Origin of the sequence: Flavobacterium psychrotrophum (assembly GCF_003403075.1) — a bacterium.
GTDB lineage: Bacteria > Bacteroidota > Bacteroidia > Flavobacteriales > Flavobacteriaceae > Flavobacterium > Flavobacterium psychrotrophum.
Genome location: NZ_CP031557.1, coordinates 576714 through 634384 on the forward strand (window position 1 = coordinate 576714; position 57671 = coordinate 634384).

General features: G+C 41.6%; 53 protein-coding genes and 1 other RNA gene (1 of these 54 only partly in view). 23 read left to right on the plus strand and 31 right to left on the minus strand.

Annotated elements, in window-relative coordinates; translation table 11 throughout:
• Positions 1 to 355 precede the first annotated feature (355 nt).
• From DYH63_RS21215 to DYH63_RS02440, 4 genes are all read right to left on the minus strand, one after another.
• Complete coding sequence (locus DYH63_RS21215; RefSeq protein WP_162926900.1) at positions 356 to 601, minus strand: hypothetical protein; 246 nt, start codon at positions 599 to 601, stop codon at positions 356 to 358.
• A gap of 228 nt (positions 602 to 829) precedes the next feature.
• Positions 830 to 1819, minus strand: coding sequence for a succinylglutamate desuccinylase/aspartoacylase family protein (locus DYH63_RS02430; protein WP_162926901.1), 990 nt, complete (start codon positions 1817 to 1819; stop codon positions 830 to 832).
• A gap of 165 nt (positions 1820 to 1984) precedes the next feature.
• Positions 1985 to 3274, minus strand: a complete 1290-nt coding sequence (locus DYH63_RS02435; RefSeq protein ID WP_116787281.1) for a cation:proton antiporter — start codon at positions 3272 to 3274, stop codon at positions 1985 to 1987.
• Between the two features lie 135 nt (positions 3275 to 3409).
• Positions 3410 to 3979: a hypothetical protein gene (locus DYH63_RS02440; protein ID WP_116787282.1), complete on the minus strand. Its 570-nt coding sequence runs from the start codon at positions 3977 to 3979 to the stop codon at positions 3410 to 3412.
• 156 nt (positions 3980 to 4135) lie between these two features.
• Here DYH63_RS02440 and DYH63_RS02445 point away from each other — a divergent pair, with 156 nt between their 5' ends.
• On the plus strand, positions 4136 to 4648 hold the full coding sequence (locus DYH63_RS02445) for a DUF4833 domain-containing protein (protein WP_116787283.1): 513 nt from the start codon (positions 4136 to 4138) through the stop codon (positions 4646 to 4648).
• 109 nt (positions 4649 to 4757) lie between these two features.
• Here the strand turns inward: DYH63_RS02445 and rplT are convergent, their stop codons facing one another.
• The 5 genes from rplT to DYH63_RS02470 all read right to left on the minus strand — a co-directional run bounded on the left by rplT (position 4758) and on the right by DYH63_RS02470 (position 10119).
• Positions 4758 to 5105 carry a 50S ribosomal protein L20 gene (gene rplT, locus DYH63_RS02450; protein WP_116787284.1) on the minus strand — a complete coding sequence of 116 codons (348 nt, stop codon included), beginning with the start codon at positions 5103 to 5105 and terminating at the stop codon, positions 4758 to 4760.
• A gap of 99 nt (positions 5106 to 5204) precedes the next feature.
• On the minus strand, positions 5205 to 5402 hold the full coding sequence (rpmI, locus tag DYH63_RS02455; RefSeq protein WP_116787285.1) for a 50S ribosomal protein L35: 198 nt from the start codon (positions 5400 to 5402) through the stop codon (positions 5205 to 5207).
• A 137-nt stretch (positions 5403 to 5539) separates the two neighbouring features.
• Complete coding sequence (infC, locus tag DYH63_RS02460) at positions 5540 to 6097, minus strand: translation initiation factor IF-3 (protein WP_439952037.1); 558 nt, start codon at positions 6095 to 6097, stop codon at positions 5540 to 5542.
• 24 nt (positions 6098 to 6121) lie between these two features.
• A complete protein-coding gene (thrS, locus tag DYH63_RS02465) occupies positions 6122 to 8068 on the minus strand; it encodes a threonine--tRNA ligase (RefSeq protein ID WP_116787287.1) in 1947 nt (648 codons plus the stop codon).
• Between the two features lie 176 nt (positions 8069 to 8244).
• Positions 8245 to 10119: an SIR2 family NAD-dependent protein deacylase gene (locus DYH63_RS02470; RefSeq protein WP_116787288.1), complete on the minus strand. Its 1875-nt coding sequence runs from the start codon at positions 10117 to 10119 to the stop codon at positions 8245 to 8247.
• Positions 10120 to 10559: 440 nt separating this feature from the next.
• Between DYH63_RS02470 and DYH63_RS02475 the strand changes: the two genes are divergently transcribed.
• From DYH63_RS02475 to DYH63_RS02495, 5 genes are all read left to right on the plus strand, one after another.
• Complete coding sequence (locus tag DYH63_RS02475) at positions 10560 to 11183, plus strand: hypothetical protein (RefSeq protein ID WP_116787289.1); 624 nt, start codon at positions 10560 to 10562, stop codon at positions 11181 to 11183.
• A 34-nt stretch (positions 11184 to 11217) separates the two neighbouring features.
• On the plus strand, positions 11218 to 12561 hold the full coding sequence (locus DYH63_RS02480; RefSeq protein ID WP_116787290.1) for a 2TM domain-containing protein: 1344 nt from the start codon (positions 11218 to 11220) through the stop codon (positions 12559 to 12561).
• Positions 12562 to 12685: 124 nt separating this feature from the next.
• Positions 12686 to 12982 carry a 2TM domain-containing protein gene (locus DYH63_RS02485; protein WP_116787291.1) on the plus strand — a complete coding sequence of 99 codons (297 nt, stop codon included), beginning with the start codon at positions 12686 to 12688 and terminating at the stop codon, positions 12980 to 12982.
• A gap of 4 nt (positions 12983 to 12986) precedes the next feature.
• The gene (locus DYH63_RS02490; protein ID WP_116787292.1) at positions 12987 to 13301 is read left to right on the plus strand and encodes a 2TM domain-containing protein; all 315 of its coding nucleotides are present in this window, start codon (positions 12987 to 12989) and stop codon (positions 13299 to 13301) included.
• Positions 13302 to 13338: 37 nt separating this feature from the next.
• Entirely contained in the window at positions 13339 to 13662 is a 324-nt protein-coding gene (locus tag DYH63_RS02495) for a 2TM domain-containing protein (RefSeq protein WP_116787293.1), read from the plus strand.
• A gap of 59 nt (positions 13663 to 13721) precedes the next feature.
• Here DYH63_RS02495 and DYH63_RS02500 read toward each other — a convergent pair whose 3' ends face one another.
• From DYH63_RS02500 to DYH63_RS02515, 4 genes are all read right to left on the minus strand, one after another.
• Positions 13722 to 14309, minus strand: a complete 588-nt coding sequence (locus DYH63_RS02500; RefSeq protein WP_116787294.1) for a Crp/Fnr family transcriptional regulator — start codon at positions 14307 to 14309, stop codon at positions 13722 to 13724.
• Between the two features lie 225 nt (positions 14310 to 14534).
• Positions 14535 to 14882, minus strand: coding sequence for a VOC family protein (locus DYH63_RS02505; RefSeq protein ID WP_116787295.1), 348 nt, complete (start codon positions 14880 to 14882; stop codon positions 14535 to 14537).
• Entirely contained in the window at positions 14870 to 15412 is a 543-nt protein-coding gene (locus DYH63_RS02510; protein WP_116787296.1) for a DUF4199 domain-containing protein, read from the minus strand. The genes DYH63_RS02505 and DYH63_RS02510 overlap by 13 nt, the downstream gene beginning before the upstream one ends.
• A 104-nt stretch (positions 15413 to 15516) precedes the next feature.
• Positions 15517 to 16002, minus strand: a complete 486-nt coding sequence (locus DYH63_RS02515; protein WP_240409054.1) for a helix-turn-helix transcriptional regulator — start codon at positions 16000 to 16002, stop codon at positions 15517 to 15519.
• 140 nt (positions 16003 to 16142) lie between these two features.
• Between DYH63_RS02515 and DYH63_RS02520 the strand changes: the two genes are divergently transcribed.
• A complete protein-coding gene (locus DYH63_RS02520; protein ID WP_116787298.1) occupies positions 16143 to 16679 on the plus strand; it encodes a hypothetical protein in 537 nt (178 codons plus the stop codon).
• Positions 16680 to 16731: 52 nt separating this feature from the next.
• On the opposite strand, the gene DYH63_RS02525 is transcribed toward DYH63_RS02520, so the two are convergent.
• On the minus strand, positions 16732 to 18957 hold the full coding sequence (locus DYH63_RS02525; protein WP_116787299.1) for a redoxin family protein: 2226 nt from the start codon (positions 18955 to 18957) through the stop codon (positions 16732 to 16734).
• A 9-nt stretch (positions 18958 to 18966) separates the two neighbouring features.
• Positions 18967 to 19878 carry an ABC transporter ATP-binding protein gene (locus DYH63_RS02530; RefSeq protein WP_116787300.1) on the minus strand — a complete coding sequence of 304 codons (912 nt, stop codon included), beginning with the start codon at positions 19876 to 19878 and terminating at the stop codon, positions 18967 to 18969.
• A 103-nt stretch (positions 19879 to 19981) separates the two neighbouring features.
• On the opposite strand from DYH63_RS02530, the gene yaaA reads away from it, so the two are divergent.
• Both yaaA and DYH63_RS02540 read left to right on the plus strand, forming a co-directional pair.
• Complete coding sequence (gene yaaA, locus DYH63_RS02535) at positions 19982 to 20740, plus strand: peroxide stress protein YaaA (RefSeq protein WP_116787301.1); 759 nt, start codon at positions 19982 to 19984, stop codon at positions 20738 to 20740.
• Between the two features lie 4 nt (positions 20741 to 20744).
• Positions 20745 to 21209 carry a hypothetical protein gene (locus tag DYH63_RS02540; protein ID WP_116787302.1) on the plus strand — a complete coding sequence of 155 codons (465 nt, stop codon included), beginning with the start codon at positions 20745 to 20747 and terminating at the stop codon, positions 21207 to 21209.
• Between the two features lie 57 nt (positions 21210 to 21266).
• On the opposite strand, the gene DYH63_RS02545 is transcribed toward DYH63_RS02540, so the two are convergent.
• From DYH63_RS02545 to DYH63_RS02565, 5 genes are all read right to left on the minus strand, one after another.
• A complete protein-coding gene (locus tag DYH63_RS02545; protein ID WP_116787303.1) occupies positions 21267 to 21560 on the minus strand; it encodes a DUF3861 domain-containing protein in 294 nt (97 codons plus the stop codon).
• Between the two features lie 153 nt (positions 21561 to 21713).
• The gene (locus DYH63_RS02550) at positions 21714 to 23303 is read right to left on the minus strand and encodes an MDR family MFS transporter (RefSeq protein ID WP_116787304.1); all 1590 of its coding nucleotides are present in this window, start codon (positions 23301 to 23303) and stop codon (positions 21714 to 21716) included.
• A gap of 4 nt (positions 23304 to 23307) precedes the next feature.
• A complete protein-coding gene (locus DYH63_RS02555; RefSeq protein WP_116787305.1) occupies positions 23308 to 24387 on the minus strand; it encodes an HlyD family secretion protein in 1080 nt (359 codons plus the stop codon).
• Positions 24388 to 24399: 12 nt separating this feature from the next.
• The gene (locus DYH63_RS02560; RefSeq protein WP_116787306.1) at positions 24400 to 25755 is read right to left on the minus strand and encodes a TolC family protein; all 1356 of its coding nucleotides are present in this window, start codon (positions 25753 to 25755) and stop codon (positions 24400 to 24402) included.
• Positions 25745 to 26368, minus strand: a complete 624-nt coding sequence (locus tag DYH63_RS02565) for a TetR family transcriptional regulator (protein WP_116787307.1) — start codon at positions 26366 to 26368, stop codon at positions 25745 to 25747. Before DYH63_RS02565 ends, DYH63_RS02560 begins: the two co-directional genes overlap by 11 nt.
• Before the next feature lie 386 nt (positions 26369 to 26754).
• On the opposite strand from DYH63_RS02565, the gene epsC reads away from it, so the two are divergent.
• Both epsC and cysK read left to right on the plus strand, forming a co-directional pair.
• Positions 26755 to 27570 (plus strand): serine O-acetyltransferase EpsC, encoded by an 816-nt coding sequence (epsC, locus tag DYH63_RS02570; protein ID WP_116787308.1) that lies wholly within the window; start codon positions 26755 to 26757, stop codon positions 27568 to 27570.
• Positions 27571 to 27591: 21 nt separating this feature from the next.
• Positions 27592 to 28500 carry a cysteine synthase A gene (gene cysK / locus DYH63_RS02575; protein ID WP_116787309.1) on the plus strand — a complete coding sequence of 303 codons (909 nt, stop codon included), beginning with the start codon at positions 27592 to 27594 and terminating at the stop codon, positions 28498 to 28500.
• A 102-nt stretch (positions 28501 to 28602) separates the two neighbouring features.
• On the opposite strand, the gene DYH63_RS02580 is transcribed toward cysK, so the two are convergent.
• Positions 28603 to 29028, minus strand: a complete 426-nt coding sequence (locus tag DYH63_RS02580; protein ID WP_162926902.1) for a hypothetical protein — start codon at positions 29026 to 29028, stop codon at positions 28603 to 28605.
• Between the two features lie 62 nt (positions 29029 to 29090).
• Positions 29091 to 30143 (minus strand): glutaminyl-peptide cyclotransferase, encoded by a 1053-nt coding sequence (locus DYH63_RS02585; RefSeq protein WP_116787311.1) that lies wholly within the window; start codon positions 30141 to 30143, stop codon positions 29091 to 29093.
• A gap of 88 nt (positions 30144 to 30231) precedes the next feature.
• On the opposite strand from DYH63_RS02585, the gene ffs reads away from it, so the two are divergent.
• From ffs to fsa, 3 genes are all read left to right on the plus strand, one after another.
• Positions 30232 to 30329, plus strand: an RNA gene (ffs, locus tag DYH63_RS02590) — signal recognition particle sRNA small type.
• Between the two features lie 129 nt (positions 30330 to 30458).
• Positions 30459 to 31262: an SDR family oxidoreductase gene (locus DYH63_RS02595; protein ID WP_116790724.1), complete on the plus strand. Its 804-nt coding sequence runs from the start codon at positions 30459 to 30461 to the stop codon at positions 31260 to 31262.
• Positions 31263 to 31297: 35 nt separating this feature from the next.
• Entirely contained in the window at positions 31298 to 31954 is a 657-nt protein-coding gene (gene fsa / locus DYH63_RS02600) for a fructose-6-phosphate aldolase (RefSeq protein WP_116787312.1), read from the plus strand.
• Between the two features lie 437 nt (positions 31955 to 32391).
• On the opposite strand, the gene DYH63_RS21720 is transcribed toward fsa, so the two are convergent.
• The 8 genes from DYH63_RS21720 to DYH63_RS02640 form a co-directional block, all read right to left on the minus strand.
• Entirely contained in the window at positions 32392 to 34953 is a 2562-nt protein-coding gene (locus DYH63_RS21720; RefSeq protein WP_116787313.1) for a discoidin domain-containing protein, read from the minus strand.
• Positions 34954 to 35059: 106 nt separating this feature from the next.
• Complete coding sequence (locus DYH63_RS02610; RefSeq protein ID WP_116787314.1) at positions 35060 to 37177, minus strand: glycoside hydrolase family 97 protein; 2118 nt, start codon at positions 37175 to 37177, stop codon at positions 35060 to 35062.
• Positions 37178 to 37198: 21 nt separating this feature from the next.
• Positions 37199 to 38575 (minus strand): alpha-amylase family glycosyl hydrolase, encoded by a 1377-nt coding sequence (locus DYH63_RS02615; protein ID WP_116787315.1) that lies wholly within the window; start codon positions 38573 to 38575, stop codon positions 37199 to 37201.
• 112 nt (positions 38576 to 38687) lie between these two features.
• Complete coding sequence (locus tag DYH63_RS02620) at positions 38688 to 39740, minus strand: SusE domain-containing protein (protein WP_116787316.1); 1053 nt, start codon at positions 39738 to 39740, stop codon at positions 38688 to 38690.
• A gap of 18 nt (positions 39741 to 39758) precedes the next feature.
• A complete protein-coding gene (locus DYH63_RS02625) occupies positions 39759 to 41252 on the minus strand; it encodes a RagB/SusD family nutrient uptake outer membrane protein (protein ID WP_116787317.1) in 1494 nt (497 codons plus the stop codon).
• Between the two features lie 9 nt (positions 41253 to 41261).
• Positions 41262 to 44516: a TonB-dependent receptor gene (locus DYH63_RS02630; RefSeq protein ID WP_116787318.1), complete on the minus strand. Its 3255-nt coding sequence runs from the start codon at positions 44514 to 44516 to the stop codon at positions 41262 to 41264.
• A gap of 124 nt (positions 44517 to 44640) precedes the next feature.
• Positions 44641 to 45780 carry a FecR domain-containing protein gene (locus DYH63_RS02635; protein ID WP_240409055.1) on the minus strand — a complete coding sequence of 380 codons (1140 nt, stop codon included), beginning with the start codon at positions 45778 to 45780 and terminating at the stop codon, positions 44641 to 44643.
• A 228-nt stretch (positions 45781 to 46008) separates the two neighbouring features.
• On the minus strand, positions 46009 to 46569 hold the full coding sequence (locus DYH63_RS02640) for an RNA polymerase sigma factor (RefSeq protein WP_116787320.1): 561 nt from the start codon (positions 46567 to 46569) through the stop codon (positions 46009 to 46011).
• 410 nt (positions 46570 to 46979) lie between these two features.
• On the opposite strand from DYH63_RS02640, the gene hisG reads away from it, so the two are divergent.
• From hisG to DYH63_RS02685, 9 genes are all read left to right on the plus strand, one after another.
• Positions 46980 to 47837, plus strand: coding sequence for an ATP phosphoribosyltransferase (gene hisG, locus DYH63_RS02645; RefSeq protein ID WP_116787321.1), 858 nt, complete (start codon positions 46980 to 46982; stop codon positions 47835 to 47837).
• A gap of 6 nt (positions 47838 to 47843) precedes the next feature.
• The gene (hisD, locus tag DYH63_RS02650) at positions 47844 to 49133 is read left to right on the plus strand and encodes a histidinol dehydrogenase (RefSeq protein ID WP_116790725.1); all 1290 of its coding nucleotides are present in this window, start codon (positions 47844 to 47846) and stop codon (positions 49131 to 49133) included.
• Positions 49126 to 50151 (plus strand): histidinol-phosphate transaminase, encoded by a 1026-nt coding sequence (hisC, locus tag DYH63_RS02655; RefSeq protein WP_116787322.1) that lies wholly within the window; start codon positions 49126 to 49128, stop codon positions 50149 to 50151. Before hisD ends, hisC begins: the two co-directional genes overlap by 8 nt.
• Positions 50148 to 51236, plus strand: a complete 1089-nt coding sequence (gene hisB, locus DYH63_RS02660) for a bifunctional histidinol-phosphatase/imidazoleglycerol-phosphate dehydratase HisB (RefSeq protein WP_116787323.1) — start codon at positions 50148 to 50150, stop codon at positions 51234 to 51236. Before hisC ends, hisB begins: the two co-directional genes overlap by 4 nt.
• Positions 51233 to 51811, plus strand: coding sequence for an imidazole glycerol phosphate synthase subunit HisH (hisH, locus tag DYH63_RS02665; RefSeq protein WP_116787324.1), 579 nt, complete (start codon positions 51233 to 51235; stop codon positions 51809 to 51811). The genes hisB and hisH overlap by 4 nt, the downstream gene beginning before the upstream one ends.
• On the plus strand, positions 51808 to 52521 hold the full coding sequence (gene hisA / locus DYH63_RS02670) for a 1-(5-phosphoribosyl)-5-[(5-phosphoribosylamino)methylideneamino]imidazole-4-carboxamide isomerase (protein WP_116787325.1): 714 nt from the start codon (positions 51808 to 51810) through the stop codon (positions 52519 to 52521). Before hisH ends, hisA begins: the two co-directional genes overlap by 4 nt.
• Positions 52515 to 53267, plus strand: coding sequence for an imidazole glycerol phosphate synthase subunit HisF (gene hisF, locus DYH63_RS02675; RefSeq protein ID WP_116787326.1), 753 nt, complete (start codon positions 52515 to 52517; stop codon positions 53265 to 53267). Before hisA ends, hisF begins: the two co-directional genes overlap by 7 nt.
• A complete protein-coding gene (hisIE, locus tag DYH63_RS02680; protein ID WP_116787327.1) occupies positions 53264 to 53851 on the plus strand; it encodes a bifunctional phosphoribosyl-AMP cyclohydrolase/phosphoribosyl-ATP diphosphatase HisIE in 588 nt (195 codons plus the stop codon). The genes hisF and hisIE overlap by 4 nt, the downstream gene beginning before the upstream one ends.
• Before the next feature lie 147 nt (positions 53852 to 53998).
• Complete coding sequence (locus DYH63_RS02685; protein WP_116787328.1) at positions 53999 to 56992, plus strand: AsmA family protein; 2994 nt, start codon at positions 53999 to 54001, stop codon at positions 56990 to 56992.
• Positions 56993 to 57069: 77 nt separating this feature from the next.
• On the opposite strand, the gene DYH63_RS02690 is transcribed toward DYH63_RS02685, so the two are convergent.
• Positions 57070 to 57671, minus strand: the end of a protein-coding gene (locus tag DYH63_RS02690) for an aminotransferase-like domain-containing protein (protein ID WP_116787329.1). 892 nt of this gene lie beyond the right edge of the window; 602 of the gene's 1494 nt are visible here — the last part of the coding sequence; the start codon falls outside the window, past its right edge; the stop codon is at positions 57070 to 57072.

Consider the following 57671-nt stretch of genomic DNA (forward strand, 5'->3'; position numbering starts at 1 on the left):
GATTTTAGGCTCTGTACCTCCCTGCCATCCTGCCGTGTTGCTGATCGGTTTCCGCACAAGGTGTACGCCGACGTTAGTTAAATGCCCTGCACGAACGGGTGGAAAGTGCAGCGCCCGTTACAGCCTCCCCGGCAGGCTGTCTACCCGTCGTCTTCGTTTTGGCAGGTAGTGCCTGTTAATCCTTTATGTTTAGTAAAATTACGCAACCAGATTTATATTGTTCTTAAAACCAATACAATGTATTGTTAATGGTTTGCCTTTAAAGGTGTATAAATACAAAAAGGCCGTCTCATCTATTTATGAAACGGCCTTTTGTATTACAACTAAATTTATTTTAGTATCCTTATCGTAATGCTTATGCCACTATCCTTGGATAGAAAACAGTACACATCATGCCTTCGCTTGCCTTGTTAGGATGTGCGCAGTGCTCTGTCTGGAATTTTGCACATTTTAAACAATCAGATTCTCTGCTTAGTACTGCACGAAATTCATAAGCCTGGCAGGCCTGTGTCTCTGCAGTAACTATTTCGTGTACATTACATAATTGTCCTTTTAGGTGGTGGTCGCAGTTACCACAGCAATTAGCTAACTTGATATCCATAACATTTATTTTTTGAGGTTAAACTTTCATGATTTAATTATACATACAAATTTAAGCAGAATAAATGTTAGAGAAATTCTAAATAACTGTATTTGAGCTATTTGTAAATGGATTGTTTATAAATAAGCTTGTAAGTAACTGATTGAGTGGTATTCTTGCCTTGTACCTTATGAAACCGTTAACAGGCTTTGATAAAGTTTCGTTTTTAATTGTGCGTAAGGGGAGATCTTATTTTGCTTCGCTATTAATTGCTATGCAAAAGAGGGTTTCGCCTACATTTACAGGTGGCGTACCTATTTTATACAAAACTACGCCAGACTCCGGTGCTATGATGGTTTTTATTCTGTTTCCAAAAATATCAGTAATAAAACCAATCTCAGTGTCTTTAATTACGGTATCGCCCGCTTTAAGGCTGCTGTAAAAAATACCCTGGTCAGGTACAGCTACATATACCTGTTTGTCATACATTATCCTGGGAGGAGTGGCAGGTTTTACATTTTTATTTTCATACATTTTCAGTTCTGCCATCATGCGGTATATCGCCTGTTTTGTGGCTACCACTTCTGCCTGTTTCCAGCTGCCTAGTTTTCCTATTTCTATGCTTAATGCGGTTATGCCTTGTCTTACTGCCTGTTTAAAGGCATATTGTGCAGGCTTATCAGCAGGTAGTATATATGAATAAGACACAATAGTGTCAAAGCCACTTATTTGACTAAGGCGGGCTGACAATTCAGTTTGTTTTTTTAACTCCTTGTTGTTGTAATAACATATAAAAGGTATAAGGTCTTCGCTTACATCGCCGCCGTGCATATCCAGCAACACATCTGTAACAGGAAAAACCTGCGTGGTAAAAAAGTCGGCCATTACTTCGGTAATACTACCCTTAGCATTACCGGGAAACACCCTGTTTAGGTTAAGCCCGTCTAATGGATTTATAAAAGGTGTTCTTTTGTAAAACGATTCAACATTTACAATGGGTATTATAACCAGGTTGCCACTTAGTTTTTTAGGGTCTATCTCTTTTTTAAATTCTATGAGCGACATTATGGTAGGATATTCCATGCCATGAATTCCTGCAATTATAGTAAACGTAGCTCCCGGTTTTAAACCGCTGATAAGTGTTACGGGTATATCAACCGATACATTGTTAGCTGTACTTAACTTAAAAATAGTGTCTTTTACTAATGCTTTTTCATGGCTTAAAATTTGCTTTATCATAGGGGTTTGACAAAAAGACCAATAGTTAACAAATATTATTAAAATAAATGAAAATGCGTATTTCATAAAACAATAAAATTGAGGCAGCTAAACTGCTAAAAGATAATATTTATACTTGGTTTATAGTTGCTATAAAGGAGGTATTGCCCCCAAATTTTTATCAGGCTATTCTTTAGCAGAATTTGTTACAGTGTTTTGTGGAAGCAAAGTCTTGCCAGCCTCTTTTGCCAGAACCTTTTGTGCAAATTTACCAATAGTAAGGCCCTGTACTATAATAGAGAATACAACTACAAAGTAGGTTATGGCTATTAGTGTGTTCTTGTAAGGGTTGTCATCCATAGAGAGTGCAAGTGCAATAGAAACACCGCCACGAAGCCCGCCCCACACCAGTATTTTGATGGTGCCTTTGCTGAATTTTTCTCTAAAAGGGATGATTTTTGTAGGCAGCCAAATAGAAAAGAAACGTGCAAATAAAACCAGTACCACCGCAGCAAGGCCAGGAACCCAGTAGTCATTAAGGTCTTTTATCATTAATAGGTTAAGCCCTATGAAAAGGAAAAGTATGGCGTTTAATATTTCATCATTAAGTTCCCAGAATTTATCAAGATAATCTTTAGTGGTTGTGCTCATGGCAAAACGTTTGCGCAGGTTACCTATCATGATACCTGCAAAAACCATGGTAAGCGGTCCTGAGATATGAAGCCCTCTTGCAATAAGGTAACCGCCCATTACTACAGAAAGCGTTATAAGTACAGATACTTTATAATCATCTACCTTGCGCATAGCACGCGATGCGGTAATACCCAGCGCCAGACCCAGTATAAATGCACCTCCGGCTTCTTTTATAAGTAACCATATAACATTAAGTGCAGTAAGGTCTTCTGTATTGCCTTGGGCGAGCTCCAATATTACAGCAAACACCACAACTGCTACACCATCGTTAAATAACGATTCTCCCGCAATTTTTGTTTCGAGCGATTTACGCACTTTAGCCTGTTTCAGGATACTGAGTACAGCAACGGGATCTGTAGGGGAGATGAGTGCCCCAAACAATAAACAGTAGATGTAAGGTATTTCGAGGTCTTTTATAGGGATAAAATAAATAAGTGTACCTACTACAAACGTTGATATTACTACACTTAGGGTAGAGAACACTACTATAGGGCCGCGCTGCTCGCGCAGGTCTTTTATATTAATATGGATGGCTCCCGCAAAGAGCAGAAAGTTTAGCATAGCACCCATAAGCAGTTCAGTAAAATCAAATTCTTTTATAAGACTGGTAAGCCTGTGTAGGGTAGTAGGGAAAATGTTACCAAATGCGACCAGCACTATAGATACGGCCATGGCAATAACCATAACGCCTATGGTAGATGGCAACTTTAAAAACCTCACATTTAGGTAGGCAAAAAAGCTGGCAAGTACAATGAGTATAGAAAGGGAGTAGTATAATTCCATGAATAAAGTGTTATTCTGATTTTTGAAAGTCGATTTTTACAAATATAACGTTTAAGACCGTTTGAAACTATTTTTTAACACCATACGGGTATAAAAAAATCCCCAACAGGGGATTTGTATTTGTATGAATATACTTTAAACTCCAAGCTGTTTTCGAACCGCTTCATCCAGTACCTTAGCCATCAGTTTCTCGCCGCTTCGGTTTAAAAATTTCCATTTTCCGGCGGTTTGTTCGTTAAGTATAGCTATAAAATCTGCGCGCTTCCGCATCGTAAAAGTATTGAACCTGGGGTTAAAGGTAACCTCTTCTGTTTTCATAGCTTTTTTAAAATTCTGTACCATGGCATTGGCTTCAGCTTCGCCAATGGGTTCGCTAAATGTCATTTTCATCAGCATGTCGTGTTTTACAATGCTGTAATAACCATTAGCAATATGTTTTATTTCGCCAAACTCAAAGTTAGCAGGGGCGTCTACAACATCCATTACATAACCATCGCCCTTAAGCATTGCCTTAAGGCTTTCAAGCATTTTGTCTTTTGGTATAAAATCAAACACCTTTGGGTAAGTATCGGCTATGAGCAGTTCATAGTTGCCATCTACCGTATTTTTATAAAAGCGGGCAGCATCGGTTTCTAATATTTTCTTATCCTGCGCAAGTGAAGAAAAAGCTATGAACAAAGTAAGGGCTAAAAATATTTTTTTCATAACCGTAAAGTTAGCAAATATTATGCCTGCTAGCAATCGCTGTTCAACAGATGTAAGGTTTTACAGCTAATGGAAAAGTTACCATAGTGTTAGTTAAAAGTTTCTTCATTTAAAAACAGTTGGTTATATTTGAGTAAAACCGCTACACCTCTATTTATGAAAAAGAGACTTACAGTATTGCTTATTTTGTTTACAGGCCTTTTGCTTGCACAGCATAATTACCCCACGCCACCCGATGCTAAAACACGTTTGTTTTACATACAGCATAGCAATAACCATAACACTTTTGTGTATGATGCTAACCTTACGGGCAAAAAACTCAATACGGCCGATCCTGTGGCAGTATATCGCTTAACTTATACAAAGGGAGGTATTAAAGAAGAATTAAGCAACGTGCAGCGAAAAATGGCTTATGGTGTAACTGTAGTGAGTACCGAGCCGGGGTCATGCTCTTTTACGCTGGCTGCTTATCCTGCAAAAAAAATTTATGTGCATCTTGAAAAAGATGGCAAACCGGAAGCTACTGTAACTGTAAATGGCAAAAATATACTGCTTAATAAAATGTTTTTACTGGCAAATAAGCTGGGTACTACTGTTGAGTATATTGACTTTTATGGCAAAGATACTGCAACCGGTAAAGAAGTTAAAGAGAGGATGTATATAAAGTAGTTATTGAGCTACTAAGAAGTTTAGCATCTAAACAGCTTAAACAAAAAAAACTCCCGCTAATGCAGGAGTTTTGAGTAAGTAAGATAAATATGTTGATTAGACGTATCGTTTATTTCTTAACCTGGTTTACTATTGCAGTAAACGCTTCAGGGTGGTTAGCAGCAAGGTCAGCAAGAACCTTACGGTTTAGCTCGATACCTGCAGCTTTAACATTACCCATGAATTGAGAGTAGCTCTGGCCATGTAGCCTTGCACCAGCGTTGATACGCATGATCCATAGGGCACGGAAGTTTCTCTTTTTTTGTTTACGGTCACGGTAAGCATAAACCATTGCTTTTTCTACCGCGTTTTTGGCTACTGTCCAAACGTTTTTACGTCTTCCAAAGAAACCTTTGGCTTGCTTAAGAACCCTTTTTCTACGGGCCCTAGATGCAACTGAATTTACTGATCTTGGCATAATCTTTAATTGTTTTTGTAGCAGGCGCCCCAAATTATTAACGGGAACTTAAAAGCCATACTCCAGGGTTATTTTAAATTGTTTTAACCGAACGGCAATTTAGCGTAGGCCTAATTGCTGTTGAACGCTTTTCTCATCTGTCTTGTGAACTAGAGTAGCGTGTGTAAGAGCTAACTTACGTTTTTTAGACTTTTTAGTCAGGATGTGACTTTTGAAAGCGTGCTTTCTTTTGATCTTTCCTGAACCAGTTACCTTGAATCTCTTCTTAGCGCTGGATTTAGTTTTCATTTTAGGCATTTTCTTCCTGTATTATAATTTATCTTACTTACTTTATTATAAAGTTATAATGTTTTAAAGTTGAAAGTTATAACGTTAACAGGCTACACATAAGTGCCAACATTTAAACTTTATGACTTTCAACTTTAAAACTAAACTTATACCTTTTTCTTTTTAGGTGCGATGAACATAATCATCCTTTTACCTTCAAGAACCGGCATTGCCTCAACTTTACCCCACTCTTCAAGATCGGTAGCAAGTTTAAGCAGCAATATCTGCCCTTGTTCTTTATAGATGATACTACGGCCTTTAAAGAAAACGAATGCCTTTAACTTAGAGCCTTCTTTAAGGAACTTTTCAGCGTTCTTGCGCTTAAAGTCATAATCGTGCTCATCGGTTTGCGGGCCGAAGCGTATTTCTTTAACGACTATTTGTGTAGCCTTGGCCTTAAGCATCTTGTCGCGCTTTTTTTGCTCGTACAAAAATTTCTTATAGTCCATGATCTTACACACAGGCGGCTCAGCATTTGGAGAGATCTCCACAAGATCAAGCTCCTGCTGTTCTGCCCACTGCATGGCCTGAGATGTTTTATAAACACCCGGCTCAATGTTCTCGCCCACAAGTCTTACCTCGGGTACGCGAATGTAGTTATTGATCCTGTGCGGATCTTTTTTTTCTACGCGGGGTTGTGGCCCCCTGTTGTTTCTTATAGCTATGGCTCTAAAATTTTAAGTTTATACTTAGAATGGTTTCAATGTTTTGTCTATCTCTTGTTGCACAAGTGCGGCAAAAGCCTCAACGGTCATAGTTTGGTTCGACTTGCCTGAGTCGCCGTGACGGCGTACAGATATCGTTCCGTTTTTCTCTTCTTCCTCACCTACGATAAGCATAAACGGAAGCTTTTGTACTTCTGCTTCGCGTATTTTCTTGCCAATCGTTTCGTTTCGGTTGTCGATTTGGGCGCGAATTTCGTGATTTTCCAGCAATTGCAAAACTTTTTTAGCATAATTTTCATATTTCTCGCTCAAAGACAATATGATAGCCTGCTCCGGCATTAGCCAAAGCGGGAAGTTTCCGGCTGTATTTTCAAGTAATATCGCTATAAAGCGCTCCATAGAGCCAAACGGCGCACGGTGAATCATTACCGGCCTGTGCAGCTCATTATCAGCACCTTTATATGTCAAATCAAAGCGCTCAGGCAGGTTGTAGTCTACCTGTATGGTTCCTAACTGCCACTGGCGACCCAGGGCATCCTTAACCATAAAGTCCAGCTTAGGGCCATAAAAGGCCGCCTCGCCATATTCTACTACAGTGTTAAGGTTCTTATCCCTTGCAGCGTTAATAATCGCATTCTCTGCTTTCTCCCAGTTTTCGTCAGAGCCAATGTACTTTTCACGGTTTTCCTGGTCGCGAAGCGATATCTGCGCGCTAAAGTTTTCAAAACCAAGCGAACCGAATACATATAGTACAAGGTCGATTACTTTTTTAAACTCTTCGTCAAGCTGATCTGGCGTACAGAAAATGTGCGCATCATCCTGGGTAAACCCACGAACGCGTGTTAACCCGTGTAGCTCGCCACTTTGCTCGTAACGGTATACAGTGCCAAATTCAGCATAACGCTTCGGCAGGTCTTTGTAAGACCATGGCCTGGTATTGTATATTTCGCAGTGGTGCGGGCAGTTCATTGGCTTCAGCAAAAATTCCTCACCCTCGTTAGGTGTGTGTATCGGCTGGAAGCTATCTGCGCCATACTTAGCGTAGTGACCCGATGTAACGTATAATTCTTTTTGCCCTATGTGTGGTGTAACCACCTGCTCATATCCGGCTTTCTTTTGTGCTTTTTTCAAAAACTGTTCCAAACGGTCGCGCAGGGCAGCACCTTTTGGTAACCATAGCGGTAATCCCTGACCCACTTTTTGTGAGAAGGCAAACAGTTCAAGCTCTTTACCCAGTTTACGGTGGTCGCGGCGCTTGGCCTCTTCCAGTAGCTCCAGGTACTCGGTAAGGTCTTTCTGTTTAGGGAAAGAAATACCGTATACGCGGGTAAGCTGCTTGTTCTTTTCGTCGCCGCGCCAGTAAGCACCGGCTACGCTCATAATTTTAAAGGCCTTTATAATGCCGGTGTTAGGTATGTGCCCACCGCGGCAAAGGTCAGTAAACGTTGCGTGGTCGCAAAAGGTAATGGTACCGTCTTCAAGATTTTCGATAAGCTCGGTCTTGTACGGGTTTTCTTCTGCTTTATAAAATTCAAGCGCCTCGGCTTTAGTAGCAGAACGCATGGTAAATTCAAATTTTCCACGGGCTATTTCAAGCACGCGGTCTTCTATAGCTTTAAAATCTTTATCGGTAATGCTCTGGCCATTAAAGTCTACATCGTAGTAAAAACCGTTATCAATGGCAGGGCCAATGGTAAGCTTAATGCCCGGGTACAGTTCCTGTAGAGCCTGTGCCATAACGTGTGAAGTAGAGTGCCAAAAGGCTTTTTTGCCGTCTTTATCGTTAAACGTATACAGTATAAGAGAACCGTCGGTGGTTAGTGGGGTTTTCGTTTCAACTGTGGTACCATTAAAAGATGCAGAAATCACGTTTCTTGCAAGTCCTTCACTAATGCTCATGGCAACATCCAGGGGAGTAACCCCGGCGTCGAAATTTTTTACCGAACCGTCCGGCAGTGTAATATGTATCATTAATTTAAAAATTTATAGTGTGCAAAGATAGCTTTTTTTAGGTTGGGTTGGTGCGTTAATTTGATGATTTGGTTATTTGTTTTTTCCTGCGAAAAAATGGTGTTTTCTTTGGGGAAAAGGGAACGCGGATTGTGGGTATGAGTGGGTCTGGTGGTGCAAATGTTTCACATATATTATTAGTTAGGTTCTTTTAGCCTTATTTTATATTTTTTGACTTTGCTCTTGATTATGACCAAGCTATTCCTGTTTTCTATAACTTCTGCTAAATTTGATATATAGGGTTCAAGTATTTCAATCTCATGTTTGCCAATTTCCACATCTATATTGCAGATATTTAATGTTTCTGAATTAATATAGTCTATTATTAATGGTGTAGCTTTATTGTCATCATTTATATTAATAAGTTCTTGAATTGCTTTTTCCGATTTAGTAATTCTACATTTTACTTCAATATCTTCCTCGTAGAGAAGCTCTCCATATTTAATCACTTCTCCTATGCAATTTATGTGATCAACAAATTCATCTGTAATATTGTCAATTGAAAACTCGGGGAAATTTAAATGATGGTGATGTTCAATTATCTTAAGATTTTCAAAATATCTTAATATTGAAGAAGAATGTAAATGAAAAGGTTCAAAAAAAGATAAACTTTTCGTAAAGGAATTTCCACCGTGAAAGCGAACTGTTACATCTTGACCTGAAGTGATTCCGCTTAAAGTTTTAAAGAATTGAATACCATCTCTTAGAGTATATTTCTCATTTAATCTATACGAAACTTTAATTTTCATTTCAGGCTCAGTACTATCGGGTTTTGGGTTAGCATCTAAGAGTAATAAACCTGCATTTAAGAGTAACCTCATTTCAATCTTGTGTTGTGAGCTATAGACTTCTACATCTTGACTAAATATTTCATATCCATTAGTAAAAGATAAATCAATTTTTAATATAGATGTAGGCTTACTTTTTAGTTTTAATCGTCCACTATCATTGTCAAGAATTTTAATTCCGGATTCACTAGTTACACGAAATTTTGATAGATTATCTTCATTAATTTCAACTGTGCCAAATTCCTTGCCTGAAAAAAAATTCTCTAAATTTTTGTTCTCATTTAAGGAAAAATCAATGTTATATTTTAAAGTACCATTCTTACCTGAAATTGATTTTAAAGCATAAGATGATTCACTACTCTCAATATTTACTTTTAGGTTGTTTGATGTGGTAAAACTTCTAAACGTGTCGGGTGTAACTATTTGATTTTTAAAATCTTGAAATATGTTTTCTTTGATGTTACTAATTAATTCAATAATGAATTCTTTTCCAGTCAAATTTATATAGTGAATTCCTTTTTGTATTAACCAATTTATCTTACTTTGTGGAAGGTTAGGGGCTATAAAAAAAGCCTCCTTACGATTTAATGATAATCCTTCTGCGATTTTATCAAACACGACCTGTATATTGCTATCCTCTAAATTATACCCTAGGAATAAAATATTTTTACTAGCGATGCATGCCTTAACTGATGTCCATAAAATATTATTTTCTAGATTACTTTTGAAAAACTTATTGTAATCATCTTTTGTTATTATAATACTATCGGGGTCTGATAGGTCACCATGAATTTTATAAATATGTACTTTATTTTTGTCTAAATAAGGTATGTGTTTAGAATGAAAAATTTTTTCAGATCTTCCATGATATGCATTTTCAAACAAAGAATCGTAGTTGGTTGTGACTATAGTTTTAAAATGAGGTATTGATGCAATTTGTTCATGTAAAAAAGTCGTGAGAGGAGTATAATCCTTGAAGGTTTTATTTAGAATATTTATTAAACTATTTCTGCTACTTAATTTTAATCTACAATATTCTTCAGTCAAATCAGTTAGTGGAAGATTTTCATTAATATCAGTTTTCTCAGATTGACTTAAATCGTTTAAAATAATATTCTTTAATTCTGTTCCGGATGGGTATCCCGCATACAATGAAAGACCTGCGCCAGCCCATAAAATTACATCTTCACTTCTAATATGTTTAAATAAATTTTCTTTAGGCATATCTTAATTTTTAACTAAGATATCATAACAATTGAATAGTTGAAAAAAGAGTTATTAACATTAATTGTCGAATAATCACTTTAATCGAAATATCCCATGATCCCGCCACCCACTTCATGCTCATACGCTACATCATATTTTACCACGAAAAAACTCCCGCTAAATGAAGAATAAAAACAACCCCTTCAATTACAAAATCAAAACTCCTCCAATACACTCTTAACCCTATTGACATACCCACCACCAAACGCCCACACATTAAACAGAAGCGGGTAGAGCTGGGCACACTTGTTGTGCCGTGCTCTACAGGGCCAGTTTCGCTCTCTGTACCACAACTCGTCCCCTTAATTCTACAGTTCGGTAATACTCTTTTTAAAAGGAGAAGTTTTGTGTGCACCTTTGCTTTATCAAAATACAACAACCTTTTAAAACCTGAAATTATGATACGCATTATTACCACCATCTTTCTATTTGTATGCAGCCTTGTAAGCGCACAGTCGCAGTACGAAACCGGCATGAAAAAAGCCTTTACACTTTGGGGTGAAGATAAGCCTGCAGAAGCATCGGCTATGTTTGAGCGTATTGCCGCTGTAGAAAAAGACAACTGGCTACCTCAATATTATGTAGCACTTGTAAATACTACCGAAGCCTTTAAAATAAAAGACCGCGAAAAAATAGCTGCATTGCTTACCAAAGCCCAAACGGCGCAGGATAACGCCGTTGCCATTGCCGCAGATAATGCCGAGCTACTGGTTATGCAGGCTACCATATACACCGCCTGGGTGGTTTTTGACCCGATGACCTATGGTATGAAATACAGCAAGAAGATTAACGAACTATATACTAAAGCGCAACTGCTCGACTCTAAAAATCCACGTGCTGTGTTTGGCAAGGCAGAGTATGCACTGGGCTCTGCGAAGTACTTTGGTAATGACACAAAACCAATTTGTGCCGAGGTAGAACGTTCTGTAACACTTTTTGCTAACTTTAAGCCAGAAACGCCATTTGGTCCGGACTGGGGTAAAGAGCGTGCCGAACAGACACTTAAAGACTGTGGTAAGTAGGCAGAAAGGCAAAAGCCATAAGTAAGAATAACGGATGAATAGTATAGTAAAAGAGTTTTTAAAGGCGCTGGGCCTGGGCATTATCATATTTGTGGTGTTGCTGCTTATTAATGTTGTTAATGGCTATAATGTAGTGCTGGACTATAGTTTGTTCTTACAGCTCTTTTACATCGTGATTTATACGCTTGCCCTGCATATGGCTAATGCCGGGGTGGTTTTGCTTACCGACCGTATTTTAGGAGGCCGCCGCATAGGTATAAAGCGTTTACTAATTGGCTTTGTAGCATCGTTTGTAGTGTCGGTGCTTATCATCTTTTTACTGCGAATGTTTGAAGATGTAGTGATGGAGGGCAAAACCATATCGCAGTATTTTGCCGAGGAGCGCATTTCAAATTTTTATGTTGCCATTGCCATTACGCTGGTCATTACGCTTTCGCTGCACATCTTCTACTTCTACAAGAACTATCAGGAGAACCGTGTAAAGCAGCAAAAGATTATAGCGGGTACGGCTTCGGCAAAGTTCGAAACGCTGAAAAACCAGATAGATCCGCATTTTTTGTTCAACAGCCTTAATGTACTGAGTTCGCTTATTGAAGAAAACCCTGAAAATGCACAACGCTTTACTACATCGCTCAGCAAAGTGTACCGTTATGTACTGGAACAAAAAGACAAGGAGCTGATAAGTGTTGCAGAGGAGCTGGCTTTCGCCAAAACGTACATGAACCTCTTAAAGATGCGCTTTGAAAACAGCGTGTTTTATGAAGTGCAGGAAAACCTTACCAATCATGATGCCATGGTGGTGCCTTTATCGCTACAACTGCTGCTTGAAAATACCGTAAAGCACAATGTTGTAAGCCAGCAAAAGCCATTGCGCATAAGGATATTTGAACAGAACGGTTATTTAGTAGTGCAAAACGATTACCAAAAGAAAGAGGTACTACAGGATCGCCGTGGCGTTGGGCTGCAAAACATCATCAGCCGATATGCAATTGTTACTGCCCGAAAGGTGCAGATAGAACAGGACGAAAAACATTTTACCGTAAAATTACCAATGCTTACCAAACAAGTTACCATCATGGAACCCGTATATACCGAAAACGAAACCCGTTATTATAAAGCACAGAAAAAAGTGGAAGAGATTAAAGGCTTTTATGGTAATCTCTTGTCTTATATAGTTGTTATCATTGGCCTTGCCATACTTAACTTTATGACAAGCCCCGGGCACTGGTGGTTTTTATACCCTGCGCTGGGTTGGGGCTTAGGGGTGGTGGCACACGGTATGAGCGTGTTTAATTATATGCCCTTTTTAGGCTCAGGTTGGGAAGACCGAAAGATAAAAGAGTTTATGGAACGGGAAAAAAACAACAGGTGGAAGTAATTTATTAAGATTAGTATTTCAGTCCTGGTGTTCAGTGTAGATAGCGATTTTGTCATCCTGAGCGCAGCGGAGTCGAAGGATCTCGCACTTCCGACTCTAAATAAATTAATAAAGCATCGTCATTATGGAAAATTATAACGAACAGGATGCCTATAAAAGGGCACGCAAAAAAGTAAGGGAGATAAAAGGGTTTTACATTAACGTGGTGTGTTACTGCACCATAATCCCGATACTGATATATGTTAACCTGACATTTGTGCCGGAGTTTCACTGGTTTTGGTTCTCAGCACTGGGTTGGGGTACAGGGTTAATGTTTCACGGTTTTAGCGCTTTTGGAATAGTTCCGGGTTTTAGTAAGGACTGGGAAGAGCGCAAGCTACGCGAGTTTATGGAAAAGGAAAACAATATCTATAAAAAGTAACACAATGAAGACGAATGATAATCAGACAGAAAAAGTGAATGCGGCCTATAAAAAGGTAGAAGACCTCCGAAGCATTTATCTGCACATTCTTACCTATATTACCGTTAATGCCGCTATATTCCTTGGGTCGCTAAACGGGTTTGGATTGCCGGATACATTTTGGAAAACTTCGTTATTTGTTACGGGTGTGTTTGGCGCCATGGGGGTAATAGGGCAATGGGCTTACCTGATAGGCTACAGGCTTATATTCCCGGAGAAGAAAGAGCAGGAGCTCATAGAAAAGTTTATAAAGGAAGATAAAAAGAATACAGGAGTTTAATCATTAATCAAATCACTACAAGTTAAAAATAAACGTCATGGAAAATTCATTTAACGACAACATGAAACTCGAAAGGGCACGTAAAAAAGTAAAATCTATTAAAGGCTTTTACAAGCACCTTACCGTATATATCATTATTAACGTGGCATTGCTCGTTGTAAAAGCAGTAGAACTGGAGCCGGGCGAACCGTTTTTCCACTGGGGTACATTTAGCACTGCATTCTTTTGGGGATTAGGGCTACTGTTTCACGGCTTTGGTGTTTTTGGTACCGACCTTTTCTTAGGTACAGGCTGGGAAGAACGTAAGATAAAAGAATATATGGATAAAAATCCTGATGGGCAGCAAACCAAGTGGGAGTAAAATCCTGATTTTAACCACAAGGTTCAAAAAGCTTTGTGGTTAAAAATAGTAAAGCAGGTTTAGATCTTCGCCAGTTTTGCCCTTGTTTTGCTTAGAAACTCGGCAGAAATGCCCAGGTAAGATGCAATGTAGTGCTGCGCTACACGCTGTGGCAGGGTAGGGTACTGCTCTAAAAACTCTACATACTTATCTAATGCCGTTTTGCTTATGGTATTTATAAGCCTGTTTTGGGTAACCCATAGGTGGCGCTGCATCAGTATCCTGAAAGCTCTTTCAAAGCGTGGCGCACGTCGAAAAAGTTCTTCTTTGCTCTCGGGATTAAACATCAGGAATTCGCAGTCTTCTAAAGTTTCTACATATAACTTGCTGGGTGCCTGTTCAAAAACGCTGAAAGAGATGTCTCCAATCCAGCCGTCTTCAATGGCAAACTGTAATATAACTTCAAAACCGTTTGGGTCGATGTAGTATTTACGCACACAGCCTTTTACTACAAAAGCTTCAAAATTACACATATCGCCTTCGTGTAGCATGATGGTCTTTTTAGGCACAGTCTTAAATTCCATTAGCGAATTCAGGATTTCAAGTTCTTCATCGGTAAAGTCTACATAGCGGCTAATGCTCTTGTTTATCTGTGCGTAAGGATTCATGCTAAAAAAGTTTACTGTAAAAATAAGGATTTAAATTTAACCACAAGGTTCACAAAGAATCACACTAGGGTCACAAAGCTGTATTCGTTTTTTGCTAACCATAAAAGGACACAAAGCTATGCATACAGCTTTGTGTCCTTTATAAGCATTTTTAGTAAATTGTTTAATTACTTAGCTTTGTGTTCCTCGTGCAGACCTGGTGTTCTTCGTAGTAAAAACGATAATTTATTCTGCAACAGGCTCCCAAAGCTCTATCTTATTGCCATCCAGGTCGTATATCCAGGCAAACTTACCATAAGATTCTTCCATACGGTTATCATCAACGCGCACGCCATCTGCTTTAAGCTTATCTACAAGTTCATCAATGCCCTCCACCCTAAAGTTCATCATAAACTGCTGGGTATCGCTGCCAAAATAGGTTGTGTCTTCCTTAAACGGGGCAAAAACCGTTGGCCCGGCTTCCTGTTGCCATGCCATGCCGTTAATACCCAGATGCTGCTCATACCATGCAGCCAGCGCCTTGTTATCTTTAGAGCGGAAAAACAATCCGCCAAATCCTGTTACTCTTGCCATGTTATATTTTTTTGTTTACGTTTTAAAATTAGTGCACTAATAAGCGATATAACAATACCCAACGGTAAAATTTCGGTGTAGGTTATAGCGGCATTAAAAAATGGATTTTTATAAAGTTCCGCAAAGCCTTTCATTTCTGCGGCGGTTGCCTGTATTTCAGTTGCGCTTTTACCATCTTTAGCCATCTGGCTGAGCATGGCTTTGCTATACTGCTCCATAAAATCAGGGCTAAAATAGGTAGAATAAATAAGCCATATTACTACATATACTGTAGCTGTTATAAGTGCGATAAGCAGCCCGGCCTTAAATGCCTTGCCAAAGCTGATAACACCATCATTTTGATTATCGCGGTAGTTTTTAATGGCGACAAATATTAGCGAAAAAGCCAGCAGCATTGCCGCATAGCCGGCCACCATGCTCATGGTACCATGGGCGTTGCCGTTATACAGTTCCATAAAGAAGAAACCCGATATACTTATAACGCCACCTATGAGGCCGTGGAGGATAATACTTTTTGTAAGTGTCTTCATGTTTTTAGTTTAAGATTATTTGGGCAAAACTGGGGCTTTTATACCACATCATGGTCATACTAAAGTATGATTTTTTAGTACTACTACTTTAGTATGGCAGGTTCTTATTTTATGATAGCCAGTTGTTTGGCTTTTTCTATTGCCTGGGTGCGCCGTTTTACCTCAAGCTTTTCAAATATTTTAGATGAATGTGTCTTGACTGTATTGAGCGATACAAAAAGTGTATCGGCAATCTCGGCATTGCTCAGGCCTTTACCCATAAGAGCCAAAACTTCGGTTTCGCGTTTGCTGAGGTTGTGGGTAAAAGCCGTAGTAAGGTCAGGATGCTGATCAGTGGTAATAAAAACTTGTTTTTCTATGATCACTGTTTCCTTTTTGGGCTTAGTTAATTTTAAGGCGAGCCAGATGCCAAGCGCTGTAAACAGTATTGCAATAAATGCGGTATAGATTTCCTGCGCATTGCTTATAATGAGGTAACGGTATTCCAGTATCCGCATAAGGAATAAAAGTGCAGCTAGGCAAATGCCATAAAGCACAACAGATTTATATTTTACAGCTGCCTTAAACATTACGGTTTTGTATTTGGGCAAATATAAAGTTTTTATTTTCGGCGAGATATTTTTCGAAAATTTGAACTGTGCTCTTTACAGATATAAATATTTTTGAATACATCAATAGATATCTGTACTTATATGTATGTTTGTTATACCAATCAACAATTTCCTGAGCTATGAAAGCAAATTTCTTTTTATCAATTTTGTTTCTTCCTGTTGTTATAATTTCTTTTATTAGCGGGAAGCAAGTAAATACTGATTCTAATAAAAGCCGTCAGAAAAATGTTTTTGCTGTAATTAAAAATAATTCTTTTGTTTTTAAGGCCGATACTTTAGATTACAAAACGAAAGTCAGAAAGGCTTTATTCCCAAAAGAGAAATGGAGTTTCAACAAAATTTCGATAATTAAACAACTGACACTTGGCGACAAGAAAGAGTTTTATTATATTTTACTGACCACAAAAGATGGTAAAATCAAAGTAGGTAAATGGTTAAATAAGAATGGAGAAACTTTATCTGTCAATGATGAAATTGCAGATGGAGACTTATTTGAGCAGTCTTATTTATCATGTGTAGGAGACGGAAGCTGTTATCCGCAGGTTTACCAAGAAGGAAGCCAAAAAATGTGGGGTTGTTCAGAAGATATAAAGTGCTATATTGATGGTAAACAAGATGTCAACTGTCAGTCTTATAAATCTATTCTGGGTTATTAATAGTTAGGCTACCTTTTGGGGTAGCCTAATTTTATTATTGTCTTGAAGAAGTTTACAGCTCTTTCATCCCGAGCTCTTTCCTTATAATATCTTCAAAGGTTTTTTCGCCAGGGCGAGGCATTTTTGCATTTATCAGCTTGCCGTCTTTTCCTATCAGGATAAAGCGCGGAATAAACTCAACGTCATAAGCCGTACTAAAAAACTCATTATTATCTATATGTACCTGTAGTACGCTTTTGCTTTTTAGCTTGGCATCCATATACCAGTCCTCAATTTTTCTGTCGGTGCTCAGCGCTACAAACTGTATACCTTCCTTTTTATACTTAAGGGCAATCTTTTCAAACTTAGGCGATTCTTCCCTGCACGGGCCACACCATGTAGCCCATACATCTATGGCTATAAGCTTGCCTTTATACTGCTCAAGAGAAAAAGGCTTGTTGTCTATAGTAGTACCCGCAATGGCCGGAGCCTCTTTGCCCTTGGCTATACCATCCAGCGTTTTGTTTATACCTGCTACAATATTACTATACTTAGTATCTTTAAAGGTATAGGCATAATACTTCATAAGGTTGGCACGCTCCTCAATAGTGTTGGCTTCGCGCAGGCTGCTTTTTAATTGCCAGAAAAGAAGTTTGTCCTTAAATGTACCCGGTTTCATTGCGGCAATAGCGCGTAGTATCTTAGTACCTTCGTCAATATCGGCCTCGTTGTTTTCAATAAGTCGCGAGGTTACATAGTTAAAATACCCCTCGTTACTAAGCAACGCATCGTCATGCAACGACACCGACTTTATCATGCCCGCAATCTCAGGTGTTGGTTTTGTAGGCTGGCCGGGATATACTGCCTTACGCATTTTTACCAGGTCGTACCAGTAGTTAAGATAAGTAAGGGTAATTATTTTTTTAGTGTAAGAAACAAAATCGGTACGGGGCACATAGTTATCAGCCGTCCTGAATTTGTCGGTAGCGTTCATGGCGTCATCCCATTCTTTATAGATTTGCCTGGTGTAAAAGCTTACATTATCAAGGTCCTGTTTTTGCTCAAGCATATAGGCTACATAAGCAAAGTTATTTTCATTGCCCTGTTTATACTGGTTTTCTGCCAGACGTGTACCGGTAATTTTACCATCAACAGAGTTGCCATATTTTTTAATATCTAAATATATACTGTCGTTTTTACCAAAATAAAAATCGCTGTTAACGCCATTTTCAAAAGTAAACTTATACCTGTCTAACGGAATGTCCTTTTTTATTTCATACTGAAAACGATTGTCAATTACTGGTATGGCAGCCACGGTATCCTGAATAAAATTATCAAGGATATACAGTATTTTTACTTTCTCCTTACTTTCCAGTTTACCGGCTATAACCGTGCGGTTGTGTGCTTCATACATATTTGGTTTAAAAATGTACCATGAAAGCAATGCGGTTAAAGCCAGTACACCCACTAACGAGGCCGCCCTTACGGCAGTGCCTGCAAAAGCCGCTTTTAAACCTTTGTGGCGGTACCAGTTAAAACCTGTGTAAATGGTAGCAGTCGTAAGTATAAGTGCGGCAACTTCGCTATAAATAAGCCAGTAGCCCAGTTCGCTGCCGTTTTTATACTCAGATACCTTACCTAATATTGCCAAAGGGTACCATCCCGGGGTAACGTTAAATATTTTAAGGAACAGGTAGCCCAGCAGCAAAAAGAACCCAATAAGCATGCTCCATACAAAGCTCGGCATAAGTACTGATATAAGGTACTGTAGTGCGGTAAAGAAAAGCCCTGCCACAAACAGGCGCAGTACAATGTTAAACACAGGCCCGGCCTCAAACCCAAAAGTGGCTGCTTTTGGCACTTCAATTACGGCCATCATCAGGCCGCCGGCAAGGTAGCTTGCTGCAACCAGTGTAAGTATAGAAATAAGGTTGGTTATAAGCAGCACCGTAAATTTAGACGAATAAATAGCCCATTTATTTACCGGCTGCGTTTCCATAAGCTGCCAGCCGCCATTTTTGTGGTCTAATTGTGTTATACGGCTTACCGAAATAATTATGAGTAGCGGGAAAAAGAACTCAGCATAGCCGCCTAACATTTCATGTATTATATCGGTAAAATAATTATAGGGTATGCTGCCCTTGCTTTTAGATGCGGTATCGTCGCCCAGGTTCTCGATAATCATTATAAGGGCATATAAAATAGGCATAAAAGCGCCTATTATTGCGGCAACCCAGTACATACCGGTGCCCTTCTTTTTTATGTGTTCTGCCTTAAGGGCGGTAATATAGTTGTTCATGAGGTTGGTTTATTTTTGGTTGATTAGTGTCATAAACCATTCTTCAAGGCCGTTTAACACTTTAATTTCATAAATATCGGCTCCGTTGTTTACCAGGCTTTTTGTAAATGCCGGTATGGCTTCGCGCCCGGGCAGTTCAAGTACTACCTGGCTTGCGCTTTCTAAAATCGCAGTAGGGTAATCCTGTTGCAGTTTTTGTTGCCATTGGGCGGCATCGCGCAGGCCTACCTGTACTTTGCACGTGCCAGACTGTTTGCCAAGCTCTTCTATAGTACCCTCAAAACGCAGCTTACCGTTACTAATAATGCCCACGTGGGTACACATACGTTCTATTTCTGCCAAAAGATGGCTCGATACAAATATGGTAACGCCCTTTTCTTTATTAAGCTTAACAAGCAATTGGCGGATGTCGCGCATCCCGTTAGGGTCAAGGCCATTTACAGGTTCATCCAGTAGCAACAGCTGCGGATCACTAAGTAACGCCATAGCTATGGCAAGGCGCTGCTTCATACCCAGAGAGTATTGTTTTGCTTTGCGCTTAGCGTCGCGGGTAAGGTCTACAAGTTCTAATGCTTCAGGAATTCTAATTTCCGGCAGGTTGCGCAGTTTAGCAATGTAGCGCAGGTTGTCATACCCGCTAAGGTGCAGGTACAGGGCCGGGCTTTCTACTAATGATCCAATGCTGTTAAACACTTCCGGTAGCTGGCCATGTAAGGGCTTGCCAAAAACTTTTATCGATTTTTCCTGCTCGGGCAGTATCCCGGTCAGCAGCCTCATGGTAGTAGATTTACCTGCCCCGTTAGGGCCTAAAAAACCGTAGATAGCCCCTTTTGGGATGTTGAGAGATACATTTTCTAAAACTTTCCGGTATTTGGAATACTGAAAGTTGAGTCCTTCAGTCTGGATGATATACTCTGGCATAGTATGATTTGATTGGTTTATCTGATGCTAAGATAACAAAATAGCATCAGGATTATTGTAGATATGTATACTACTGACTAACTTTGTTACACAAACATTGTATATGAAAATTGTAATTTCTCCGGCCAAGTCGCTGGATTTTGAAACTAAACTACCGGTGCGCAAACACACAGAGCCCATTTTTTTAAAAGAAGCCGAGGTTGTGCATGCTGCCGTAAAAGATAAAACCCCAGCCGAACTAAGCAGCCTTATGCATATTAGCGATAACCTGGCACAGCTTAACTGGGAGCGTAACCAGGAGTGGAGCACACCGTTTACGACAAAGAATGCACGTCCTGCTGTTTACGCTTTTAACGGCGATGTATATACCGGCCTTGATGCTTATACGATACCTGCTGCCAAAATAAATAAGCTACAGGATTCGCTGCGGATACTATCTGGCTTATATGGTTTGCTAAAACCGCTGGACCTTATGCAGCCCTACCGTCTTGAAATGGGTACACACCTGCCTGTGGGCGATAACAAAAACCTGTACGAGTTTTGGAAGCAAACCGTTACCGCTGCACTTAACAATGAGCTGGAGGATAACGAACTTTTTGTAAACCTTGCCAGCCAGGAATATTTTGGTGCGGTAGATGAGAAGACTTTAAAAGTACCGGTCATTACCCCGGAGTTTAAAGACTACAAAGATGGTAAACTGCGCATGGTAAGCTTCTTTGCCAAAAAAGCGAGGGGCATGATGGTGCGCTACATTATAGATCATAATGTAAAAACGCTTAAAGGGCTTAAGGGTTTTAACTATGACGGCTATGCTTTTGACGCGCAATTGAGCAAAGGAAATACACTGGTGTTTACGAGGTAGCTGTATGGACTATAAGCTGAAATTTGTTATTGATGATTATGACCCTTGGATATTGCACAGCAAAAAGCGTGTAAATATCAATAGGAGAAATAGGGAAGAGGTAATGAAAGGCTATACAGATATGGTATATAGTTGGAGAATATCCAGGTATTTGTCTGAAGATACCATTGATATATTTGGGCATGGACAAGGCCCTTCGCAAACCACGGGAGAACTTGATGTGGATAGTGTGATGCAGGAACTGAATACCGATTATTGTTTTGATTTTGATTATGAGCCTGCCGAAAATGATATTCTGTCTGCTGTGTTTCATTATCGTAATCCGGCTATAACGGGCATGGCAAGGCCTTATTTCTTTTCCGGAAAAATCCTTTTACGCTACAATGGCAAGGAATGGGAGAGAGGCTGGCGTTTCAGGGAAATTTATGAAGAAATACATCGTGGTATTCTCCACGTTAGTCCAAAATAAAAAAAGCCCGTAAAAATGAAAACTTCCATTTTTACGGGCTTCTGTGTAAACTGACTACTAATTACTGCTCTTCAGCTTTTTCATAAAATCTTTAAAAGCGGGAAGAAACTCTTCAAATAATGCGTTGTCTTTATTGCGCAGCATTACTTCGCTAAACATTTTAAGCCCAATGGCAAATTCGGTACTCTGCCCCATATCGCCAAAATGGTCACGGTCCTGTAATTTATCTATAACGTCAAACAGGTTGTCGTGGTTGTCAAACACAACTTCAACACGGCGGTGCAGGTCAGCATCGCTTGGGCTGTAGGTATGTTCGAGGGTTACTGTGTAATGATTGTATTTTTTATTCATGTAATAAGGTGATGTTAAAAGAAAACCTGCCGGATGTGTGTGCACGGCAGGTTTTCAGGGATATATATAGAGAGATAGTTTTTGTTTGTTGCCGGTTGTCGGTTTATAGTTGTTGGAAGCTTCTGGCAACCATCAACTGACAACCATTAACCCTTAGTGCATCGCGTCTGCCATATTTATTTTCTCTTTACCCTCTTTTACAAGCAGGATAAAAGGAATACAAATAAGAAACAAGATGCCCAGGTATAAAAATATGTCCATGTAAGATAATACAGTTGCCTGTTTCAGTACACCGCCTTCTAAGGCTGCATACGCCTTACTCAATGCTTCGCTGGACGAAAATCCTTTAGCCATAAAACCCTGCTGTAGCTGATGTACCCTTTGTTGCACGGCATAGTCAGTTACCTGTTCATGACTTACAAGGTTTACACGGTGCGATTGCGTAAAACGTGTAATGAACGTACTGATAAGTGCAATACCAAACGAACCGCCCAGTTGTCGCATCATCCCGGTAAAGGCAGCGCCTTCGCCAATGCTCTTGCCCTTAAGGGTAGAAAGTGCCATGGTGGTAATAGGTACAAAGAGTAATCCAAGGCCCATACCGCGCAATATCAATGGCCAGAACATATGTTCGGCGCCGGTATCTGGCGTCATAATGCTGTACATCCAGAAGGTAAAACCAAAGAATATTGAGAACCCTGTGGCTACCATATACGTTTTCTTTACGCCTTTTTGTATCATTTGCCCTATAAACGGCATCATAAAGGCGGTCATCAATGAACTTGGTATTAGTAGCATACCGGCATCAAGAGCCGTCCAGCCTAATATCGATTGGGTATAGATAGGGATTACAAAAGTAGACCCGTATAGACCGAAGCCCAGGATAAAACACATTATCGTACCTATACGCAGGTTGCTGTCGTTGAGAACCTTAAGATTAACAATAGGATGCTCATATACGCTTTCGCGCCAAATGAATGCCAGTAGCCCAAAAACAGTTAGTACACTCAGGCCTACAATAAGCGGGTCTTCAAACCAGTCGTCCTGCTGGCCGTGTTCCAGTACAAACTGGAGTGAGCCAATAAAAGCGATAAGGAATATAATACCCCACCAGTCTACCTTGTCTGCACTTAGTTTTTCGCCATATTTAGGGCTCTTTACATAGATCAAGGTAAGTACGGTAGCTATAATGCCCAGTGGTACATTGATGTAAAAAATAAGCGGCCATGAGTAGTTGTCTACCAGGTAACCACCCAATGGCGGACCAAGTGTAGGGCCCACAATTACACCCATACCATAAATAGCCTGTGCTATACCACGTTTTTCTGCGGGGTAACTTTCAGTAATAATGGTTTGTGCCGTTACCAGCAGCGCACCACCACCCATACCCTGTATGAACCTGAAGGTTACAAGTTCCCAAATGTTGTCTGCATTACCACAGGCAAAAGAGGCTACAGTGAATATGATAATAGATGCGGCAAAATAATTTCGGCGGCCAAACTGCTGCGATAGCCAGCTCGTCATGGGTATTACAATTACGTTTGCAATGGCATAGGCTGTAATTACCCAGGCCACATCGGTAAGGGTAGCACCAAGGCTTCCCCTCATTTCATTAAGTGCAACGTTTACAATGGTAGTATCTACAATTTCTAGCAGGGCACAAAGTACCGCTGTTATTGTAATAATAACCCGCCTAAAGCCGTATTCTACCAAGTCGTCGCTTACGGTTGCTGCTCCTGCCATAATATTATTTTAAGTGTACGTCTACCTCTACGTTCATACCCGGGCGCAGTAGTTGTACTTTTTCTTTGTCGTTGTTGTTCGTAAGGGATATTTTTACAGGAAGCCTTTGTATTGTTTTTACAAAGTTACCGGTAGCATTATCCGGAGGCAATAAAGAGAAACGTGCGCCGGTAGCAGGAGAGAAAGACGTAAGTTCGCCTTCAAACTCTACACCAGGATAAGCATCAGCCTCGATGGTTACTTTTTGGCCTGCTTTCATTTTTGTGATCTGCGTTTCTTTAAAGTTAGCTACAACCCATGCAGCCTCGTTGTTGATTATGTAGAACAATGCCTGGCCCGGTTGTACCAGCTGGCCCGGCTGAATATCTATAGTAGAAACCTGTCCGTCTACAGCAGCAGTTACTACAGTATAGCTAAGGTTAAGCTCGGCAGCCCTAAGGGTAGCTTTAGCTTTTTCAATGTTAGCTTCTGCTACTTTAGTTTGCGATGCAGATACATTGCTGCGGCTTATGCTGGCATTACGCTGGCTTTTGCTTGCGGCTTCTGCCTGTTGTAAAACCCTTAGGTTAGCATCAGCCTCCTGTTTGGTGGCCTGTGCCTGCTCAAACTGTTGTTTTGTAATGCTTTTATTATTGTAAAGGTTCTGGTAACGCTCAAAGTCGTTATTAGCCCTCCATACGCGCACCTTTGCAGCTTCAATGTTACCACGTGATGACGCAATGTTAGCATCGCTTACAGATACGTTTGCTGCAGCACCGCCTATATCGGCCTTAGCGGCCTCATAGCTGCTCTCTGCTGCCACAACAGCTGCTTTTGCTTCCTCTACCCTTACCACATAGTCTTTATCGTCTATAACAAAAAGCGTATCGCCTTTTTTAACGATGTCGTTATCTTTTACATTCACTTTTGTAATGTAGCCGGTAACACGTGGAATTATAGGGTTCATGTTTTTTTCTACCTGGGCATCATCCGTAGTTTCGTGGGCAAGGGAGTGCAGGTACTTATAGGTTCCGTAACCGCCCCCTACAACTACAAGGGCAACAAGTATGATTATAAACTTTTTATTTGTTTTCTTCTTTTCCATGATTAGAAAAAATTATTTGTTTTGAGTAAGATTAAATGAATTGGTCAATTTTCCTGAAGCATTCAGCAGGTCATAAAAACGCTGGGTAATGTCTGCCTTGCTAAAGGTTTGGTCTAACCTTGTTTGTAGCTGCTGCACATCGGCCTCAAGCAGGTCGTTAGTATCTACAAGGCCGTTATCGTACTTGTCTTTTACTATGCGGTAGTTTTCTTCTGCCTGCGTTACGGCCTCGGTATATACCTTGTTTTGTTTAATGGCCAGGTTATAGCTTTCAAGCGCATCCTTTACCTGCACTTTTACCTGCTCTGTAGCAAGGTCCAGCTGCTGGTGTGTTTCGTTCCTGCGGCTTTCCGCAGCTTTAACTTTCTTGCTGTTCTTAAATATACCGGCAAGGTCATACGATACGCCTATGCCTACATTGGCCGCGTTATATACCTCTACAAAATTTGGTACGTTAAGGTACACATATCCGGCAGAAAGTGACAGGGCAGGGTAGTAGTCTGCCTTAGCTATCTTAATGCTGCTTTCGGCTGCCTTCTCTGCAAACCTTAAAGCTTCAAGGTCATTGCGTTGTGCTACGGCTTCACCTTCTGTAATGGCAGGCTGTGCATTTTGGTTATTTTTAAAGTATGCGTCGTTTACCGCTATCTGCGTGCCTTCAGGCAGGTGCAGCAGGGTAGCCAGCTGATAGTTTATGGTAACTACATTCTTTTTAGCATTTTCAAGGCTAAGCTGAATGTTGCTTGCCTGAAGTTGCGACTTCAATAAGTCGTTACGGGCAAGGAGGCCATTTTGCTCCATAGCGGTAAAATCTTTTACCCTCTGGTTAGCACTCTTAAGGTTTTCCTCAATAAGCGATACAGACTGTTGTGCTTTATACAGGTTAGTATACAGCGCAATTGTTTGTAAGGCTACCTGCTCTTTAGTATTGGCAGCATTAAAGGTTTCAGCCTTATAAGCATTTTCGCTTGCTGCAATACTGTTTCTTATCTTACCTCCGGCAAATAACGGTACGCTTGCGTTGGCAAGGCCAAACATGGCGCTGTTTACTTTTGGTGTAGATGAGGCTGTGCTGCCGGAATCTCCTCCGGATGTGTCGCCACTACTGGTACTCTTGAGGTTGATGGTAGGGTCTGTAACTCGCAAATACTGTCCTGAAAGCTTAAATGATGGGTAAGCTTCGTTCTTGGTATTGGCCAGTTCCAGTTTAGAGGTTTCTACCCTGGTGTCTGCCAGGCTGGCCTCGGTACTTTGTGTAACCGCCATGTTTACGGCTTCATCCAGCGAAAGCTGTTTCTTTTCCTGGGCATGCAGTGCCGCGCCAGAGAAAAGCAGAAGCCCTATAGGCAGGATCTGATTAATTTTCATGTGCTAAAAGCGCTTTAATTGTTTGTTTAATATGATGTGTTAATTCATTCTCTACATAGCTTTCAAACTTTTCATCGGTATCCAGGTTCATCGTTTTTTCAAAATAAAACCTGTTTGTATGAAAGTGTGTAAGCGTTCCCAGTATGGTGGTAGGGATAAGGGTAATGTTAATGTTCTTTCTAAAAATTCCCTTGTCCTGTCCGTCTTCAATAATCTTGTTAAAGATCTCTGAGTTTTGTGCTTTGATCTCCATAAAAGAGTCCATGTTCAGGATCCTCTTTTTTGTTGAAAGTTCAAAGTGCATGATCTGGTACATGCATTTATTTTTATTGATGCGCGATATGTAAAGATCAATAAGGCGGTCTACTTTTTCGGTAGGGGAGAGGTCTTCTCTTGATATGTTTTCAAGCTGCATCTTCATGCCCGATGTGCGATAGATGATGAGCGTTTCAAGTAGCTTTTCTTTCGACCCGAAATAGTAAGATATCATCGCGATATTCACATTGGCTTCCTTTGCAATGTTGCGTATGGAAGCACCATCAAAACCATCCTCTGCAAACAGCTTCTCTGCCACGTGCAGGATCTCGATTTGCTTATCATTAAAATCAGTCATTGCGATGCTGTTTAAATTCGGGTACAAAGTTAAACACTTGTTTAAATTAAACGTTTGTTTAAAGGTTGAGTTAACAGTTTATTAACAGAAAACGGTTGCGAAATCTATCATAGATATTTTCTATATTAAATGTTTATTATTCTGTATTCCAAATATATGTTTTAAGTTATATGAAGTTACTATTTATATAAATACAAAAACGAATAGCAACATTAAAAATTTTAATATTGTGTTTTTTGATGAATGCATTTCGTCATTTTTATGCTGTTTTAGCTCAAATATTAATCTACTGATATGGTAGAGTATGTGAATTTTTTCCTTAATTTTGTTAGGCCTGATAGCAATTCCTCCCCTTTGCAGGGTAACAAATAGCTTCTTTTTTAATAATGAAACATCCTATATATACCGCCAACTACCTGAAATCCGGAGTCTTGCCCGATAAGCATGTTGTAGAGCAATGGATAGAAGGCCTCTTTGAATGGCTCTTTTGCATTGGCCCGCAGTTTGCAGACTATGCGTACTTTCTGGATCAGGAAGAGCGGCTTACTGCTACCCTGAAACAACTACTTTTATTAGCCGATATTGAAGAAAATAATGTAGGCTATTATATCTCAGAGTTAAATGATAAGGCTATTTTAATTCATGAGGAACTTGAAGATGACCTCAAAGCCATTTTCAGGTTCGATCCTGCGGCTAAATCACGTTCTGAAGTACTGGTTTCCTACCCCGGTTTCTTTGCTATTTCTGTATATCGCATAGCGCATGAACTGTGGCAAATGAAGGTACCTTTACTACCCCGTATGCTGAGCGAATATGTGCATGGAAAAACGGGAATTGACATCCATCCGGGAGCACAAATAGGGCAGCGTTTTTTTATAGATCACGGTACAGGAATTGTTGTTGGCGAGACCTCGATAATAGGCAACGATGTGAAAATTTACCAGGGTGTAACGCTCGGTGCTTTGAGTGTAAGTAAGGCCGAAGCCGACAAAAAAAGGCACCCCACCATAGGCAGTGATGTAACCATTTATGCCAACGCAACCATACTGGGCGGCGACACTTTTATAGGCCACGGAAGTGTGATTGGGGGCAACGTATGGATAACGCATTCTATACCCGATAACTCTCTTGTATACCATAAAAGCGAGGTAAGTATACGCACTAAAGAGGTGTTTCCTGAGCCGCTAAATTTTGTAATTTAATAATCCAATTGAAATAAAAATATGAAAGCAGAAAGCATTTTACAAACTATAGGCAACACGCCGCACGTAAAACTGAACAAGTTATTCCCTAACCAAAATGTATGGGTAAAGCTGGAACGCACCAACCCCGGCAACAGCATTAAAGACCGTATTGCACTCGCCATGATAGAGGATGCGGAGGCAAAAGGCCTGCTGAATAAAGACAGCGTTATAATAGAACCCACATCGGGCAATACAGGTATTGGCCTGGCGCTGGTAGCTGCCGTAAAAAGGTACCGGATTATACTGGTAATGCCGGAAAGTATGAGTGTGGAACGTCGCAAACTGATGTCTATATATGGTGCGGAATTTGAACTTACGCCCCGCGAAAAGGGTATGAAAGGTGCTATTGAAAAAGCTGCCGAACTTACTGCTGCCACACCCAATGCGTGGTCGCCAAGCCAGTTTGATAATAGGGCAAACGTGGAGATCCATAAAAAAACTACCGCACAGGAAATCATTGCCGACTTTCCTGAAGGTGTCGACTACCTTATTACCGGCGTAGGTACAGGAGGGCATATAACGGGCGTAGGTGAGGTTTTAAAAGAAAAATGGCCCAGCCTTAAGGTTTATGCTGTAGAGCCGGAATTATCGCCTGTATTGAGTGGTGGTGCTCCGGGGCCGCACCCTATTCAGGGTATAGGCGCAGGTTTTGTGCCCTCTATTTACAACAGTAGTGTAATTGATGGCGTAATACAAGTTAGTAAAGACGAAGCTTTTGACTATGCACAACGAGCAGCAAAAGAAGAAGGTATACTGGGAGGAATATCGAGTGGTGCATCATTAGCAGCCGTAAATAAAAAGCTGGCAGAAATACCCGAAGGTGCTACCATTCTTACTTTTAACTACGATACAGGCGAAAGGTATCTTTCTGTAGAAGGACTTTTTTAAAAGGGTTTCAAAGTTACAGAATTTCAGAGTTTCAAAACCCTCTAGGGTATTTAGGGCTTGATATAAAAAATAAGGGCTGCCAATTGGCAGCCCTTATTTTTTTCATTTGCTAATGCTCTCCTTTAAAGTATTAGTATCTGGATCTACGTAAAATTCTTTGCTCACATATTCAAAAGATTGTGCAACTTCAGTACGTAAAAACTTTTGTTCTCGTTTATCCCAAGCCTTTCCATTGAGATATTCTACCTGATCTGCTACAAACCAATATATCATTTCCTTGTAATCTAACAATTTTGTAGGTATACGGCTTATTATTTCCTGATGTACTTCGTTCCAATCTCTACCGATATGACCTCTTAAAAACCGTACAAGTAGTCCGTAATTTATTTTACCATTATAGAATTTACCACTTGATTTAATAGCTTCATGCGAAGGAAGTGTTTCTAAGTCGACGTTTTTAAATAAATGCCGCTCGTCGCTATAGTCAAAACTGCCTACATAGGCTCTTTTGCTTCCCGAAGTTTTCATGCGACTAATTAGCCATCGTTTATTGTCATTCCTCATTTCTAAGAATTAAATCAACAGATAACCTATTCCTTAATTCTTATTTCAAACATCTTATCCCACAGTTTGCCTGTTATAAAAAATGTCTTTGTTTTAGGGTTGTAGGCAATACCGTTAAGCACATCCGTTTCCGGAGACTTGGTTATTTTGTTCAGCAGGTCTTTCATGTCCAGCATTCCCAGTACGCTGCCGGTTTCAGGGTCAACAACCACAATGGTGTTGGTCTGGTATACGTTTGCATAAATTTTACCGTCTACATATTCAAGCTCGTTCAGCTCTTTTGCCTTACGGCTTTCGGCATATACATTTACATACGATACCTCTTTAAGTGTTTCAGGATCCAGTTTGTATATCTTTTCAGAACCATCACTTTGGTACAGGTGTTTATCATCATGCGTAAGCCCCCAGCCCTGAATAGGTTTAAAGTACTGGAAATCCTTAATCTTGTTCAGGTTGCCGGCATTATATATAAAACCGGTGTTTTCTTTCCAGGTAAGCTGGTAGATCTTATCACCAAAAACAGTAACGCCTTCGCCAAAATATTTGCCGTCTATAGCTATCTGCTTGTATGCCTCGCCTGTTTTGTAATTGTTTTTGCGCAATACAGATTTGCCGTATTGTCCTGTACCCTCTACAAGCGTATCGTGGTAAAACTCCAGTCCCTGGGTGTATGAAGTAACATCATGCGGATAGGTATTTACAATTTCGTAGCTCAGTATTTTAGCCTTTGTACCGCTAATCACTTCTATCTGTCCGGTAGTCTCGGCATTTTCACCTTCATAATAAACCAGTGCCTTTATGGTCTGGTAGCCCAGTTTAGTGTCTTTAAGAGCAGCAGTAAGCTTTTCAGCGCCTTTTGCCGTACCCACTTTCTTATCATTAAGATAATATACAACAGAGTCTATTTGCTTTTTTTCGACGTTTACCACACCTAGCGGAACGCTTTCATCGGGCTTATACTGGCCTTTTATACCATCAAAATCTATGGCAAATAAATTATTTTTAGTTTCGTTATCGTCTTTGCAAGCGGTTAGTGTGGTTGCCAAAACTATGGCAGCTAACAGGTTATGTGTTTTCATTGATGTTAAAAATAGTAAAGCAATATACAACGGTATTTTATATTGGCAATAGGGCTTGCAAAAATTCAAAATGGTTGTATATTTGCAGCGGCAAGTCCTACACGACCAGCTCCTGCAGACTCCTCCAGGGTGGGAACACAGCAAAGGTATGTGGTTGAGCGGTGCGATGTAGGTCGCTTGCCATTTTTTTCTTCTTTTAGTCAAGGTCTCCGTCAGGGGATTTTTTTGTTTTCGGCCTATACCTTTGGTCAGACATTTCAGGAAATTAGGCAGTTTCAGGGTAAACCACTAATTTCGCATTTCATATCACAACAAATGAGCAAAGTAATTTTTATAACCGGCGGTTCGTCGGGCATTGGTAAATCAATAGGCGAATTTTTGCAGGATAAAGGCTATACCGTTTTTGGCACCAGCCGAAACCCGGAGAAGATAAAAGATTCTAAATTCCCACTGGTAGCTATGGATGTGCGCAGTGCCGAGAGCATTAGCATGGCCGTGGCGCAGGTTATTGCAAAAGCAGGCACTATAGATGTACTGGTAAACAATGCGGGTGTAGGTATTACCGGCCCGGTTGAAGAAATTCCCACAGCAGAAATGCGTAACCATTTTGAGGTAAACTTCTTTGGCCCTATTGAGGTTATGAAGGCAGTATTACCACAAATGCGTATTCAAAAAAGCGGACTAATTATAAATATTACCAGTATTGCGGGCTATATGGGGTTACCTTACAGGGGCATTTATTCTGCTGCCAAAGGGGCTTTGGAGTTAGTTACCGAGGCATTACGCATGGAGGTTAAAGGTCACGGTATTACTATAACCAGTGCAGCACCCGGCGATTTTGCGACCAATATTGCTTCGGGGCGTTATCATGCTCCGGTAATTACAGGATCTCCTTATGAGGTGCCTTATGGCAATACTCTAAAAGAACTTAATGAGCACGTAGACGGCGGTAGCAACCCGCTGGAAATGGCTGAGGCCGTGTATGCCATAATGAAAACCCCTAACCCTAATGTACACTACAAAGTAGGCGTTTTTATGCAAAAATTCTCGATAGTGCTTAAAAGGGTACTGCCGGACAAAATGTATGAAAAAATGCTTATGAACCATTATAAATTGTAATTTCACACTGAATATTCAAACATAAATAATACGACATGAAATTTTTTATTGATACAGCAAACCTTGCACAGATTAAAGAAGCACAGGAACTTGGCGTTTTAGATGGCGTAACTACAAACCCGTCGCTTATGGCAAAAGAAGGCATTAGCGGTAAAGACAATATACTTAAGCATTACGTAGACATTTGCGAACTTGTGGATGGTGATGTAAGCGCCGAAGTTATTGCGCTTGACTTTGAGGGTATGGTACGCGAAGGCGAAGAACTGGCCGAACTTCATGAGCAGATCGTAGTAAAGCTTCCACTTACAAAAGAGGGTATTAAAGCGTGTAAATATTTTTCTGACAGGGGTATCAAAACCAATGTAACTCTTGTGTTCTCTGCCGGACAGGCACTACTTGCTGCTAAGGCAGGTGCTACTTATGTATCGCCATTTATAGGCCGTCTTGACGATATTTCTACAGACGGACTTAACCTTATCGAAGAGATTCGTGAAATCTATGACAACTATGGTTACGAAACTGAGATACTTGCTGCCTCTGTACGCCACACCATGCACATTGTAAACTGTGCTAAAATAGGTGCAGATGTTATTACTGGCCCGCTTAGCGCCATTGCCGGACTGCTTAAGCACCCGCTTACAGATCTTGGACTTGCGCAGTTTCTTGCGGATTATGCTAAAGGAAACCAGTAATTACTGAACAGTATATATTTAAAATGGCATCCGTTTCCGGATGCCATTTTTTTATCTGGTTGAGTGAAATTCCTCCTTTGGGGCTATCTTGAGGACACATCTTTTTAGTCCGTTCCCCAGCCCTCCGCAAAGAGGAACGAGTAGTTACATTCAGATATCTTGGCAACGATTTAAGTTCATTTTATGACTAATTGTTGCGTACTGTACCCGTTCTCGGCTCCCCTCTCCTTCGGAGAGGGGTTGGGGGTGAGGCCTATAGGTGGCTCTGTGTCCTTCCGCCAAGGGCGGCTTACCTTGTGCTCTCCGTGTTTTAACCTTTGTGCCCTCCGTGGTAAAATTTGGAGTAAATTCAAATACAAAATAAACTTAAAAAGCTGCCCTTTCAGGCAGCTTCAAAAACTCAAAAAAAACTAACGCATTGTATGTCTTGTAAACAATTAATTTTTTACAAGCTTTATGGTTTGCACTGCATCGCCAGTAGAAATTTTTGCCATATAAATACCGGAACTAAGTTGTGAGGCATCTACAATTGCGGTAGTACCTTTAGGGCTTATATTCATTACTACCTTACCGCTTATGTCTACAACCTGAATGCTGTTTATAGCACCATTTGCAGCAGTAATGTTCCATATGTTGCTGGCAGGGTTAGGGTAGGCCGTGATATTTTGACGATTGAATATTGTTGTACTTAGCGCTGTTATTTCGCGTGTAGTAGTACTCTGCCTGCTACAGTTAGTAACGGTTAATGTTACAGTATAAGGGCCTGCACCTGTAAACTGGTGCTCAGGATTTTGCTCTGTTGAGGTTGCACCATCACCAAAGTTCCATTCATAAGACTGCCCGTTTACAGATGTATTTGTAAAAGCAACCATATTACCAGCTGACTGAAAAGTAAAGGCTGCTGACGGGTCGTAAGCGCCTACATTCCATGCAGCAAGATTATCATATACAATAGCTTTTACAACCGCCTTGATCTGGTTAGCTACAGTTGCACCTAATATGCTTGTATTGTATGTAATTAAAGTTGGGTCTTTGCGGAAAAGAACCGTATAAAATGTAACCGCAGATACATAAGTACCCGCTAAAGTAGGGTGACTCTCATCTTCAACATACAATTCAATTTCAGGATGCAACTGCCTTAATTCGCGGCGCACACGTCCTACCGGAGAGATGGTGCCCTGGTTATCATTAGCCATCTGGGTATAACGTTGCTGTAAACGGTCATCCATACCCTCATAAGTACATACTTCAGGAATAGTAGGGCAGTTTTGTGCATCGCCATTCTTGCGACCCCATGTCTGGTAAAAAAATAGTTCAGTACAAGGGCTGTATTGACGTGCCATATCGGCAAGTTGTGCAGCAAAAGCATACGTATGGGTTTGCACATAAGCATCGTCAAGAGCCGGGCGCTGGCTGTGGTCCTGTAGTACTACATAATCCCAGCCGCCACGCTGTAATGCGCCTGTGGTTCCGGTACTCTGAAAATGCTCTTCCAGGCTTGTACCGCCCACAGTATAGCTTGATGCCTTAATTTTATCGCCTACAGATGCTGCCACATTTTTTACCATAGTAGGTAAATTATTGTAGTAGGTGTAGCTGTTACCAATAAACAATATCTGTTTTGCACTATCGGGTACAATAGGGGTGCCACATACATTAACTTCATAAATAGCATACCCATATTGCGTGTTTGGAGTAACGCCATCTATTTTTATATATCGGTACTGTGTATCAATGTTCTCTATGGCATCAATGCGTGCGCCATATGCCATATTTGTTTTTTCAGAAATGTTGGTCCATGTAGTACCATCTGCAGATCCGCGTAAAAAGTAATCTTTAGCACTATAGTTATCCCATGTTATAGATACCGCACTTACCGTAGTTTGTGTGCCCAGGTCGAGCGTTATGCTTTGTGCTCCGGCAGCAGTACTTTCCCAGCGGGATCCGGCATTTCCGTCTGTGGCAAGAGCAGCATTTCCGGTAGAGGCTGAAGCCGAAACAGCAGGTATTAAGGTGCATTCCGGGGCAACATTAGCACCAATCGGGGTTCCAAAGCTGTATGCGCCTGTAAGCCTGTTTAAGGTTATGCTATAGGTACCGGCAGGAATATTGATATCAATGCCCGCTTGTGAGCCGTATCCTAACGGAAAGCCGCCATCGCCGCCCCACTGTACATTCCAGTTATTATCCTGGCGGAATTTTACCGCTCCGCTGGTAAGGGTAATGCTGTTTATTACATAATGTATACCATCTACAGATGTAAATACGTGTGTATCTGTTTGTGGGTCTGCCGGCCAGCCTTGTGGTGTGCCGCTGCCTACTATGGCAATGGTGCGGTAATTAAAAGCATACTCCAGTGTGGTAAGGTTAAACGATATATTATATATATCGTTTGCGACAGCAAGCGCACCGGCACCATCAGAAACGGCTGTACCAGAAGGGAATGTTTGTGGTTCCCAGTTTCCGGCAGGCCAGTCGTGGTTTTTACGGAATTTAACGGCGCCGTTAATGGTAACACCGTTGCGTGAATAATGAACACCATCTGTAGTACCAAGGTCAATATCAGTATTCCAGTCTTCAGGGCCTGTGCCTACACCGGGGCCTATAAGGCTGACGATAGGGTAGAGGCTAGATGCAGAAAAGTTATAGGCCAGCGTAGTGCTGTTAAACGTTACATTGTAAACACCAATAGGCGTTGTAATGTTAGTCTGGCTGTCAAATACACCAGTGCCCGATGGAAATGCACCTCCGGCAGGGGCACCCCAGTTGTTAGCCCATGAGTTTGCCACCCTGAACTTTACAGAACCGTTAAAGGTTACTAAGTTGTTGATACTCCAATGTATGCCATCGGTACTTGTCATTTGGTGTGCGTCAATTTCGCCCGCAGCACCGGTAGGCCATCCGCCTACGCCGTTACCTACTATGGCCATAGATGCATACTGCGCATTTACGAGCGTTATGGCCATAAGAGATACTACCAAAAAAATAATTTTTTTCATGGTCTCAAAATTTAAGGTTGATAATAAAATGAGGTTTGGTAAATAAACCCATCCTTAAAATTATAAGCCGAAGCAAAAACAGTAAGGATGGGGTATGTGAAAAAGGTTATTTCACACTGATTGCAAAGCCACCACCCGGGGCAACATATTGCTTAAGTTTTGTTTTAGAAGTTACGGTTACTTCTTTAATAGTATAGTTTTGTTGCTTGCCATTCCAGGCAGCATCAGGGGCATCGGCATATACTTTAGCCGTATATTTTTTACCTTTTGGCAAAAAGCTGAAGTCGATGGTTGCTGTACGGCTGTTCTCGTCAGCAACACTGCCTACAAACCATTCGTCCTTGGCTTTTGCCTTACGGGCAATGGTAATGTAATCGCCCGGCTCTGCCTCAATTACCCAGGTATTATCCCAGTCTACCGCTACATCTTTAATAAACTGGAACGCATCGGGAAAACGCTCATAGTTAGAGGGTAGGTCGGCAGCCATTTGCAGTGGGCTGTACATGGTTACATAATAGGCAAGCTGCTTGGCAAGCGTAGTGTTTACATGTTGTTTGCTGCCTGTACCGTAAAAGCCCAGGTCAAGCTGAAAGATACCCGGTGTAAAATCCATAGGGCCGCCCATAAGGCGTGTAAATGGCAGTATGGTAGTATGCTCAGGATTTAGCCCACCCATTGCTTCAAACTCAGTACCGCGTGCACTTTCCTGCGCTATCCAGTTAGGGTAGGTGCGGTTAAGCCCTGTAGGGCGCACTGCTTCGTGGCTGTTTACCATAATACCATAATCAGCAGCACGTTCTGCTACGTGAATGTAATGGTTAACCATCCACTGGCTGTCGTGGTGTTCGCCGCGCGGAATTATAGAACCCACATATCCTGTTTTAACAGCGGTATAGCCATTGTCTTTCATAAACTGGAATGCCCTGTCTAACCTGCGCTCATAGTTTGTAGCAGATCCTGATGTTTCATGGTGCATAATAATCTTAACACCTTTTGATTCGGCATAGCGTTTAAGCTCTTTTACATCAAAATCTGGATACGGGGTTACAAAGTCAAAAACTTCTTCTTTCCAGTGGCCTATCCAGTCTTCCCAGCCTACGTTCCAGCCTTCTACAAGTACGCCGTCAAAGCCGTTTTTAGCAGCAAAGTCAATATACTCTTTAACGCGTGCGGTAGTAGCACCGTGTTTGCCGTTTGGTGTCAGCTTGCTGAAATCATCCGTAAGTTTTACGTTGTTTTCTTTTCCGTATGCCCAGGTGCTGCGGCCTGCTACAAAGTATTCCCACCAAACGCCTATGTATTTTACAGGCTTAATAAAGCTTACATCTTTGTATTTTGTAGGCTCGTTAAGGTTAAGTATTAGTTTTGACGCTAAAATATCAGTAGCCTTGTCGCTTACTACTATAGTACGCCAAGGTGTTTGCGCATCGGTTTGCATATAGCCTTTATTGCCTACGGCATCCGGGGTAAGGTGTACGCTAAATTTCTGTTTGGCAGCATCTACATTAAGGCTCATTGCCGGATAGTTGATAAGTGCCGCTTCGTGAATGTTGATGTACAGCCCGTCTGCCGATTTCATCATACTTGGCGTTTGCACCGATGGATTGGCAATAGGCATCTGCGCACTGATCTCTACTGTAGCCTTTTTTTGAAGACCCGGTATTTCAGATATCTTAGAGGTGGTGTACGGATACTCGTTAGTATCATAGTCGCCCGGGATCCAGAAAATTTTATGGTCACCGGCAAGCTGAAACTCCGTTACCTCTTCTTTTACCACAAAGTAGCTCAGGTCGTTTTGCTTAGGAAATTCATACCTGAAACCAAGCCCGTCGTTAAACACCCTGAAGCGTAGCCTGATGTAGCGATTGTTGTTTTTTGGCTGTGCCAGTGTAACCAGTAACTCATTATAATTGTTGCGAATGGTTTTTTGCTCGCCCATTACAGGTTCCCAGTTAAGGTCTACCGTGCTTTGCTGGCTGTCTTTAATAGTAAAACCATCTGTAAACGGGGCTACATCTTTAGTATCAATACCCAGGCGGCTGGTTTTTACTACCGGTTTGCCTTTATAGGTAAGGGTGTACACGGGAATGCCACCTTCCTGCAGCTTAAAATCAAGCGACAGGTTCTTATCCGGAGATGTAACGGTTTGGGCTACTGCCACTACCTGTACAAACAACACGGCAAGGGCTATAAAAAAACGTTTTTGATTTGGGTTGAAATTCATTTGGGCGGGTATTATTTAGTTTTAGTTTTTCAGTATCATGTACTGGAACGGTGCAAGCTGTATGTTAGACAGCGTTCCTGCCGAAGTACCTGTAAGGCCATCTGTCCAGCTTATGGCAGCAAGCGGTGCAGGCAGTAAATAATTAGTATTTGCATTAGTAATGTTTACCAGTACCAGTACCTTTTCATTGCCCTTTGCCATAGTAAATGCACTTACAGCATTGCTGCTGTACCCTGTATACTCGCCGGTTTTAACGGCAGCGCTGGTTTTGCGGAATGCAATGATTTTTTTGTACTCTGCAAGCATATCGTTATTCGGGCTACTCCAGTCTATAGGGCGGTTATTAAGAAAATCGATGCGTGGTGCATAGCCCACTTCCTGAGCGTTATAGACCATCGGAACCGATTTCATATACGAAGCGATGACAAAAGCAGCGATCGAACCTTTGTTTCCTTTAAATAATTCTATTGGCGAACCGTCGCTCAGGTTTACGTCATGGTTTGTAGTGTAGCGTACAATGCGGTTTGCCGGATTGTAGTTTGTGCCATACTCTGCAGCGCTGGCATCCTGTATTGCAGTAGCAGGCTTGTTATCATGAAACATTGCTTCCATAGCGCTAAAGAACCCAAAACCAAACGTATAGTCAAAACCTGCGTAGAAATGGTTTATCCTTGAACCCTCGGCAAGCATTAGCAGTTTATGGTTTTTAATACCGCGTAACGATGTAATGGCTTCACTCCAAAAGCTTTGCGGAACAAAATCAGCCGCATCACAACGGAAACCGTCAATATTAGCATTGTAAACCCAGTAGTGCATGGCATCAATAAGGCCGGCACGCATATCTTTATTGGTAAAGTCAAGCTGTGCCACGTCTGCCCAGTTGGTTCCCGGCGGGCTAATAATGTTTCCGTTTTCATCCTGCTGGTACCAGTCTTTATGTTCTGATGTCCAGGCATTGTCAAAGGCGGTATGGTTAGCCACCCAGTCCAGCATTACGGCCATGCCGCGGCTGTGCGCCTCGTTTACAAGTGTGCGCAGGTCTTCTAAATTACCCATAGACGGGTTAATGGCTTTATAATCTTTTACAGCATAAGGAGAACCTGCCGCACCTGCTGCATTTACTGTACCAATAGGGTAAATGGGCATAAGATAGACCACATTTGCGCCTAAGTCTTTAATATAGTCCAGCCTTGCTGTAACCTCAGATAATTTTCCGTTAGCACCAAAAGAGCGCACGTTAACCTGGTAAATAACAGCATCTTCTTTAGCCGGCATTGCGGCAAATGTTTCGCCCCACTGCTCGTATGGCGAAGGTGTACTGTGGTTATCGTCGCTGTTGCACGCCACTAATGACGGAACAGTAACCATAAAAAGTAATATGTTGAAAAATAACTTCATCGTTAATATTTTTATTTGAGTGAAAGATGGTAATGGCAGCACCCCTCTGCCCATAGAGGGATGCCTTTTTAACCCAAAAAAACTGAAATGATCTTATGTGTCTGCCATTACATTATTGTAGTGTAACCGAGTATGTTGCTGTAGCAGGATTGGCATTTACGACAAAGGTAACCTTGTATGTACCTGCCGCTGTAACATTATGCGCGCCCTGGTTATCAAAGTACATTACCGTTCCGTTTGCATCGGTGCCGTAGTTTACTGCCCAGGCATCATTAAGCCTGAATTTAAGCGCCCCCGAAATTAAATCTCCCGTCCATGTCCAGTAATGGTTTTGGTAATCCCATGCCATATCGGTATCATTATCCCATTGGCCCGGTGTTGCCGTACCTATAATACCAAATGCATATGGCGTAAGGGTATATGTAAGGTTATTAAGGTTTACGGTAATTTGGTAAGTACCTGCTGCCGGAGCCGCAAGGTTTGTGGTAGTAGTACCTAGTGCAAAGTTTCCATTGGCATCGTTGCCATAGGGGTTTTCCCAGTTAGGCTCTGTCGTGAATTTAAATTCAAGCTGTCCTGCAGGAAAGGTAAGAAATCCCTGAAAAACGCCATTTTCTATTGCTGAAAGGGTAGCGGCAGTCGCCGGATTCCAGCCCTGATACCCGCCCGGCACATAAATTTCGGTAAGTGTTATTACCTCTACAAATGGAGTAACAGTAAGGGTTATACCGTGAGAATATACGGTACGGTCCATAGTAGCAGCAACGCGCACTACCAGCCCACCGGCTACATCCTGCGGTAAGCCTAGGTCTAATGCTAAGGCATTAAGATCGGCACCGGTAAATGATTTGCTTAGTACATCTTCGCCTACGGCAAAATTTTTAGCATTGGCCCAGGCCGCAGTACCTATGGTATCGGCAGGGATATCTATTTGCAGGGCGTAAGTAACCGGAGCATCAATAGGGAAGCTTACTTCCGGCCATGATATGGTAGTTACGGTTTCATATTTATTTGCAGGCGTAAGCACCACAGTATTAGGCGTGGCAGTAAGCCCTTCACTAAACGATACGGCAGCCAGCGTTGTAAGCGGCTCATCGTCCTGGCAGGAAACTGCGAGCATGCCCAGTGTGCATACAAGTAACAGTTTGCTTATATATTTTTTCATTATAATAATAGTTAGAGGTTAGTAGCCCTGGTTTTGTACTAAGTTGTGGTTAGCATCAAGCGCTGAGGTAGGGATAGGGAAAAGTTTCCTGTAATCTTGTGATGCACCCCTGAAAAGGTTTGCATTAAGAAACGTACCAAAACGAATCATGTCCTGCCTGCGGTGGCCTTCCCAGTTCAGTTCAAAACCACGCTCATTATAAATGTCAGTCAGCGTAGGGTTAGCAGCCAGTGCTGTAAGTCCGGCACGTTCGCGCACCTGGTCTACAAAAGGCTTTGCTGCACCTGCATTGCCCAGGTGTACATTACACTCAGCAATCATTAACAATATATCTGCATAACGGTAAATAGGGAAATCGTTACTTGCACCACCGCCATCGGCAGTTCCGGCAGGGTAAAATTTCACACAGCGCACACCCGCCTGCGGTGGAGCACCCGGATTATCAAGAGATGATACTTCCAGCGTATAGTTAACGCCACCACCCTGGTCGCCAATTAAAAACTGTTTGATGCGGGTATCGTTAGCGTTGTATTTCTGGTAAAAATCTTTTGGTACGATAGTACCGTTCCAGCCGCTATAACCAAACAACGCCTGCCCATGAGAGCCAAACAGCGTGCGTACACCATATATATTGCGCGACACCACGTTAACTGATGCGTACATAGAAAGAATGGTTTCATCTCCCGGATTAGTATCGCCAAAAAGTTCGTAGTATTTAGAACCCAACGGGTTTGCACTGTCTGCTGCCCCGGTGTGCAGGCTAAAGCCACCTTCGGTTACTTTGTTACAGGCCGTAAGGGCTTCCTGCCAGCGTGCCGTACCGGTATAAACCTCAGCATTAAGGTATACTTTAGCCAGTAGGGTATAACCAGCCCATTTATTAAACCTGCCGTAGTAAGCGCCACCTTTTGTATCGCTTAGCTTGTCTACGTTCTGGGTAAGCTCTGTTACAATAAAGTCGTAGATTTCCTGGCGGCTGGCCTGTGGTATCTGGTCTACTGTAATGTTATTTGTAGTATAAAAAGGCACACTGCCCCAGTCATCCATCAATAAGTAGTAGAAGAAAGCGCGCAGTACTCGTGCCTCGGCAATCTTGGCAGGCTCTGCATGGCCGTCTTCCAGTAGCTGTACCGCAAGGTTAGCACTAAATATCGATTTATAAAGCCAGTTCCACGTATTGCCAATCATGGCATCTGTAGGCAGCCACTGGTGTTTATAAAGTCGTGCAAAATCCAGCTGCCAGTCGCCCGTGTTGCGGTGAGGTATTACCTGCTCATCGGCACACATGGTATTAAGGTCATACCAGCCGTTATCAGCACCGGCATATCCTACGCCACCCCAGTTACCTGCTACCTGGTTGTATATACTTGCCAGTGCCACATCAGATCCTTGTGCAGAACCGTAAAAATCGTCTGCGGTATATTTGTCATACACCGTTTCGTCTATATTAGTACAGCCTGTAAGCAGTAATAAAAAGGTAACTGCCAGGATGCTTATATTTTTAAATTTCATAGTCATAGCTTATTTAAATTTTACATTCAGGCCAAAGGCAATGCTCCTTGTACGTGGGTAAATACCATTGTCTCCACCGCCGGTACTGCCACCGCTAAAGTTCATTTCGGGGTCAAGGCCGGTGTACTTGGTTATCAATACCAGGTTATTGCCCGTAAGCGATAACCTTAACGACTCCAGGTATTTTACATCTTTAAAGTTAAAGCTGTAGCCCAGTGTAGCATTGTCAAGCCTTATGAATGAGGCATCTTCCAGCCAAAGGTCAGAGCCATATTGCGAAGTATACAGCCCAAGCGGTACAGCGCTTTGCAGGATGTTAGACCTACCGATGTTTTCGGTATAGCTGAGTACAGACCTTATGCTGTTGTAAATTTTGTTACCGCCAGATCCTCTCCAAAGCATAGAGAAGTCAAGGTTTTTGTACTGTATGCGTGGGTTAAAGCCAAACGTATATTTAGGCAGTGTCTGCCCGCTAAGCCTCCTGTCTGCACTGGTATTGCCCTGGTCTATGTTACCATCTCCATTTACATCGAGTACCGTTTCTGCATTTTGGGCATCTTTACCGGTGTGGTGCAGTATATTAAATACACCTATAGGCTGGCCTTCTATCAGGTAAGCATTAGAGCCCCACGATACATTATTTGTATTAAGGGGTACACCATTAATGCTTCCGCTAAGGCTAAGTACCTTGTTTTGCAAAAATGAGGCGTTACCTGCAATGGTAAGTGTCAGATCTTCTTTCCTGATAAGGTCGTAACCTAAAGATACCTCAAGGCCTTTATTTTCAAGACTGCCCACGTTTGCCATAATGGTAGAATATGGGAATGGTGGTTGTGGTACTGTATAGTTAAACAAAAGATTATCTGTCACGGCCCTGTACACATCTACCGTACCGCGAAGCCTGTTGTCAAGTAAAGCAAAGTCTACACCTATGTTGGTTTGTTTTTTGGTTTCCCACTTAAGGTCGGCATTGGCATTTTGCCTTATTTCGTAGTTAGGTATTGTGGCGCCACCAAAATAAGTGGTACCGCTGGACTGTACTAACGAAAGCGAACCCTGTGGCCCAAGGCCCTGCTGGTTACCCGTAACACCGTAGCCGCCGCGTAGTTTTAATTCGTTAAAAAGTTTTTGGTTTGCCATGAATGGCTCCTGGTCTATTTGCCATCCTACAGATGCCGACGGAAAGTTACCCCACTTATTATTAGCCCCAAATACTGATGAGCCATCGCGCCTTAAACTGGCAGTAAACAGGTAGCGGTCTTTAAAGGTATAATTTGCACGCCCAAGGAATGATACCAGGGTACGGTCGTTTTTATATGATGAGATATCGCCCGGAAGTACTTTACTTACATCACCCAGCTGTAGCGCGTTAAAGGTCTGGGAATCGTTTATAAAGCCACGTGCCTGGGCAAACATACCCATATACGTTTGGTTTTGCCATTCGTATAAGCCCAGTACATTAAGGCTGTGTGCTCCAAAAACCTTAGCATAAGTAAGGCTCATGTTCATAAGCTTCTCATTGGTCTTGTTATTTCGTACGTTGGCAAAACCTTTCTGGTCAATGGCATAAGCACTGGTAGAGGATACCGGCTGGAAATACCCCTCGCTATAATCAGTTTTTCTCCAGCTGCCAAACCATCCGGCTGTAAGTCCGTCTACAATGTCAAGGTCTGCCTTAAAGCTCCCGAAGAGGTTATTAAGCTCTGTCTGGTCTACAACGGTTTGGGTTACCGCATAGGGGTTAAGGTACTGAAATACGTTAGGATCTGTATAATATGAACCATCGGTATTAAAAATAGGATCGGTAGGGCGCATGCCATAGGCGTTGCTTATAAGGTTAGAGCTAAATGATGCCCGGCCTATGCTCTGTACCATCATGTTACCTTCATTAATACCGCTGGTAAGGTTAAAAGCCATCCTTAATTTACCATCAAGTGCTTTTTGGTTTACATTGATGCGGCCAATGTATTTTTGGTTATCGTTCTTTATTACCACACCATTTTGTAATATGGCCGTTAATGATGCACGATAGTTAAAGGTATCTGTACCGCCGCCAAAAGACAGGTTATAGTTTTGCGTAGCGCCCGTGCGGGTAAGTATGTCAAACCAGTCGGTATTAGCGCCATGGTTAGCCGATGCCGGTACGCCGGTTTCCTGTGCTACCTTCCACCACTCGTTAGCATCCAGCATATCCAGTTTTTTAGGTATCATGTCAAAAGATGTTGTGGCATTAAATTCTACCGTAGTAGTGCCTGCCTTACTTCTTTTTGTGGTAACAATAATAACCCCTGGTGCACCACGGCTACCGTATATGGCTGTTGCCGATGCGTCTTTGAGTACGTCTATGCTTTCTATGTCGCTTGGTGCTATCTGGTTTAGCAGGTCCATATTACCCTGTATACCGTCTACTACTATAAGCGGGTCGCTGCCACCTATAAGCGAAGACACGCCACGTATCCTTACACTTGGTGCACTGCCGGGTTCACTACCGGTCTGGTTAATGTTTACACCGGCAAGTTTACCACCTATTAGTTGTAATGGGTTTGTTATTGCACCCTGGTTCATGTCTTTTGCTGCGATAGAAGATACCGCACCGGTTATGTCTCTGCGCTTTGCAGTGCCATAGCCAATAACCACCACTTCATTAAGTTCGGACACGTTTGGGGTAAGGGCAATTACCTGAGGCACCTGGCCGGCTTTTATCTTTTTATCCATATAGCTTACATAGCTAATAACGATAACGGCATCAGTACTGGCCACATTAATTTCGAAGTTACCGTCCATATCGGTAGTAACTACATTGCGGGTGCCTTCTTCCATAACATTGGCACCGGGTAAGGGCAGGCCGTTCTCATCGGTAACCTTACCTTTTATGGGCTCCATGTAATACCCAACATTTATTTTACCCAAGGGCTTTTTGAGAATAATTTGTGTACCGCGTACCTTAAAATCGATACTGGTGCCTTTAAATATTTTTTCGAGCACGGCGGCTATTTCTTTATCCTTAACTTTTATAGAAATGGTGCGTCCCAGGTCTATGTCGCTAATATTGTAGATAAAACGGAAGTCAGTTTTTTGCTCAATGGTCTCAATAACCTTTTCTACAGAAGAGTTGTTCAGGTCGAGGCTCACCTTGCCCTGGGCATAGGTACCTGCCTTTACTGTAAACATTGCGACCAAAAAAAACAGGGTAGTAAGTTTCAATTTGAGGTCAATTTTAAACATAGGGAGTTCAGCCCCAATGCTGTTTGGGTTTTTTTTCATACGTTTGTAATAGATTGTGTTAATCCTTATTAGTTGCAATCATCAGTCAATCGGAATTTGTTCGCAGCATTTTCCGATTTTTTTTATTTAAGAGGGTTTGGTAATTCCTGTTTCAATAGGCTGTTTATTTAATTATTACTTTGTTTTTATTGATCGTGTAATTAAAATTATGTAGCTCTTTAAAGTAGCTCAGTACATTAGCTATGGTTTCATCTTTAAAGCTGGCATTAAATCGCTGGCCTTCCAGGCTGGTGTTGTGGTTTTCTATCACAATGTTATAATGCCTTTCCAGTTTTTTGCAAATGTTTTTAAACGTCATGTTCCTAAAGACCAATTCCCCCTTTATCCATGCGGTGTAAATGGCAGTAGAAACTTCTTTTGTTTGTATACTACTCTCGGCCTTGCTAAAGCTGCCTTTGTATCCGGGCTCAAGCACTATGTTTTTTGAGGCATCAAATGTTTGCCCATCTGTATACATTCCTACAGAACCCTCTACCAGTACCACATCGGCATGGCTGTCTTCAGGATAACTGCTCACATTAAAATGTGTACCCAGTACCCGAACGTTTAGCTTATCTGCATTTACAATAAATGGATGCGCCTTGTCTTTAGCCACGTCAAAAAAAGCTTCACCATCAAGATATACCGTACGATCCTGCCCGGCTATAAACTTAACGGGATATTTTAATGTAGTACCGGCATTAAGATGTACCACTGTACCATCTGACAGGTGCAACTGAAAACGCTTACCATACGGAATGTTCAGGGTGTTGTAAACAAGTTTTTCTATATCGGCATTATTATCGTAGGCAATGGTATTGTTTTGCTGGCTGGCTACAACTTTACCATCTTCATCTTTTATGAACACTTCGCCTTTTTCATTAATAATCTGGATTTCGCCTTTTTCATTAGTAAGGGTTATCTCGGTACCGGTAAGCTTAACAGAAGGTTTACTCGTCGCAGCACTGTTATTAAAATACATCCAGCCTAAAGTAAAGAGCACTGCAAACGATGCGGCAATACCTGCATAGCGTTTAAAGTGCAGGCGGCGCACCGGGGTTTCTTCAGGTATGTGTGCCGTTTCTTCCTGATCCTTAGCCTGCTGCATTATACGGCTAAACATAGCATCTGCAGGGGTTTGTGCTTCGGGCTGTTGTTCTATGAGGAATTTAATTTCGTCTACAGTCGGGAAATCATCGGTAAGCCTGTTTTGCTGGTAAAAAGCAACAACCTGTGCAGCCTCAGCAGGGGTGCAGCGGTTCATTACATATTTATGGAGTAGGGCCTTTATATCTGTTTGCTGGCTCACGCGTGTATGGTATTATGTGTGTACTTATATAATACAGATGAATGGCATTTGTGTACTACTCAAACGATATAAATTTTTAATATTTTTTTAAGAATTTGTTTTTAGCATTGAAAAACAGTGGTTTGTGAAATAAAAAAATCATCCCGAAGGATGATCTTTAGTAAGATAAAGTTTGGTTTCTCTTTATATGATTTCGTCGTGGGTTTCAAAAAACATCCGTAACGATTCTAATGCTTTACTCATCTGGTTTTTTACAGTACTTATAGATATGCCCAGTTCACGGCTTATTTCTTCGTAGGTTTTGCCTTTGCGCGACATTTTAAAAATTTCCTTTCGCTTAGGGGGGAGGTCGCTAATGGCCTGTTTGCGGAGTTTTTTAAAATCCTGTTCCCTTATCCTATGGTCTGTATGTTCATACGACTGCTGCGTGTTGTAAAAAATTTCTTCGCGCAACACGACATCGTTTGCGGCTTTATTTAAAATGTTGAATGCCTGGTTGCGGGCTATAGTGAATAAAAAGGCACGGAAAGATTTTGTTGGATCAAGTGTTTCGCGGTGTAGCCATACCTTCATAAAAACTTCCTGTACATTCTCTTCGGCAAGTTCTTTAGATTTAAGGAGGCTGATGCTGTAACCATAAATATCCTGGTAGTAACGATCGAAGAGGCTGCGAAATGCTTTTTCATTGTGGGCTTTAAGTTCGCCCACAAGTAGTGCATCATTATGTTTACTTTCCTCCTGCATATCGTTTATTGTCTTTCCTGTAATATTTATTGGGCTAAATTATGATAATGGTAAATTAATCCTGAAATAATACTAACATTACAAATGTATAAAAATATTAATGACCTGTACAAGTATCTTATGGTATGTGTATTAACTTTCTTTTTAACAAATTTTAACAAAAGTTGCAAAGACCCGTGTTGGCGGTATATGTTTTCTTTATACATTTGCCTTTATACAAAACAAAATATGTTTATTAATCAATTGCATCATCATCATTTCAGCACTGGCTCAAACGCGAGGTAGAAATGATATGGCAATAACCTAAGATATTTCACAAACCCGTTTGAGTAATCAGGCGGGTTTTTTGTTTGGGATCATTTCCTTTCATCCATTTTCCGCTTTTTTACTCAGGCATATTGCAAACAAACATGAGTATATTAAAGATCGCGGTACAAAAAAATGGCCGCTTAAGCGAAAAATCATTACAGCTTTTAAACGAATGCGGTATTAAGCTTTCTAATGGTGAGCGCCGTTTAAAGGCCGCGTCGCCCAACTTCCCTGTGGAAATATTGTTCCTGCGTGATGATGATATTCCGCAATATGTAGAGGAGGGCGTAGCCGATGCCGGCATACTGGGGGAGAATGAAGTTTGGGAAAAAAGCAAGAACATTACAGTGATAAAACAGCTGGGTTTTGCCTCCTGCAAACTTTCGCTTGCCATTCCAAAAGAAGCGCTGTATACCGGATTAGAGTACTTCAACAATAAAAAGGTAGCCACCAGTTATCCGCGTATACTGAATAATTTTTTTACAGAGAACAAACTTAATGTTGCCATAGAAACCATTAGCGGGAGCGTAGAAATAGCACCTGCGATAGGCCTTGCCGATGCCATTTTTGATATTGTAAGCACAGGCAGTACCTTACAGATAAACGGGCTTAAAGAAGTTGAGGTAGTTACTAAAAGCCAGGCGGTGCTGATAAGCAACCAGAACCTTGATGCCGAAAAACAGCAAATACTGGATAAGCTGTTGTTCAGGATACAATCGGTTAAAAATGCCGCAGAAAATAAATATATACTCTTAAACGCACCTAATGAGTCTATTGCTAAAATAAGCGCAATACTCCCCGGAATGAAAAGCCCTACCGTTCTGCCACTCGCCGAACCCGGCTGGAGTAGTATCCACTCCGTTATTCGCGAAGATACTTTTTGGGATATTATTGACCAGTTAAAAGGCCTTGGCGCAGAAGGCATATTGGTTACCAATGTAGAAAAAATGATCCTTTGAGCCATGATACAAAAGATAATTAACCCCGATATAAACCAGTGGGAAACGCTCTGCAAACGCCCTGCCATTGATACCGAAGATGTTAATGGCCTGGTACAACAAATTTTTAAAGAGATAAAACAAAATGGCGATACTGCCTTAAAAAAGTATACCCAGCTTTTTGACGGTTCGAATCCTGATGCGATTACAGTCTCTAAAGATGAAACAACTGCTGCCATTGCTCAGGTTCCTGACGAACTTAAAGCAGCCATACAACTGGCAAAAGCCAATATAGAAAAGTTTCACGAAGCACAGGCAGAGCAGAAGCAAATTATAGAAACCATAACAGGTGTACAATGCTGGCGCGAAAGCCGTGCTATAGAAAAAGTAGGTATCTACATTCCCGGAGGTTCAGCGCCCTTGTTCTCCACAGTATTAATGCTTGCTGTTCCGGCTACGCTTGCAGGCTGTAAAGAGATTGTATTGTGTTCACCACCTGATAAACAAGGGAATATCAATCCTGCTATACTATATGCGGCGCAGCTATCCGGTGTTACGGCAATATATAAGGCAGGTGGCATACAGGCTATTGGGGCTATAGCATTTGGCACGCAAAGCATTGCTAAAGTAGATAAGATTTTTGGCCCCGGAAACCAGTATGTAACCGCTGCCAAACAAGCGGCTTTTGCAAATGGCGTGGCGATTGACCTGCCCGCGGGGCCAAGTGAACTCCTTGTTATTGCAGATGCTACAGCCAACCCAGAGTTTGTGGCAGCCGATTTGCTATCTCAGGCAGAGCATGGTGCCGACAGCCAAGTGGTTTTGGTTTCAGATAATGAGGCTTTGGTAAATCAAACCATCCAGGCGCTTGAAGTGCAGGTGGCACAGCTTCCCCGTAAGGATATCGTCCTGAAAGCATTGCAAAACAGCCGTGCCATAGTGCTTAACGGTACGCAGGCCTGTATAGATTTCAGCAATGCCTACGCTCCTGAACACTTAATTATTGCAACAGCTGATGCAGATTTTCTTGCTGAGAGAGTAATTAGCGCCGGCTCTGTTTTTATAGGTAATTATAGTTGTGAGAGTGCGGGCGATTATGCCAGCGGTACTAACCACACACTGCCTACAAACGGTTATGCACGCAGCTATAGCGGCGTATCGTTAGATAGTTTTGTAAAGAAAATTACTTTCCAGAAAATTACACCACGAGGGCTGCAAAACATTGGCCCTGCCATAGAAATTATGGCTGCTGCCGAGAGCCTTGATGCACACAAAAATGCGGTAACCATCCGCTTAAATACCCTTAAAAATGTTTGATTTATCTAAAATAGTGCGCCCCAACATACGGGTATTACAGCCGTACTCGTCTGCACGCGATGAGTTTAAAGGCACTGCCGCCGTGTATCTTGATGCTAATGAGAACCCTTTTGGTACGCTAAACCGCTACCCGGATCCGCTTCAAAAGCAGTTAAAGGCCTCGCTGTCTGAAATAAAGGCTGTTGATACACAAAATATCTTTGTAGATAATGGCAGCGATGAGGCTATCGACCTGTGTTTTCGTATTTTTTGCGAACCGGGTAAAGACCGCGCCTTGACGTTTACACCTACATACGGTATGTATAAGGTATCGGCAGATATTAATAATGTAGTTTTAGATGAAGTACCGCTTGACGACAATTTCCAGATCGATATCGAAAAGACGTTGCCTTTATTAGAGGATGAACGCCTGAAGCTCATATTTATCTGCTCACCCAATAATCCTACGGGCAATAACCTTAATAATATTGAAACCATCCTGCAAAATTTCAACGGTATTGTAGTGGTAGATGAAGCCTATATCGACTTTAGCGAGAATGAATCGCTCAGTCAAAAAATAGCGCAATATCCTAATCTTGTGGTATTGCAAACTCTAAGCAAAGCCTGGGGATTGGCGGCAGCCAGGATTGGGCTTGCATTGGCAGACGCTAATATTATCAGCCTGTTTAATAAAGTAAAGCCTCCGTATAATGTAAGCAGGCTCAACTATGAAGCGGCCATAGCGGCACTTGGTCAGCCAAAAGTATTTGAACAGCAAAAACAACTGCTGTTGCAACAACGGACTGTTTTACAGCAAGAATTAATAAACCTGCCATTTGTAACGAATGTATACCCGTCTAACGCTAACTTTTTACTGGTAGCCGTAACCGATGCTAGCGGTATTTATAACCGCCTTGTAGAAAAGGGGATCATACTGCGCAACCGCAACAGCGTTATAGCCAACTGCATTCGCATTACCATTGGCACACCCGAAGAAAATGAACTACTGCTAACCACCCTAAAAAACCTGAACCTATGAAAAAAGTATTGTTTATAGACCGCGATGGTACATTGGTTATAGAACCGCCCACAGACCTGCAACTGGACAGTCTGGAAAAACTGGAGTTTTATCCCGGTGTGTTTTCAGGACTTGGAAAAATAGTAAAAGAACTGGATTATGAGCTCGTTATGGTAACCAACCAGGACGGGTTGGGAACTGATTCTTTTCCTGAAGATACCTTTTGGCCTGCCCAGGACAAAATAGTAAAAGCTTTTGAAAACGAAGGCATCCGCTTTTCTGAAATAATTGTTGACCGCAGCTTTCCACATGAGAATTTGCCAACTCGAAAACCAGGAACCGGCCTGCTTACGCACTACCTTAAAGGTAATTATGATCTTGCCAACAGCTTTGTAATAGGCGACCGTGCTACCGATGTGCAGCTGGCGGTGAACCTGGGCAGTCAGTCGATATTTATTGGCGATGATTGTAAAGGGGCGACGATATGTACCAAAAGTTGGGAAGAAATTTACAGCTACCTGAAACAAATTCCGCGTACCGGTACCGTAGTTCGAAAAACGAATGAAACCAATATTGCTGTTACCGTCAACCTTGACAATAACAGTAACAGCAGCATAAGCACCGGGCTGGCATTTTTTGACCACATGCTCGATCAACTTTCCCGCCACGGGGGCATTGGTCTTGACATTCAGGTTGATGGCGACCTTGAGGTAGACGAGCACCATACTATTGAAGATACGGCATTGGCACTGGGCGAGGCTTTCTTAAAAGCATTAGGCAGTAAAAAAGGCATAGAGCGTTACGGCTTTTTATTGCCTATGGACGACTGCCTTTCTCAGGTGGCTATCGACTTTGGCGGAAGGCCATGGTTGGTATGGGATGCCGATTTTAAGCGTGAAAAAATAGGGGAGATGCCTACCGAGATGTTCCTGCACTTTTTTAAATCGTTTAGCGATACGGCTAAATGCAACCTGAATATAAAATCTGAAGGCACAAACGAGCACCACAAGATAGAGTCGATTTTTAAGGCATTTGCCAAAGCCATAAAAATGGCGGTAAAACAAACCGATAATTATGCAATACCCAGCACAAAAGGCACATTATGATAGCCATTATTAAATACAATGCAGGCAATACCGCATCGGTAGAAAATGCAGTAAGGAGGTTGGATTACAACTGTGTAGTAACCGATGATGCGATACAGTTGCAGGGGGCAGATAAGGTTATATTTCCGGGTGTGGGTCATGCGGCTCCGGCTATGGCATACCTTAAAGATAAGGGGTTGGACAGCCTTATTAAAAACCTTAAGCAGCCGGTATTGGGTATTTGCCTGGGTATGCAGCTGATGTGCAACTATACTGAGGAGGGGAACACGAATGGCCTTGGTATTTTTGATACCGGGGTAGTTAAATTTCCTCCTGAAGACAAGGTACCGCACATGGGGTGGAACACGGTAGAACACCTTGATAATATATTGTTTAATGGTATTGCGTTGAATACCGACCTGTATTTTGTACACAGTTATTACGCAGGGCTTTGCGATGCTACAGTGGGCGTATGCCAATACATTGTGCCGTTTAGTGCCGCACTGCAAAAAGACAACTTTTATGCAGTGCAGTTTCACCCGGAAAAGTCAGGAAAAACAGGAGAACAATTCCTTAAAAACTTTTTGCAATTATGAAGATCATCCCAGCCATAGATATTATAAACGGGCAATGCGTGCGCCTTACACAAGGCGACTATGCCCAACAAAAAACATACAACAGCGACCCACTAGCTGTAGCCAGAACATTTGAAGATGCCGGGTTAAAATATTTGCATCTTGTAGACCTGGATGGCGCTAAGGGCGGACGAATTATTAACCAAAAGGTACTTGAAGCCATTGCAACCAAAACAAGCCTGATAGTAGATTTTGGCGGTGGTATTAAAACGGATGCCGATATTGCCTTAGCATTTGATTGTGGCGCGCAGCAGGTTACGGTAGGCAGCATTGCGGTGAAAAATGCTGAAAAGGTAGGGCAATGGCTTGAAAAATACGGGCCTGAAAAGATTATCCTGGGTGCCGATTGTAAAGACCGAAAAATAGCTGTTAGCGGATGGCAGGAGGAGAGTAAGCGGGATGTAATTGAGTTTATAAAAGATTATAATGCGAAAGGCATTATTGATGTGGTGTGTACCGATATTAGTAAAGACGGTATGCTTGCCGGGCCATCGTTTGAACTATATAAAGAGATCATAGCTAAAGCTGCTGTCAACCTCATTGCCAGTGGCGGCGTAACCACCATTGACGATATTGTTGCCCTTAAAGCTATGGGATGTACAGGTGCTATAATTGGCAAAGCTATTTATGAGGGTACCATTACCTTAAAACAACTGAAAGACCTATGCTAAAGAAACGTATTATACCCTGCCTTGATATTAAAGATGGGCGCGTAGTTAAAGGAGTCAACTTTCTGGGACTTGCCGATGCAGGCGACCCGGTAGCACTCGCTGCCCGATATGCTGCTGAGGGTGCCGACGAACTGGTGTTCCTGGATATTGCCGCGACTATTGAAAAACGTAAAACCCTTTCAGCACTTGTAACCCAGGTGGCTGCTACCATAAATATACCTTTTACCGTGGGGGGAGGTATTAACACTGCAGCCGATGCAGAATACCTGGTGCGCAGCGGTGCTGATAAGGTAAGTGTTAATTCGTCGGCTGTTAAGAACCCGAAACTGATAAGTGAAATTAGTAATAATCTGGGCTGCCAGGCGGTAGTTGTTGCTATAGATGCTAAAAAGGTAGACAACGCCTGGGAGGTATTTATTAACGGCGGCAACACAGCTACGGGCGTACTTGTAACCGACTGGGCTAAGCAGGCTGAGCAGTTGGGCGCGGGAGAAATACTACTTACATCTATGGATAAAGACGGTACTAAAAGCGGTTTTGCAGTTGAATTGCTTAACCAGGTTTGTGCGGTTACAAGCCTGCCGGTAATAGCATCGGGTGGCGCAGGCAGCAAAGAGCATTTTAGAGACGTCTTTACCCATACCGGCGTTGGGGCTGCCTTGGCGGCAAGCCTTTTTCATTATGGTGAGCTGGGCATACAGGAACTTAAAGATTATTTAAAACAACAAAACATACCCATACGATGAACCCTGATTTTAATAAAACAAACGGATTGCTACCCGCTATAATACAGGATGCAATTTCGCAACAGGTGCTGATGCTTGGCTACATGAACGAAGAGGCTTTAGAAAAAACTAAAGCCGATGGCCGGGTTACGTTCTTTAGCCGCAGTAAAAACAGGCTTTGGACAAAAGGAGAAACATCTGGTAATTACCTGAAAGTACAAGAAATTAAAATGGACTGCGATAACGATACGCTGCTTATTTCTGCGCTACCACTGGGTCCGGTGTGCCATACAGGTACGCAAAGCTGTTTTGGTGAAACCGATGCAAAGGGCTTTTTGTACAAATTAGAACAAACCATTGCCGACAGGATTACCGCTGATGATCCTGACTCTTATGTGAGTACATTATTAAAGAGAGGAATCAATAAAGTGGCCCAAAAAGTGGGTGAGGAGGCTGTAGAGTTGGTTATTGAAGCAAAAGATAATAATGATGATTTGTTTAAAAATGAAGCTGCAGATTTGCTCTTCCACTTCCTTATGCTGTTAAAGGCTAAAGGTTTTGGACTGGAAGATATTGAAAAGGTATTGGCAGCACGCCAAAAGTAATGTTTCACGACACAGGTTCAATTAGTCTCTTTACAGAGCATACACAACAACTTTAACATAGTCGTTTTAGATAATTGATGTAATAAACACGGGGAATTTGGTGTTTTGTAGTAAATTACGCCATTAATACCATTTCCCCTTTTTCTGATGAAAATAAAAAAAATACTAAAGCGGCTATCAATCACTATTGGTGTGCTTTTGGTTCTTGTGTTAATAACAATAAGCATTGCGCTTAACTTTGTTTTTACACCCGAAAAAATAACCCCTACCGTTACCGACCTCCTGAATGAAAACCTTGATGCTAAGGTATCGTGCGAGCGTATAGAGCTTACGTTTTTTTCATCATTCCCTCATTTTGGCGTAAAGCTTACAAACGGCAATGTGGTAACGGCATCAATAAAAGGGCGTAAAAACGATACCCTGGCACAGTTTGATATGTGCAGGGCTTCTTTTAATATCGACAAGCTTTTGCGAAAGCACAACCTGGTGGTAAATAACCTTACGATAACAAATCCTAAGGTAAAGGCTGTTATTCATAAAAACGGTAAGGCCAACTGGAATATTGTAAAAGAGACAGGTACAGATACCATTGCCGAAGACAGTACGGCTTTTAAGATTAATTCCATCTTTGTAAAAAAACTAACGGTAGAAAATGCAAGTATTGCCTACCACGATTTTGTTACCAAGGCACACGCAAAGGCAGACAGCCTGTTTGTAACCCTTAAAGCTGCCAATACCGATGATAAGCTGGTATTTTCTACCGAAACATCGGGTAAGCATATAAAGTTTTCTAAAGATGGCTACCGATTTGCCAATAACCTAAAGGCTGCTCTTACAACCAAAATACTCTACGATAAAAAGAACCAAAAGGTAGACTTTGATAAAAGTGAGCTAAAGCTGAATGATATCGACTTTGTTACTGAAGGGCATTTTAAGCGTGATACTATAACTCACGAGGTGCAAACTGACCTTATACTGGAAATGAAAGTACCCTCTTTAAAAACACTTTGGGAAACCGTGCCTGAATATATCATCAAAAAAGAAGATATAGATGTGCGCGGTAACGTAGTGCTTAAAGCCACTGCAAAAGGTATTTATAGTAAAGACAGGCTACCATTAACCGACATTACTTTTAAGATTGACAACGGTGTGCTTAAGTATAATAAGTTTGCCGGGGAGATAAGACACTTGGAGGGCGACCTGCATGCGCTGCTTAACTTTGATAAGCCCGAAGCATCTATCCTTACCATAAAGCAGTTGCTGCTTGAAGGTACAGGAGTAGACCTTAAGGGCAATGCTACGGTAACCAACCTGCTTAAAGACCCTGAAATTGATTCGAACATTAAGGGCGACCTTGACCTGACTACCCTTAAAAAGAAGTTTCCGTTTGCTAAGGATATTGAAGCAAAAGGCCTGGCGCACATAGATATCAATGCCGTATTTAAGAGCAACGATATTATGAACAGCAACTTTAACAACATGAAGGTTAAAGGTAATTCATTGTTTACCAATTTGCTGATTAACGACCCGAAAGACACGATCTATGTACAGACCAAAAAAACCGAACTTGTTTTTGGACGTAAGGCAGAAGACGAAGCGAACCGCAAGTCTTTTGGTAAAATAGCCGCTACAGATCTTACCGTGAATTATAAAAACCAGCATAATATTAAACTTGCGGGGCTGGATGTAAAGCTAAGGGCTAAAAAGCAAAGAGACAGTATGTCAAAACTTGCTGCAGAGATACGGTTAACCAATTTAAAATATTCAGGTTCAGATAAGATTAGGGGGGTGATACGTAAAGCGAGTATTACTGCTGAGCTTAGTCCGCGTAGTACAAAAGGCCGCCCCGCTATAAGTACAACCTTTACAGTAGACAGTGCGGGTGTGTGGCAGGATAAAAAGTTTGTAGGTATTAAGAACGGGAACTATAAGCTTCTTGTTCAGAAGAACAGGGACAGCATCTGGATGCCGCGTGGCTATGTAGAGTTCAATAACCTGTATGCCTATACACCGGAGTTTGCATTGCCGCTACGCATGGAGCATTCTAAAATATCAATTAATAATCGGGCTATTACGCTGCGTAATGCGCATATCTTTTTTGGTAATTCTGATGTTACGCTAACGGGGCAGATCAATAATATGCTGGCTAAAAAATCGCCTGATAAAAAGGTTGATGCCACCCTTACGCTAACTTCAAACTTTATAGATGCCAATGAGATTATGGCAATTATGAATACCGAAACAGCTGCCAAAGAACAGCAGCCTGATTTTAAGCAGGTAGCTGAGCATAAGTTACATGATCCTAAAAATGTAAGCAATAAAAAAACGGTGTTTAAAATACCTGCAAATATCAATTTTGTGTTTAACAGCGACATAAAGAAACTGCATTATGGCACGCTTGACCTACAGGATCTTAAAGGTGTGCTTAAGGTAGAGGAAGGGCACCTAAAGCTGAACCATTTTGAACTGACCACCCTGGCAGCAAAACTTACTACAAGCCTTAACTATTCGGTAGTAAACGACCGCAGAGCCAAGGTAGATTTTGACCTTAACCTGCATGATATAGAAATGGCAAATATTGCTAAAGTAATGCCCGCAATGGACAGCCTGTTCCCAATGACAAAATCGTTTGTAGGCAAGGGGCATTTAAGGATGCAGGGCAGTGCGCTGCTTAACCGCAGGATGGATGTTATTATACCATCGGTAACCAGTATTGCTGCGTTACAGGCCACAGATATTATGGTGCTGGATGGCGAAACTTTTAAAGAGATGGCAAAAACGCTGATGTTTAAGCAAAAGGATAAAAATACCATCAACACGCTTAACATGGAAATGATAATTGAGAAGAGCCATATGGAGGTGCTGCCCGCACTGGTAGAGATAGACCGCTACACGCTGGCAGTTGGCGGTATGCAAAACCTGGACATGAGTTACAACTACCACGTTTCGGTGCTTAAATCGCCCATACCGTTTAAAACCGGAGTAGATATTAAAGGCAGTAACCTCGACGACTATAAAATAAGCCTTACTAAGGCCAAGTATAAATACTATTTTACAGATAAGGAAAGGCTGAAGGAAAAAGCAGATGAGTCAATCATCAATAAGAAAAAAGATATACTGGCAAAGCTTGAGTTTAATTAGCGAAACGCTACATCGCTATATAGTTTAGAATTTTTAGCCGCTAATTTCACTAAATTACACAAATTGACCGGTGTAAATTAGTGGCTGTTTTTTAAAACCGTTTCAAGTGATTTGCTTAAAATTGTAATAGCCTCTTCCATTTCGGTTACTGTTAAATGCCCGAATCCCAGCCGTGTTGCTGTAAGGTTTTTGGATTGGTATAAAATGGTTTTTGGCAGGAACAGCCCATTAGCCGCGCATTCTTTTTGCAGCTGAATCAGGTTAAAGTTATCCAGCCATTCTACCCACACAGCCAGTCCTCGTGCAGGCACCTGAAATTTTATACGCCCTTTCAGCTGGGTTGACAGCAGGTTTATAAAAGCATCCCTGCGTTCTTTATAACGTATTTTGTTCTTTTTAGAGAGCCTGTGTACTTCACCCTCCTGTATCCATTCGGTTAGTGCCTGTTCTTTAATAACATCAATGCCGGGTTCCAGTATATTTTGGTGTTTTTCTAATTCGGCAATAAATTCAGAGGGTGCTGCAACAAAACCATAACCAAAGCCAGCCGGCAGCGACCGTCCGAACGACCCAATGTAAACAACCCTGTCATTAGAATCAAAAGCAGCCAGTGGCAATACCGGGTTATTGTCATAATGAAAGTCAAAATCATAATCATCTTCTAAAATTACAAAACCAT

Bases quoted from the DNA above. Each gene is read 5' to 3' on its own strand.
- DYH63_RS21215 (WP_162926900.1), bottom strand. From the start codon at position 601: ATGGATATCAAGTTAGCTAATTGCTGTGGTAACTGCGACCACCACCTA.
- DYH63_RS02430 (WP_162926901.1), bottom strand. From the start codon at position 1,819: ATGATAAAGCAAATTTTAAGCCATGAAAAAGCATTAGTAAAAGACACT.
- DYH63_RS02435 (WP_116787281.1), bottom strand. From the start codon at position 3,274: ATGGAATTATACTACTCCCTTTCTATACTCATTGTACTTGCCAGCTTT.
- DYH63_RS02440 (WP_116787282.1), bottom strand. From the start codon at position 3,979: ATGAAAAAAATATTTTTAGCCCTTACTTTGTTCATAGCTTTTTCTTCA.
- DYH63_RS02445 (WP_116787283.1), top strand. From the start codon at position 4,136: ATGAAAAAGAGACTTACAGTATTGCTTATTTTGTTTACAGGCCTTTTG.
- rplT (WP_116787284.1), bottom strand. From the start codon at position 5,105: ATGCCAAGATCAGTAAATTCAGTTGCATCTAGGGCCCGTAGAAAAAGG.
- rpmI (WP_116787285.1), bottom strand. From the start codon at position 5,402: ATGCCTAAAATGAAAACTAAATCCAGCGCTAAGAAGAGATTCAAGGTA.
- thrS (WP_116787287.1), bottom strand. From the start codon at position 8,068: ATGATACATATTACACTGCCGGACGGTTCGGTAAAAAATTTCGACGCC.
- DYH63_RS02470 (WP_116787288.1), bottom strand. From the start codon at position 10,119: ATGCCTAAAGAAAATTTATTTAAACATATTAGAAGTGAAGATGTAATT.
- DYH63_RS02475 (WP_116787289.1), top strand. From the start codon at position 10,560: ATGATACGCATTATTACCACCATCTTTCTATTTGTATGCAGCCTTGTA.
- DYH63_RS02480 (WP_116787290.1), top strand. From the start codon at position 11,218: ATGAATAGTATAGTAAAAGAGTTTTTAAAGGCGCTGGGCCTGGGCATT.
- DYH63_RS02485 (WP_116787291.1), top strand. From the start codon at position 12,686: ATGGAAAATTATAACGAACAGGATGCCTATAAAAGGGCACGCAAAAAA.
- DYH63_RS02490 (WP_116787292.1), top strand. From the start codon at position 12,987: ATGAAGACGAATGATAATCAGACAGAAAAAGTGAATGCGGCCTATAAA.
- DYH63_RS02495 (WP_116787293.1), top strand. From the start codon at position 13,339: ATGGAAAATTCATTTAACGACAACATGAAACTCGAAAGGGCACGTAAA.
- DYH63_RS02500 (WP_116787294.1), bottom strand. From the start codon at position 14,309: ATGAATCCTTACGCACAGATAAACAAGAGCATTAGCCGCTATGTAGAC.
- DYH63_RS02505 (WP_116787295.1), bottom strand. From the start codon at position 14,882: ATGGCAAGAGTAACAGGATTTGGCGGATTGTTTTTCCGCTCTAAAGAT.
- DYH63_RS02510 (WP_116787296.1), bottom strand. From the start codon at position 15,412: ATGAAGACACTTACAAAAAGTATTATCCTCCACGGCCTCATAGGTGGC.
- DYH63_RS02520 (WP_116787298.1), top strand. From the start codon at position 16,143: ATGAAAGCAAATTTCTTTTTATCAATTTTGTTTCTTCCTGTTGTTATA.
- DYH63_RS02525 (WP_116787299.1), bottom strand. From the start codon at position 18,957: ATGAACAACTATATTACCGCCCTTAAGGCAGAACACATAAAAAAGAAG.
- DYH63_RS02530 (WP_116787300.1), bottom strand. From the start codon at position 19,878: ATGCCAGAGTATATCATCCAGACTGAAGGACTCAACTTTCAGTATTCC.
- yaaA (WP_116787301.1), top strand. From the start codon at position 19,982: ATGAAAATTGTAATTTCTCCGGCCAAGTCGCTGGATTTTGAAACTAAA.
- DYH63_RS02540 (WP_116787302.1), top strand. From the start codon at position 20,745: ATGGACTATAAGCTGAAATTTGTTATTGATGATTATGACCCTTGGATA.
- DYH63_RS02545 (WP_116787303.1), bottom strand. From the start codon at position 21,560: ATGAATAAAAAATACAATCATTACACAGTAACCCTCGAACATACCTAC.
- DYH63_RS02550 (WP_116787304.1), bottom strand. From the start codon at position 23,303: ATGGCAGGAGCAGCAACCGTAAGCGACGACTTGGTAGAATACGGCTTT.
- DYH63_RS02555 (WP_116787305.1), bottom strand. From the start codon at position 24,387: ATGGAAAAGAAGAAAACAAATAAAAAGTTTATAATCATACTTGTTGCC.
- DYH63_RS02560 (WP_116787306.1), bottom strand. From the start codon at position 25,755: ATGAAAATTAATCAGATCCTGCCTATAGGGCTTCTGCTTTTCTCTGGC.
- DYH63_RS02565 (WP_116787307.1), bottom strand. From the start codon at position 26,368: ATGACTGATTTTAATGATAAGCAAATCGAGATCCTGCACGTGGCAGAG.
- epsC (WP_116787308.1), top strand. From the start codon at position 26,755: ATGAAACATCCTATATATACCGCCAACTACCTGAAATCCGGAGTCTTG.
- cysK (WP_116787309.1), top strand. From the start codon at position 27,592: ATGAAAGCAGAAAGCATTTTACAAACTATAGGCAACACGCCGCACGTA.
- DYH63_RS02580 (WP_162926902.1), bottom strand. From the start codon at position 29,028: ATGAAAACTTCGGGAAGCAAAAGAGCCTATGTAGGCAGTTTTGACTAT.
- DYH63_RS02585 (WP_116787311.1), bottom strand. From the start codon at position 30,143: ATGAAAACACATAACCTGTTAGCTGCCATAGTTTTGGCAACCACACTA.
- DYH63_RS02595 (WP_116790724.1), top strand. From the start codon at position 30,459: ATGAGCAAAGTAATTTTTATAACCGGCGGTTCGTCGGGCATTGGTAAA.
- fsa (WP_116787312.1), top strand. From the start codon at position 31,298: ATGAAATTTTTTATTGATACAGCAAACCTTGCACAGATTAAAGAAGCA.
- DYH63_RS21720 (WP_116787313.1), bottom strand. From the start codon at position 34,953: ATGAAAAAAATTATTTTTTTGGTAGTATCTCTTATGGCCATAACGCTC.
- DYH63_RS02610 (WP_116787314.1), bottom strand. From the start codon at position 37,177: ATGAATTTCAACCCAAATCAAAAACGTTTTTTTATAGCCCTTGCCGTG.
- DYH63_RS02615 (WP_116787315.1), bottom strand. From the start codon at position 38,575: ATGAAGTTATTTTTCAACATATTACTTTTTATGGTTACTGTTCCGTCA.
- DYH63_RS02620 (WP_116787316.1), bottom strand. From the start codon at position 39,740: ATGAAAAAATATATAAGCAAACTGTTACTTGTATGCACACTGGGCATG.
- DYH63_RS02625 (WP_116787317.1), bottom strand. From the start codon at position 41,252: ATGAAATTTAAAAATATAAGCATCCTGGCAGTTACCTTTTTATTACTG.
- DYH63_RS02630 (WP_116787318.1), bottom strand. From the start codon at position 44,516: ATGAAAAAAAACCCAAACAGCATTGGGGCTGAACTCCCTATGTTTAAA.
- DYH63_RS02635 (WP_240409055.1), bottom strand. From the start codon at position 45,780: ATGAACCGCTGCACCCCTGCTGAGGCTGCACAGGTTGTTGCTTTTTAC.
- DYH63_RS02640 (WP_116787320.1), bottom strand. From the start codon at position 46,569: ATGCAGGAGGAAAGTAAACATAATGATGCACTACTTGTGGGCGAACTT.
- hisG (WP_116787321.1), top strand. From the start codon at position 46,980: ATGAGTATATTAAAGATCGCGGTACAAAAAAATGGCCGCTTAAGCGAA.
- hisC (WP_116787322.1), top strand. From the start codon at position 49,126: ATGTTTGATTTATCTAAAATAGTGCGCCCCAACATACGGGTATTACAG.
- hisB (WP_116787323.1), top strand. From the start codon at position 50,148: ATGAAAAAAGTATTGTTTATAGACCGCGATGGTACATTGGTTATAGAA.
- hisH (WP_116787324.1), top strand. From the start codon at position 51,233: ATGATAGCCATTATTAAATACAATGCAGGCAATACCGCATCGGTAGAA.
- hisA (WP_116787325.1), top strand. From the start codon at position 51,808: ATGAAGATCATCCCAGCCATAGATATTATAAACGGGCAATGCGTGCGC.
- hisF (WP_116787326.1), top strand. From the start codon at position 52,515: ATGCTAAAGAAACGTATTATACCCTGCCTTGATATTAAAGATGGGCGC.
- hisIE (WP_116787327.1), top strand. From the start codon at position 53,264: ATGAACCCTGATTTTAATAAAACAAACGGATTGCTACCCGCTATAATA.
- DYH63_RS02685 (WP_116787328.1), top strand. From the start codon at position 53,999: ATGAAAATAAAAAAAATACTAAAGCGGCTATCAATCACTATTGGTGTG.